Source organism: Gordonia crocea, from assembly GCF_009932435.1.
In the GTDB taxonomy this organism is placed as follows: Bacteria; Actinomycetota; Actinomycetes; order Mycobacteriales; family Mycobacteriaceae; genus Gordonia; species Gordonia crocea.
This window is the reverse complement of the sequence record NZ_BJOU01000001.1, coordinates 735,839-791,958: the sequence shown is the minus strand read 5'-3', so window position 1 is coordinate 791,958 and position 56,120 is coordinate 735,839. Positions and strand designations below refer to the sequence as shown.

Annotated in this window: 58 protein-coding genes and 1 pseudogene (2 of these 59 running past the window's edge); 26 read left to right on the top strand and 33 right to left on the bottom strand. The window is 67.7% G+C overall.

Translation table 11 applies throughout. The annotated features are described in order from the left end of the window. The 16 genes from nbrcactino_RS03770 to nbrcactino_RS03700 all read right to left on the bottom strand — a co-directional run. A protein-coding gene (locus tag nbrcactino_RS03770) for an MlaD family protein (RefSeq protein WP_161926147.1) crosses the window boundary here: on the bottom strand, positions 1-508 show its 5' portion. Its footprint begins 503 nt before the window's first position; 508 of the gene's 1,011 nt are visible here — the first part of the coding sequence; it begins with the start codon at positions 506-508; the stop codon falls past the left edge of the window. After that, positions 505-1,599: an MCE family protein gene (locus nbrcactino_RS03765; RefSeq protein ID WP_161926146.1), complete on the bottom strand. Its 1,095-nt coding sequence runs from the start codon at positions 1,597-1,599 to the stop codon at positions 505-507. The genes nbrcactino_RS03770 and nbrcactino_RS03765 overlap by 4 nt, the downstream gene beginning before the upstream one ends. After that, positions 1,593-2,588, bottom strand: coding sequence for an MlaD family protein (locus nbrcactino_RS03760; RefSeq protein WP_161926145.1), 996 nt, complete (start codon positions 2,586-2,588; stop codon positions 1,593-1,595). The genes nbrcactino_RS03765 and nbrcactino_RS03760 overlap by 7 nt, the downstream gene beginning before the upstream one ends. Beyond that, the gene (locus tag nbrcactino_RS03755) at positions 2,585-3,592 is read right to left on the bottom strand and encodes an MCE family protein (RefSeq protein WP_161926144.1); all 1,008 of its coding nucleotides are present in this window, start codon (positions 3,590-3,592) and stop codon (positions 2,585-2,587) included. The genes nbrcactino_RS03760 and nbrcactino_RS03755 overlap by 4 nt, the downstream gene beginning before the upstream one ends. Continuing rightward, a complete protein-coding gene (locus nbrcactino_RS03750; protein WP_228460664.1) occupies positions 3,589-4,578 on the bottom strand; it encodes an MlaD family protein in 990 nt (329 codons plus the stop codon). Before nbrcactino_RS03750 ends, nbrcactino_RS03755 begins: the two co-directional genes overlap by 4 nt. A 57-nt stretch (positions 4,579-4,635) precedes the next feature. After that, a complete protein-coding gene (locus nbrcactino_RS03745; RefSeq protein WP_228460812.1) occupies positions 4,636-5,430 on the bottom strand; it encodes an MlaE family ABC transporter permease in 795 nt (264 codons plus the stop codon). A gap of 82 nt (positions 5,431-5,512) precedes the next feature. After that, entirely contained in the window at positions 5,513-6,157 is a 645-nt protein-coding gene (locus nbrcactino_RS03740; protein WP_371864549.1) for an ABC transporter permease, read from the bottom strand. 15 nt (positions 6,158-6,172) lie between these two features. Further along, a complete protein-coding gene (locus nbrcactino_RS18470) occupies positions 6,173-6,373 on the bottom strand; it encodes a hypothetical protein (RefSeq protein ID WP_228460663.1) in 201 nt (66 codons plus the stop codon). 25 nt (positions 6,374-6,398) lie between these two features. Beyond that, the gene (locus nbrcactino_RS03735; RefSeq protein ID WP_161926141.1) at positions 6,399-7,244 is read right to left on the bottom strand and encodes an alpha/beta fold hydrolase; all 846 of its coding nucleotides are present in this window, start codon (positions 7,242-7,244) and stop codon (positions 6,399-6,401) included. Between the two features lie 179 nt (positions 7,245-7,423). Beyond that, positions 7,424-8,506, bottom strand: a complete 1,083-nt coding sequence (locus nbrcactino_RS03730) for a ferredoxin--NADP reductase (protein WP_161926140.1) — start codon at positions 8,504-8,506, stop codon at positions 7,424-7,426. Next, positions 8,503-9,351 (bottom strand): SDR family NAD(P)-dependent oxidoreductase, encoded by an 849-nt coding sequence (locus nbrcactino_RS03725; RefSeq protein WP_161926139.1) that lies wholly within the window; start codon positions 9,349-9,351, stop codon positions 8,503-8,505. Before nbrcactino_RS03725 ends, nbrcactino_RS03730 begins: the two co-directional genes overlap by 4 nt. 23 nt (positions 9,352-9,374) lie before the next feature. Continuing rightward, positions 9,375-10,970, bottom strand: a complete 1,596-nt coding sequence (locus nbrcactino_RS03720; RefSeq protein WP_161926138.1) for a flavin-containing monooxygenase — start codon at positions 10,968-10,970, stop codon at positions 9,375-9,377. 114 nt (positions 10,971-11,084) lie between these two features. After that, positions 11,085-11,978 (bottom strand): alpha/beta fold hydrolase, encoded by an 894-nt coding sequence (locus nbrcactino_RS03715; protein WP_161926137.1) that lies wholly within the window; start codon positions 11,976-11,978, stop codon positions 11,085-11,087. Further along, entirely contained in the window at positions 11,975-12,982 is a 1,008-nt protein-coding gene (locus nbrcactino_RS03710) for an AurF N-oxygenase family protein (RefSeq protein WP_161926136.1), read from the bottom strand. The genes nbrcactino_RS03715 and nbrcactino_RS03710 overlap by 4 nt, the downstream gene beginning before the upstream one ends. 79 nt (positions 12,983-13,061) lie before the next feature. Further along, complete coding sequence (locus nbrcactino_RS03705; RefSeq protein ID WP_161926135.1) at positions 13,062-14,057, bottom strand: diiron oxygenase; 996 nt, start codon at positions 14,055-14,057, stop codon at positions 13,062-13,064. After that, on the bottom strand, positions 14,050-15,396 hold the full coding sequence (locus tag nbrcactino_RS03700; protein ID WP_161926134.1) for a saccharopine dehydrogenase family protein: 1,347 nt from the start codon (positions 15,394-15,396) through the stop codon (positions 14,050-14,052). Before nbrcactino_RS03700 ends, nbrcactino_RS03705 begins: the two co-directional genes overlap by 8 nt. A gap of 144 nt (positions 15,397-15,540) precedes the next feature. On the opposite strand from nbrcactino_RS03700, the gene nbrcactino_RS03695 reads away from it, so the two are divergent. Then, positions 15,541-15,897, top strand: coding sequence for a DUF4873 domain-containing protein (locus nbrcactino_RS03695; RefSeq protein ID WP_161926133.1), 357 nt, complete (start codon positions 15,541-15,543; stop codon positions 15,895-15,897). Positions 15,898-15,966: 69 nt separating this feature from the next. Here nbrcactino_RS03695 and lpdA read toward each other — a convergent pair whose 3' ends face one another. After that, positions 15,967-17,376, bottom strand: coding sequence for a dihydrolipoyl dehydrogenase (gene lpdA, locus nbrcactino_RS03690; RefSeq protein ID WP_161926132.1), 1,410 nt, complete (start codon positions 17,374-17,376; stop codon positions 15,967-15,969). Positions 17,377-17,486: 110 nt separating this feature from the next. Here lpdA and nbrcactino_RS03685 point away from each other — a divergent pair, with 110 nt between their 5' ends. The 4 genes from nbrcactino_RS03685 (at position 17,487) to nbrcactino_RS03670 (ending at position 22,607) form a co-directional block, all read left to right on the top strand. After that, the gene (locus nbrcactino_RS03685; protein ID WP_161926131.1) at positions 17,487-18,059 is read left to right on the top strand and encodes a TetR/AcrR family transcriptional regulator; all 573 of its coding nucleotides are present in this window, start codon (positions 17,487-17,489) and stop codon (positions 18,057-18,059) included. 54 nt (positions 18,060-18,113) lie between these two features. After that, on the top strand, positions 18,114-19,316 hold the full coding sequence (locus tag nbrcactino_RS03680; protein WP_161926130.1) for an NADH:flavin oxidoreductase: 1,203 nt from the start codon (positions 18,114-18,116) through the stop codon (positions 19,314-19,316). Between the two features lie 99 nt (positions 19,317-19,415). Beyond that, entirely contained in the window at positions 19,416-20,510 is a 1,095-nt protein-coding gene (locus tag nbrcactino_RS03675; RefSeq protein ID WP_161926129.1) for a linear amide C-N hydrolase, read from the top strand. Positions 20,511-20,555: 45 nt separating this feature from the next. Continuing rightward, complete coding sequence (locus nbrcactino_RS03670; RefSeq protein WP_161926128.1) at positions 20,556-22,607, top strand: prolyl oligopeptidase family serine peptidase; 2,052 nt, start codon at positions 20,556-20,558, stop codon at positions 22,605-22,607. An 8-nt stretch (positions 22,608-22,615) separates the two neighbouring features. Here the strand turns inward: nbrcactino_RS03670 and nbrcactino_RS03665 are convergent, their stop codons facing one another. Beyond that, positions 22,616-23,476, bottom strand: coding sequence for an SGNH/GDSL hydrolase family protein (locus nbrcactino_RS03665; protein WP_161926127.1), 861 nt, complete (start codon positions 23,474-23,476; stop codon positions 22,616-22,618). A 303-nt stretch (positions 23,477-23,779) separates the two neighbouring features. On the opposite strand from nbrcactino_RS03665, the gene nbrcactino_RS03660 reads away from it, so the two are divergent. Next, the gene (locus tag nbrcactino_RS03660; RefSeq protein ID WP_161926126.1) at positions 23,780-24,712 is read left to right on the top strand and encodes an alpha/beta hydrolase family protein; all 933 of its coding nucleotides are present in this window, start codon (positions 23,780-23,782) and stop codon (positions 24,710-24,712) included. Between the two features lie 47 nt (positions 24,713-24,759). Further along, on the top strand, positions 24,760-26,088 hold the full coding sequence (locus nbrcactino_RS03655; RefSeq protein WP_161926125.1) for a PucR family transcriptional regulator: 1,329 nt from the start codon (positions 24,760-24,762) through the stop codon (positions 26,086-26,088). Between the two features lie 58 nt (positions 26,089-26,146). Here nbrcactino_RS03655 and nbrcactino_RS03650 read toward each other — a convergent pair whose 3' ends face one another. The 7 genes and pseudogenes from nbrcactino_RS03650 to nbrcactino_RS03620 all read right to left on the bottom strand — a co-directional run bounded on the left by nbrcactino_RS03650 (position 26,147) and on the right by nbrcactino_RS03620 (position 30,825). After that, on the bottom strand, positions 26,147-26,767 hold the full coding sequence (locus tag nbrcactino_RS03650) for a TetR/AcrR family transcriptional regulator (RefSeq protein WP_161926124.1): 621 nt from the start codon (positions 26,765-26,767) through the stop codon (positions 26,147-26,149). 17 nt (positions 26,768-26,784) lie between these two features. Next, a pseudogene (locus nbrcactino_RS03645) lies at positions 26,785-27,393 on the bottom strand (IS1634 family transposase); the annotation flags it as partial. 222 nt (positions 27,394-27,615) lie between these two features. After that, a complete protein-coding gene (locus nbrcactino_RS03640) occupies positions 27,616-28,431 on the bottom strand; it encodes a hypothetical protein (RefSeq protein WP_161926123.1) in 816 nt (271 codons plus the stop codon). A 35-nt stretch (positions 28,432-28,466) separates the two neighbouring features. Further along, positions 28,467-28,982, bottom strand: coding sequence for a DUF6764 family protein (locus nbrcactino_RS03635; protein WP_161926122.1), 516 nt, complete (start codon positions 28,980-28,982; stop codon positions 28,467-28,469). Continuing rightward, a complete protein-coding gene (locus nbrcactino_RS03630) occupies positions 28,979-29,419 on the bottom strand; it encodes an SRPBCC family protein (RefSeq protein WP_161926121.1) in 441 nt (146 codons plus the stop codon). Before nbrcactino_RS03630 ends, nbrcactino_RS03635 begins: the two co-directional genes overlap by 4 nt. A 33-nt stretch (positions 29,420-29,452) precedes the next feature. Next, complete coding sequence (locus nbrcactino_RS03625) at positions 29,453-30,127, bottom strand: DUF4166 domain-containing protein (protein ID WP_161926120.1); 675 nt, start codon at positions 30,125-30,127, stop codon at positions 29,453-29,455. 101 nt (positions 30,128-30,228) lie between these two features. Then, complete coding sequence (locus nbrcactino_RS03620; protein ID WP_161926119.1) at positions 30,229-30,825, bottom strand: TetR/AcrR family transcriptional regulator; 597 nt, start codon at positions 30,823-30,825, stop codon at positions 30,229-30,231. A gap of 40 nt (positions 30,826-30,865) precedes the next feature. Between nbrcactino_RS03620 and nbrcactino_RS03615 the strand changes: the two genes are divergently transcribed. Then, positions 30,866-31,342 carry a PaaI family thioesterase gene (locus tag nbrcactino_RS03615; protein WP_161926118.1) on the top strand — a complete coding sequence of 159 codons (477 nt, stop codon included), beginning with the start codon at positions 30,866-30,868 and terminating at the stop codon, positions 31,340-31,342. An 83-nt stretch (positions 31,343-31,425) separates the two neighbouring features. Here nbrcactino_RS03615 and groL read toward each other — a convergent pair whose 3' ends face one another. Continuing rightward, on the bottom strand, positions 31,426-33,051 hold the full coding sequence (gene groL / locus nbrcactino_RS03610; RefSeq protein WP_161926117.1) for a chaperonin GroEL: 1,626 nt from the start codon (positions 33,049-33,051) through the stop codon (positions 31,426-31,428). Positions 33,052-33,232: 181 nt separating this feature from the next. Beyond that, positions 33,233-34,693: an alkaline phosphatase gene (gene phoA, locus nbrcactino_RS03605; RefSeq protein ID WP_161926116.1), complete on the bottom strand. Its 1,461-nt coding sequence runs from the start codon at positions 34,691-34,693 to the stop codon at positions 33,233-33,235. Between the two features lie 117 nt (positions 34,694-34,810). Here phoA and nbrcactino_RS03600 point away from each other — a divergent pair, with 117 nt between their 5' ends. Beyond that, positions 34,811-35,623: an SGNH/GDSL hydrolase family protein gene (locus nbrcactino_RS03600; RefSeq protein WP_228460662.1), complete on the top strand. Its 813-nt coding sequence runs from the start codon at positions 34,811-34,813 to the stop codon at positions 35,621-35,623. 441 nt (positions 35,624-36,064) lie between these two features. Next, complete coding sequence (locus tag nbrcactino_RS03595) at positions 36,065-37,390, top strand: HNH endonuclease signature motif containing protein (RefSeq protein WP_161926115.1); 1,326 nt, start codon at positions 36,065-36,067, stop codon at positions 37,388-37,390. Positions 37,391-37,485: 95 nt separating this feature from the next. Here nbrcactino_RS03595 and nbrcactino_RS03590 read toward each other — a convergent pair whose 3' ends face one another. Beyond that, entirely contained in the window at positions 37,486-38,895 is a 1,410-nt protein-coding gene (locus nbrcactino_RS03590) for an amidase (protein ID WP_161926114.1), read from the bottom strand. Positions 38,896-38,977: 82 nt separating this feature from the next. Between nbrcactino_RS03590 and nbrcactino_RS03585 the strand changes: the two genes are divergently transcribed. The 8 genes from nbrcactino_RS03585 to nbrcactino_RS03550 all read left to right on the top strand — a co-directional run bounded on the left by nbrcactino_RS03585 (position 38,978) and on the right by nbrcactino_RS03550 (position 44,642). Beyond that, complete coding sequence (locus nbrcactino_RS03585; protein WP_161926113.1) at positions 38,978-40,177, top strand: acyl-CoA dehydrogenase family protein; 1,200 nt, start codon at positions 38,978-38,980, stop codon at positions 40,175-40,177. Between the two features lie 28 nt (positions 40,178-40,205). Beyond that, positions 40,206-41,333 carry an acyl-CoA dehydrogenase family protein gene (locus tag nbrcactino_RS03580; protein WP_161926112.1) on the top strand — a complete coding sequence of 376 codons (1,128 nt, stop codon included), beginning with the start codon at positions 40,206-40,208 and terminating at the stop codon, positions 41,331-41,333. A gap of 4 nt (positions 41,334-41,337) precedes the next feature. Beyond that, the gene (locus nbrcactino_RS03575) at positions 41,338-41,763 is read left to right on the top strand and encodes a DUF350 domain-containing protein (protein ID WP_161926111.1); all 426 of its coding nucleotides are present in this window, start codon (positions 41,338-41,340) and stop codon (positions 41,761-41,763) included. A 73-nt stretch (positions 41,764-41,836) separates the two neighbouring features. After that, on the top strand, positions 41,837-42,307 hold the full coding sequence (locus nbrcactino_RS03570) for an SRPBCC family protein (protein WP_161926110.1): 471 nt from the start codon (positions 41,837-41,839) through the stop codon (positions 42,305-42,307). Positions 42,308-42,309: 2 nt separating this feature from the next. After that, positions 42,310-43,023, top strand: coding sequence for a phosphatidylserine decarboxylase (locus nbrcactino_RS03565; RefSeq protein WP_161926109.1), 714 nt, complete (start codon positions 42,310-42,312; stop codon positions 43,021-43,023). Further along, entirely contained in the window at positions 43,020-43,952 is a 933-nt protein-coding gene (locus nbrcactino_RS03560; protein ID WP_161926108.1) for a CDP-alcohol phosphatidyltransferase family protein, read from the top strand. Before nbrcactino_RS03565 ends, nbrcactino_RS03560 begins: the two co-directional genes overlap by 4 nt. A 25-nt stretch (positions 43,953-43,977) precedes the next feature. Beyond that, on the top strand, positions 43,978-44,382 hold the full coding sequence (locus tag nbrcactino_RS03555) for a DUF302 domain-containing protein (RefSeq protein WP_161926107.1): 405 nt from the start codon (positions 43,978-43,980) through the stop codon (positions 44,380-44,382). Beyond that, positions 44,382-44,642: a metal-sensitive transcriptional regulator gene (locus nbrcactino_RS03550; protein ID WP_161926106.1), complete on the top strand. Its 261-nt coding sequence runs from the start codon at positions 44,382-44,384 to the stop codon at positions 44,640-44,642. Before nbrcactino_RS03555 ends, nbrcactino_RS03550 begins: the two co-directional genes overlap by 1 nt. A 13-nt stretch (positions 44,643-44,655) precedes the next feature. Here the strand turns inward: nbrcactino_RS03550 and nbrcactino_RS03545 are convergent, their stop codons facing one another. Continuing rightward, complete coding sequence (locus nbrcactino_RS03545; protein ID WP_161926105.1) at positions 44,656-45,099, bottom strand: hypothetical protein; 444 nt, start codon at positions 45,097-45,099, stop codon at positions 44,656-44,658. A gap of 87 nt (positions 45,100-45,186) precedes the next feature. Here nbrcactino_RS03545 and nbrcactino_RS03540 point away from each other — a divergent pair, with 87 nt between their 5' ends. From nbrcactino_RS03540 to mnhG, 6 genes are read left to right on the top strand one after another with little or no spacing between them, the layout of a single operon-like run. Next, positions 45,187-48,018, top strand: coding sequence for a Na+/H+ antiporter subunit A (locus tag nbrcactino_RS03540; RefSeq protein WP_161926104.1), 2,832 nt, complete (start codon positions 45,187-45,189; stop codon positions 48,016-48,018). Then, positions 48,015-48,695, top strand: a complete 681-nt coding sequence (locus nbrcactino_RS03535; RefSeq protein WP_161926103.1) for a Na(+)/H(+) antiporter subunit C — start codon at positions 48,015-48,017, stop codon at positions 48,693-48,695. Before nbrcactino_RS03540 ends, nbrcactino_RS03535 begins: the two co-directional genes overlap by 4 nt. After that, the gene (locus tag nbrcactino_RS03530; RefSeq protein WP_161926102.1) at positions 48,692-50,344 is read left to right on the top strand and encodes a Na+/H+ antiporter subunit D; all 1,653 of its coding nucleotides are present in this window, start codon (positions 48,692-48,694) and stop codon (positions 50,342-50,344) included. Before nbrcactino_RS03535 ends, nbrcactino_RS03530 begins: the two co-directional genes overlap by 4 nt. Further along, positions 50,344-51,054, top strand: a complete 711-nt coding sequence (locus nbrcactino_RS03525; RefSeq protein WP_161926101.1) for a Na+/H+ antiporter subunit E — start codon at positions 50,344-50,346, stop codon at positions 51,052-51,054. Before nbrcactino_RS03530 ends, nbrcactino_RS03525 begins: the two co-directional genes overlap by 1 nt. 5 nt (positions 51,055-51,059) lie before the next feature. After that, positions 51,060-51,323, top strand: a complete 264-nt coding sequence (locus nbrcactino_RS03520; protein WP_161927572.1) for a monovalent cation/H+ antiporter complex subunit F — start codon at positions 51,060-51,062, stop codon at positions 51,321-51,323. After that, complete coding sequence (mnhG, locus tag nbrcactino_RS03515; RefSeq protein ID WP_161926100.1) at positions 51,320-51,712, top strand: monovalent cation/H(+) antiporter subunit G; 393 nt, start codon at positions 51,320-51,322, stop codon at positions 51,710-51,712. The genes nbrcactino_RS03520 and mnhG overlap by 4 nt, the downstream gene beginning before the upstream one ends. Here the strand turns inward: mnhG and nbrcactino_RS03510 are convergent. The 4 genes from nbrcactino_RS03510 to napA are packed head-to-tail and all read right to left on the bottom strand — an operon-like array spanning position 51,709 to position 55,171. After that, a complete protein-coding gene (locus tag nbrcactino_RS03510) occupies positions 51,709-53,619 on the bottom strand; it encodes a hypothetical protein (protein ID WP_161926099.1) in 1,911 nt (636 codons plus the stop codon). The two genes, mnhG and nbrcactino_RS03510, sit on opposite strands and share 4 nt — an antisense overlap. A gap of 6 nt (positions 53,620-53,625) precedes the next feature. After that, positions 53,626-54,297 carry a superoxide dismutase family protein gene (locus tag nbrcactino_RS03505; RefSeq protein ID WP_228460661.1) on the bottom strand — a complete coding sequence of 224 codons (672 nt, stop codon included), beginning with the start codon at positions 54,295-54,297 and terminating at the stop codon, positions 53,626-53,628. A 17-nt stretch (positions 54,298-54,314) separates the two neighbouring features. Further along, complete coding sequence (locus nbrcactino_RS03500; protein ID WP_161926098.1) at positions 54,315-54,803, bottom strand: LytR C-terminal domain-containing protein; 489 nt, start codon at positions 54,801-54,803, stop codon at positions 54,315-54,317. Between the two features lie 29 nt (positions 54,804-54,832). Next, positions 54,833-55,171 (bottom strand): nucleoid-associated protein NapA, encoded by a 339-nt coding sequence (napA, locus tag nbrcactino_RS03495; protein WP_161926097.1) that lies wholly within the window; start codon positions 55,169-55,171, stop codon positions 54,833-54,835. A 151-nt stretch (positions 55,172-55,322) separates the two neighbouring features. On the opposite strand from napA, the gene nbrcactino_RS03490 reads away from it, so the two are divergent. Together nbrcactino_RS03490 and nbrcactino_RS03485 are read left to right on the top strand one after the other, a co-directional pair. Next, a complete protein-coding gene (locus tag nbrcactino_RS03490) occupies positions 55,323-55,934 on the top strand; it encodes a peptide deformylase (protein WP_161926096.1) in 612 nt (203 codons plus the stop codon). 9 nt (positions 55,935-55,943) lie between these two features. Then, positions 55,944-56,120, top strand: partial view of a GNAT family N-acetyltransferase, cg3035/Rv0428c family gene (locus tag nbrcactino_RS03485; protein ID WP_161926095.1) — the 5' end (the start) only. It continues 486 nt past the right edge of the window; 177 of the gene's 663 nt are visible here — the first part of the coding sequence; it begins with the start codon at positions 55,944-55,946; its stop codon lies beyond the right edge, outside the window.

Here is a 56,120-nt window from a genome sequence, read left to right as displayed (position 1 = left end):
ACGACGCGTTGACCTCGTTGACCATCCTGGCCAGTCCCTCGGTCGGGGCACCGATCACGAACATCGACATCGACCGCAACATGTCCTCGACGTTGTCGGCGGGGACCGTCTGGCCGATCGGAATGCGGCCACCGTCGCGCAGCAGGGACCGCGATTCCTCCTGCGGAACACTCAGATCCACGAACAGGTCGCCCAGCAGCGACGACTGCCTGATACTCGCCTGCGTTCGCGTCGACAACTGCACGTCGCGCCGGATCGAAACGTTGATGACTGCGGTACGGCCTTCGAGCCTGATCGTGTCGACCATGCCGACTTCGACGCCGTCGACGAAGACCTTGGCCTTCTCCGGCAGGTTCAGCGCACTCGCGAACTCGATCGAGACCCGGTAGGTGTCACCGGACACCGCCGTTCCCGGCAGCGGCATGTCGATGGCCCGCACGCCGCAGCCTGTGGTCACCAGTGCCACGAGCGTCAGCAGTATCAAGTACCGCCTCGCCTGCTTCCTCATCGTCGGCCTCCGTTGATCGAGTTGAGCAGATCGGCCAGATCGACCGTGGTCTGCTGCCCGTTGACCGACGTCTCGAACCGCGGCGACTTGTAGGTGAACAGCAGCGCCCGCAGGATCGGGTCCACCAGGCCGGGAAGCTTGCCGATGGCGGCCGGGAGGTAGAGCAGCAGGTCGACGAAGTTGTCGGCCCGCTTGAGCAACTCGTGGGCATAGGGCACCAGCGCGTCGGCGATTCCGTAGAGCTGGCGATCGTATTTCCCGATGTTGCGCACCAACACCGGCAGGAAGTCGTTGGCGTAGGCGATCGCCTCCCCGAGCCCGTTGGTCGACCCTTGGATCAGCTTGGCAATGTTGCTCAGGTTGTCCAGCAGCTTGTTGAAGTCGGGCCAATTCGTCACGAACATCGTGGTCAGCGATTGGAGGGAATCGACCATCCGCCGGGCCGACGTGTCGAGCACGGCCGGGTCGCCCAGCGCTTTCGACGTCGCGGCGAGGAACAGGTTGAGCTGACCGGCGTTCCCGTCGGCGATCGTGGTGGCGTTGTTCACGAACTCTTCGAGGGCCTTCGCCCCTTCACGCGCCTTGGTCGGATCGTCGGTTCCGAGGGCGGCCGACACCGTGCGGTTCAGTCCGTCGAGGGCGTCGCTGATCCCCTTGGGGGTGCGGGTACCCTCGCGCGAGATGCACTCGCCGTCGGACAGTTCCGGCCCGCGGACGTAGGGTTTGGTGAATTCGACTCGCCGGTCGGTCACGATCGAACTCGCCGCGATGACGGCACCGGTGTCGGAGGGCAGTTTCAGGTCGGGCACGACGTCCATTCGCACCTCGACCGAGTCGTGCCGCTGCTCAATACCGGTCACCCGTCCAACGGTGACGCCGAGCATCGAGACGTTGTTGCCGACGTAGAGGCCGGTGGCGTCGGCGAACTGTGCGCACACGCTGCGCGACCACAGGGCCAGACTCGCCATGCCGAACGGAGCCGCGGCGGAGATGACGACCGCGCTGACCACCACCGCGACGACCGCAGCGGCGACGGCTATCGGCCAGCCCCAGAGCCGCGCGAACCGGCCGCGCGTCCACTCGCTCAGCATCGTTGCCCCGGGCCCGGTACGCACAGCCCGCTGTTGCGCACAACGATTCGCGACTGGTCGAACAGGATGCCCTTGAATCCGAGCATCCGGCTCAGCGTCTGGATCGCCTCGGTGAGGCCGGCGATCGCCCTATCGATCTTGGAGAGGTCGGCCGTCAGCGTGCGGAACACCTCTTCGACGTTGGAGATCGAGGGCTCGATCTGGTCGCCGAAGGCCATGATTGGGCGCTGGACGAACTTCGCCAGTCGCCGCAGACTCTGGAACGTGGTCACGATGTTCTCGCGCTGCTTGCCGAGTTTCACCGCGACCACCCCAAGCTGCCTGACGAACTCGGCCAGCAGCGCCTTGTCGTTGGCGATCGCAGCGACGTACTCGTCGGCGACCCGCCTGCCGGTGTCGAGTTGATCAGACTGCCGGGCCAGCCCCGTCATCAGATCTGTCGCGTCGGTCAGCAGATTGCGGACGGCCAGGGGTTGGCCGTCGATCGCCCGGTTCACTTCGAGAATGGTCTGGCGCAGGGTGGAGCCGTCGAAGGCCCCGAAGGCCGGCGCCGCCGACTCCATCACCTGGGTCAGCTCGACCGAGTCGCTGGCTCGATGCTCGGGGATCGGAACGTCTCCCAACGGCCGGTCGCCAGCGGGCTTGACCGCGAGATAATGTCCCCCGACCGGGGTCAGCAGCTTGACCTCGACCGAGGTCGCGTCGCCCAGGATCTCCCCGGAATCGACGGTGAACCTGGCTTTCACGCGGGCGCCGTCGAGCGATACCGAGCGCACCTTTCCGACGTTCACACCCGCGATCCGCACCTCGTCGCCCGGCTGCAACTGGCCGGAATTCTTCATGTAGGCGGTGTAAGTGCGCTCACCGAACGGGATGATGAAGATCAGGCCGGCGACGACCAGGCCGACGGCGGCCGCCGCCATGCCCACCAGTCCCCAGCGAACGTCCGAGTTGCCGATGATCCCCAGATCGGACAGCAGTTTCCTCATCGGCACACCACCAGACGTTGATTGCCCAGAACGAGCCGGCCGATTCCGGGGATGTCGGCCCGCCCCCGGTGGCAGTGGAACTCCGTCGGTGCGGTTGTCGTGCGGAACGAGTTGTTGAACCCGGAGATCAGCGAGGGCAGCAGTTCGAGGGCCTGCGCGATCAGTGCGGTCGGCGGAAAGATCCGGTGCAGGAATTGGTGGAGCGGATCGTAGCTGTCGTCGTAGGCCTCCTGTAGCTGATCGAGGAGGTCGGCGCCGCGGGTCAGGGTCTCGTTGGCGGTCAGCGAGCTGGCGATGATGCCGTCGGCGCGGTTGGCGAGGTTGCCGACGATGGTGTTGAGCTGTTGCACGAACTTGCCGACCTGGGCCGACTTGCCGCCGATCTCCTGGGACACGATCGCCAGGTTGGCGATCAGTATGCTCACCACCTTCTGCCGGTCGGTGGCGAGATCGGCGAGCGCGCGTACGTCGCGCAGTGCCGGACCGATGCCGGAGCCGTCGCCCTGGATGACGCGCAGCAGATTCTGGCCGAGCGTGTTGAAGGCGGCGGGATCCAGCGTGGTGAACAGCGGCTGCAGGCCGTTGAACAGCCGGGAGACGTCGAAGCTCGGGACGGTGAGTTGCACCGGGATCGTCGAATCCGGCGGCAGCGGGGCGCCGTCCTTCTCGGCGCGGAGGAGCTCCAGGTAACGCTGCCCGACCAGGTTCTGGTAGCGCACCGCCACCCTCGTGTTGTCGTAGATCGTCCGGTCGGTCGTCACGTCGAACTTGACCTTGGCGACGGTGCCGTCGAGCTTGATGTCGACGACCTTGCCGATCTGCACTCCCGACATGCGGACATCACTGCCCGGATAGAGGCCGGAGACATCGGTGATCACCGCCGTGAAGTCGTGCTTGTCCCCCTCGACCGGCGTCAGGATGCTGTTCACGATCAGCACCGCGCACACGACCACGAGTGCGGCGAACGCGCCCAGCTTCGACGCGAGTCCCAGTTTCGTCTTCATCGTCCACCTCGTCGGGCTTGCGGCAGCGCACTGACCACCTGCGGGAAATTGGTGGCGACGATGCGCAGTTGCAGCTGGGGCTTCCCGGCGACTTCCGGGAACGCCGATCGGATGTTCGCGATGATCTCCGGGATCCCGTTGTAGGTCGGCGCCAGGCTGCCGATCGCGACGCTGATCGGAATGACCAGGTCGAGCGCCGTCGTGATGATCGTCGAGAAGTTCTTCTCGTGCTTGGCCACCAGGTCGCCCGCCGGGTAGAGGAGCCGCTTGTTGAGTCCCCCGATCGCGCGGTTCGTCCGCTCCCGGTTCTCCTTCGGACCGAAGTACTCGGTCTGTTCGACGAGGTCGACGACGCCGGCCACGATCAACGGGGTGAGCCGCTGTATCGCGCTGCCCATCTCGGCGCCCACCTCCAGGTACTTGCTCAGACTCCCCCGTTGCTCGTCGCGCAGCATGGCCGCGATCTGCAAGAAGGCGACCATGGAGCGGCCCAGGCCACGAGAGTTGTCGACCATCAGGTTGACCAGGTCCAGGACTTCCGGCGAGCTGAGTTCCCTCGCCACCTTGCCGGCGCGCGAGAACAAACCGCTCACGGTGATCTGCGCCGAGTCCGCTCCGATGACCAGCAGGTCGCCGTCCCGCAGGGGAGTGCCGCCGGGCACCGGAATCAATTCGATGCCGGTCGCGCCGAACATGTTCGACGAGGTGAATCTGGCCGTGACGCGGTCGGTGAGGTGGGCGGCCTGCGCCGGTTCGACGTCCAGCGCGATGCGCTGGCGGCCGTAGCCGACCGTCTCGATCGCCCGGACCCGCCCGATAGCGAAACCGTTGAGCTTGACGTCGGCACCGGTGACCAGGCCCTCGCCGATCGTGGCCGCGTCCACATTGATCCGCCAGCGCGAGTCGAATTCGCCGCGGGCATAGGCGGCGAGGATGGCGATACTCGCGACGATCGTCAGCAGCGCGACTAGCCCTCGCAGTCGCACGGCCAGGGCACTGGGCGACCGGTGTGGGCTCTGGGGCAGCAGACTAGGCATTCAGTATCACCCCGAGATCCGCACGCCGACGTCGAGGCCCCAGAAGGTGAGGGTGAGGATCATGTCCGCGAGCACGACGACGATCAGACTCGCCCGGATGGCCTGGCCGGACGCGCGCCCGACCCCCTCCGGGCCGCCGGAGGCGAAGAATCCCTGATAGCTGTGCACCAGCGTGATCAGTGCTACGAAAACGGCGACTTTAATGACCGAGTAGAGGACATCCTCGGGGCGGATGAATGCCTCGAAATAGTGGTTGTATGTACCCGAGGACTGTCCGTGGATCACGTTGACCACAACCGAGCAGGAGAGGTAGCTGAGAATCAGCGTCAGCAAATAGAGCGGGATGGTGCTGATCAGCGCCGCGATGACGCGCGTAGTCACGACGAACGGGATCGGTTCGACTCCCATCGCTTCCAGCGCGTCGATCTCCTCATTGATCCGCATCGCACCGACCTCAGCGGTGATCCGGCACCCGGCCTGGATGGCGAACCCCACGGCGGCGATCATCGGCGCCATCTCGCGGGTATTGGCGTAGGCGGAGACAAACCCCGTCAGGGGGCCCATGCCGACCATGTTGAGGGCACTGAATCCCTCGATGGCGATAGACGCACCGACGGCCAGTCCCATGAGCACGAGCACCGACACGGTGCCCCCACCGATGACGAGTTTTCCGCTACCGAACGTTATATCGGTCAGCACAGTCATCATCTGGCGCCGGTAGTAGCGCAGAGTGCGCGGAACCGACATCACGATCGCCCAGTAGAAGCCGATCTGCCTCCCGAGCTCGTCGAGCGGGAACATCGCTGCCCCCCACGCGCGCCCTATCGCCCGCCCGGGCCGCGACTGGCCGAACGTCGTCTGCGAAATCGTCACCATGACCGCATCACCCGATCCGCGCCGGCAGGAACATCGAGACGAGCTGGGTGATGATCACGTTCAGGATGAAAGCCGCGATGACCCCGATGACCACGGCCGCGTTCACTGCCTGTGCCACTCCGCGCGGGCCACTAGTCGCCTCCAACCCGCGCTGGCACGCAACGATCACGATCACGACTCCGAATATCACCGACTTACTCAGCGCGACGATGAGGTCTCCCATCGTGGCGAAGGCGGCAAACGAACTCATGTAACTACCCGGGACGCCGTCCTGGTAAACAATGGTGAGCACATAGCCGACGCCGATCCCCATGAAGATGATCAGTACGCACAGCATCGGGGCGAGTGCGAGCATGGCGAGCATCCGCGGCGCGACTATCCGCCGGGCCGGATCGATGCCCATGGTGCGCATCGCCTCGAATTCCTCGCGGATCGTTCGGGCGCCCAAGTCCGCGGCGATCGCCGATCCGGCCGCACCGCCGAGAAGCAGAGCCGACACCATCGGCGAGCCCTGGCGGATCACGCCGAGTCCGCCGGCGGCGCCGGCCATCGAAGTGGCGCCCACCTGCTGGCTCAGACTGCTGACCTGCACGGTGACGATGACGCCGAACGGCACGGACACCAGGATCGCCGGCAACGCGGTCACGCGGATAATGAACCACGCCTTCTACGCGGCCTCGTGCCACTTGAACCGGCCCGAGAGCATGTCGGTCACCGCGTACACCGTGGCGAGCACGAAGAGTTTCAGCGCCCGCCCGGTCGTGGCGACCGACATCATGGCCGAGTCCACCGCCCACTTGATCAGGCGCTGCGGCAGGTCGGTCACCCGGCGCGGGCGCGACGGCGAGTCTGTCGAGGTCACCGTCACGCCGACACCCTCGGTCGAAGAGCCATCAGCCCGGTTCCTCCACGAGTTGGGCGTCGATCACGTTGGCCGGCGCGGCTTCGGCGACGACGCCGAGGATCTGCAGAGCGACCTCGGCAGTCTGCTCGAGCGGCAGCATGTGGCCGCCGGTCCGGTATTCGATCAGGCGCGCCGCCGGAACGGCCTGGGCCATCGCACGACCGTGCGCCAGGGGGAAGAACTTGTCCTTGGCGCCGGACAAGATCGTCACGCGCGCGTTTCCGTACGCGGGGACATGCGCCAAGCGCTCGTGTTCGAGGATGGAGCCGACGAGCGACGCGACCGCGGGCATGTGCGCCTGTCGGGACTGGTCGAGGGTGCGGCGGAGGTGATCGACACTGGGGCCGGACCCGAAGGCGAATCGGGCGAACTGCCGGAGCACGACGCGCGGGTGACGGGGAATCGACGCGCGCCGGACGACCGCCTGCACGAGCTTGATCGCCGCCGAAGCACCCGGGAGCCGGCGCACCGCGGCCGCCACGCCCCCGGGCGTGCTCGCGACAAACACCGCGCCCGATACCCGCTCGGCGACCAGCGCCGGATGGCGTTGGGCCAACGCGAGCATCGTCATCCCGCCGAGCGAGTGTCCGACGAGAACCAGCGGTCCGGACGGAACCAGCCGACGGACCACGTGGGCCAGATCGTCGGCCAGCCGCTCGAGGTCCGGTTCGTCACGGCCCGAGCCGCCGTGGCCGCGCGCGTCGTAGGCGATGACCCGCACGGTGGCGGCCGCGACGAGCCGAGCCGTGACGTCCTCGAAGACCTGCGAGGTCAACGACAGGCCGTGCAGCGCGACGATCGTCGCGACGGCGTCCGCGGGCCCTTCCTCAGTCACGAACAACTCGCACCCGTCGTCCATCGGCAGGCTGTATCGACGCCGAATACCCATTGCTGCTCTCAATCCCCCGGAGACCCCAGGCTGCACGAACTTTTAGTATCTAGTACTACTGGTTGCAGTTCTATCACACGCATTCCCGCTAGGAAGCGAATTATCAGAACTGAAACGTCAGTCGGCTACTGATCGAACTCGATCTCGACCTCGTCTGAGATGGGCACCGCCTGGCAGGCCAACGTGAGGCCCGCGGCCAGGTCGGCGTCGACCAGCGTGTCATTGCGAAGCATCCGGACGTCGCCGGAACGGATCGTGCACGCGCACGCGCTGCATGCGCCCTCCCGGCACGAGTACGGTGCGTCGATCCCCTTCGACAACAGCACGTCGAGCAAGGGGACTTCGCGCGGCCAGGAGAGATTGTGTTCCTCCCCGGCCACCTCGACCCGAACCCGTGCGTCTTCGGCCCCCTCGGTGATCGGCGGGATGACGATGTCGGCGAACGGATCTCCCGACAACGACTGGAAGATCTCGGTGTGCACATGCGACTCGGGCACCCCGGCGTCGGCTAGCGCCTCGCGGGCCACCGTCATGAATCCGTCCGGACCGCACAGATAGACGTCGCACTTACCGTAAGGCTCGAGCCGGTTCGCCAAGTAGTCCCGAGTGACCTGCCCGTCGCGGTCGTCGAGGTGGTGGCGGACCGCGAATCGGTCGGGGAACTCCACCATGATCTCTTCGAGCTCGGACGCGAAGATGATGTCCTCCTCGCATCGGTTGGCATAGAAGAAGAAGATTGCACCGCTGCCCCCGATCAGCGTGGACTTCGCAATCGACAGCAACGGCGTGGCACCGCTCCCTGCACCGACAAGCAGCAGATCCTGATGCAGCGAGCGGGGGACGAACTTTCCCGAAGGGGACAGGACCGTGAGTCGGTCCCCTGCCCGCAGGCGGTCGCAAATCCAGTTCGACGCGTGGCCGCCGGCGACTCGCTTGACCGTGATGATCAAATGGTCGTCCAGGTGAGGCGAACTGGACAACGAGTAGCAGCGCGCCACCGCGGGGTCGCCGTCGGTCGCGCCGGGCACCTGCACCGTCAGGAACTGCCCCGGCAGGTACCGAAACTTGGTCACCAGCCGGTCGGGGACCTCCAGCACCACTGAAACCGCATCGGCGGTCTCGGCGATGACCTCAAGCACCTCCAGCGTCTGGACGTGTGTGTTTGCCGCGACGGTACCGGGATCGGTGTCGGTGTCGGTGTCGGTCACAGCGAGAACCCGAGCCTCTCCCCGACCGCGAACCCGACGCGCGCGAACGGAGCACCGACATCCTGGTACCGCGGCCCGACCAGGCGCGGGATGGCGTCGAAGACGCGCGCGTCGGGACCGATCAGCACGCGCGGCTTGTTCGCCCGTACACCCCGGAGGATCGCCCGCGCCGCCGAGGACGGCCTGGTCACCGCTATGAGCTGGAATCCCTTGTGTGCCAACTCGGCCCGACCCATCGCGTCCACACCTCGAGCATTGGCCACGATGTTGGTCTTGATGCCTCCCGGGTGCACGCACGTCACGCCGACCGGGTACTTCCCTATCTTCATCTCCTGTCGCAACGACTCGGTGAATCCGCGAACGGCGAACTTCGCCGCGTTGTACGCGCTCTGCGTCGGGATCCCCATCAACCCGAACACAGACGAGACGTTGACGATGTGGGCGTCACCCGAGTCGATCAGGTGCGGCAGGAAAGCCTTGGTGCCGTAGGCGACACCCCAGAAGTCGATGTTCATCAGCCATTCGAAATCGGCCCACGTCATGTCTTTGACCTCGGCCCCGAGCGCGACCCCGGCGTTGTTGAACAACAGGTTGGCGCGGCCGAATTCGTTGATCACATCCTCGGCGTGGGTGTACACGGCGTCCTTGTCGGCCACGTCGAGCGTGTAGGGAATGGCCTTCACCCCGGCCTTCTCGCACAGCGCAGCGGTCTCGGCCACAGCCGCGGTGTCGATGTCCGAGAGCGCGAGCGCCGCACCGTCGTCGGCCAAACGCAGCGCCAGGCTGCGCCCAATACCCGATCCTGCGCCGGTAATGACGGCGACTCTGTTCCGGAAATTCTTCATGTCGTGTCCTTTCGTGATTCGTGTCAGGCACCGACGGCGGCCACGCCGCGCTGTCGGGCGTTGGGATCGCCCGCACCGTTGCGAGCGAGGAACTCGAACTCCTGGGGCCGCACCCGTCGAGTGCTGAGCCAGTAACGCCAGGTGTATCCGGGCCACAGCGTCCGATTGTTGCCGTGCTCGTCGAGGTACCAGCTCTGGCATCCGCCGGTGTTCCACACCGAGTTGGCCAGGCGACGCTGCACGTCCTCGTTGTAGGCCGCCTGGACCTCTGCGCGCGGCATGATCGCATCGGCCCCGCGCTGGTTCACGAGGCGGATGGCGTCGCGGACGTAGTGGATCTGCGACTCGATCATGAACACGATCGAGGTGTGCCCGAGGCCGGTGTTGGGCCCGAGGAGGAAGAACGCATTCGGCATGTCGGCCACGGTGATGCCCCGATGCGCCATCGGCCCCTCTTCGCGGAAGCGGCCCACAAGATCGGCGCCATCCTTGCCCTTGATGGACAGGGACTCAAAAGAGTCGGTGACGTGAAACCCGGTGCCGTAGATGATGACGTCCGCTGGTCGCTCCCGCCCGTCGGCGGTGACCAGGCCGCCGGCCGTCGCACCGGCGATCGAGTCGGTGATCACCTCCGACTTAGCCAGGTTGAGCGCCCGGTAGTAGGTATTGGAGCCGAGCAGCCGCTTACAGCCGGGCCGGTAATCGGGGGTCAGCTTGGCGCGCAGCTCCTTATCGTCGATCTGCCGCCGGATGTGCGCCTTTCCGAGTAGCGCGACCGCTTTGAGTAGGGCCGGGCGGTTGTTGAGGGCGTAGGCGCCCGCCTCGGCGCCCCAGTAGAGGCTCGACCGGAAGACCCGGCGCACCCCCGGGACACGTGCCAGGACACGCCTAACCGCCGGCGGGATGTCGACGTTCTCCCGCGGCAGGACCCAGGCGGGAGTGCGCTGGTAGAGCTGCAGCTGGCCGACCTCGTCGACGATCTCGGGAACGAACTGGATCGCGCTCGCCCCGGTGCCGATGACGGCGACCTTCTTGCCGGTCAGATCCACAGAGTGATCCCACTGGGCTGAGTGGAACACCTGCCCGCCGAAGCTCTCGATCCCGTCGATCTCCGGGATGCTCGGGATGTGCAGCGCCCCGATCGCGGACACGACGAACTGGGCGACGTACTCTTGGCCGTCTGCGGTCCACAGGTGCCAGCGCATCTCCTCGTCGTCCCAGTAACCCCGCTGCGCCACCTGGTGGAAGCGCAGGTGCGGCCCCAGCCCGTATTTCTCGCTGACCTCCTTGAGGTAGTTGAAGATCTCCGGCTGGTAGGACCAGAGCCGTTCCCAATTCGACCGCGGCTCAAAGGAATACGAATAGAGGTGAGTGGGCACGTCGCACGCCGCACCCGGATAGGTGTTGTCCCGCCAGGTGCCACCGACATCACCGGCCTTCTCGAGGATGACGAAATCGTCGCGGCCGTCCTTCTTCAGCGCGATCCCCATTCCGAGTCCAGAGAACCCCGAACCGATGATGACGACGCCGGTCTCGATCGGCCGACCGTCCGCCACTTCCTCGCCCTCGCCGGTTCTCGCCTTGTGCTCCTTGGCCGAGCTTGCTGTCTTCGCTGCCATGTTCTGCTTCCTTGATTGGGTCCGATGGGTATGTCGGGGCACCCGTGTCTGCGCTGTGCGCCCCGGGGGATGGGTATCCGGCATCGCCGGTGCGGATGCGGGCCCGCTGCCGCGTTATGCGGAGACGGCCTCTCGTCGGGCCGGATCGGCCTGGGCGGCGCGCGCGACGCTGACCACTTCGCGAATAACGTCGGTCGCCCGTTCGATCGGGATCATGTGCCCCGCGCCGGGGGACTCGATATACAGCGCGCCGGGGATCGCCTCGGCGATGCGGCGGCCGTGGCGGGCCGGGGTGAGATGGTCGCTGGACCCGGCGAACACCACCGTGTTCTTGGTGGCGAAGGCGGGAAGGATGCCTGCGCGGTCATGCTGGAGCAGGGCCTGCCCGAGATCGGCGTAGGTATCCCGGTCAACGCTGCGCATCGCCGCGACCGTCGCGTCGAGATCGTGCCGGCGAGCCGTGCCTCCGAACAGTCCGTATCTCAGCCCGAACCGGGTGAGCGGATTCGCCCGCAACCGCGACGGCGAACCGAGCCGCAGCACTGCCGGCGCCGCGGCGATGAAACCGGGGATCCGCTTGACCGGGTCCCACAGATCCCCCGCCGACGTCGCGACCAAGAGAGTGCCGACCACCCGCTCGTCGAAGACCTGTGGCCACTGCTGAGCGAAGGCCATCAGCGTCATCCCGCCGAGCGAATGTCCGACAAGGATCACGTCGCCGACCGGCGCACACTCCTCAATGACACAGGCGAGGTCGGCGGCCAGCCGCTCGATGGACGCGGTACCGCGTACGCCCGCCGACGAGCGGCCGTGCCCCCGCATGTCGTAACGGATCAGCGCGGCTGACTCCCCCAACGCAGGCAGCGCGCCGCCGACCACATCGGACCACAGCGTCGAGTCGAGAGTCCAGCCGTGGCAGAAGACCACTGACGTCTCAGCACCGGGAGCACCCTCCACGACCACGGACAGGCCAATACCGTCGTCGGTCGTGACGAGGCGGCGGCTCATGCGGCGACCGCCTTGGGCGGCTTGCGCTTCAACTCGGCGACCACATCGGGCGGCAGCGCACGCGCCATGCGGAGGATCCGGGTGGAGACCGCGCCGCGGATGAAGCCTGCCTCGTAGCAGAAGCGCAGGAGCGGCTCCCCGGAGTACACCGCATTCTCCCGATAGCGGGGACTGGTCTGGTTCGCAATGAGGCCGCGCAGCATTCCGATTCCGACCGACCGGTAAACCTTGGGGTTGACCAATGCCGGCATCACGCCGAACACCATCACCGCGAAGGCACCGCGGTGCAACGCGTTGTACGCCTTGCCGTGCGCCGCCATCGAGCGGACCATCTCCTCGCGCGCATAGGTGATATGACGCGCCTCTTCGAGGACATGGATTTTCATCAATTGGCGCAGATGCGGCTGCAGGGTCTCGTCGGCCATCCCCTCGCGCTGCAGCCGATCCAGGATCTCCTCGATGAGAAGGGTGCCCGCGTAGGACGCCGGGCCAACCGGGGCGAACGCCACCAGGCGGACGAGCTTGCTCAGCCCGCGCGGGTACTTGTACGGCTTCACCCCGGACTTGTTGACCATCCGGCTGAACATCGTGGAATGCCGGGTCTCCTCGCCGACCTCAGCGAGTGCGTAGCGGCAGTGGTCGTCGACCATGGTGCGGCTCTGCAGCACCGATCGCATCAGCATCATCGACAGTCCGACCTCGGCGTAGAGGCCGAAACTGAGGACAGCCACCGTCTCATGCTTGCCGAGTTCCCGGCGCTCCTCGGGGGTAAGCCCCTCCCACAGCTTCGTGCCGTAGAGCGTTTGCCGGTGTTCCATGATCCACGCCTTGTCCGGCGCAAGGGGACGGTCCCAGTCGATGTCCAGTTCCGGGTTGTACGCGCGGTCAGCGGTGGACCGCAACAGCCGCTGCGCAGTCTTCTGTCGATCGCCGACGGCACGGCCGGTGCTGGCCGACGCGCCGACCTCGTTCACAGCCTTGGACGTCACGTATTCCGTAGTCATGATTCAGCTCCTAACTAAAAGTACCTGGTACTATGAGTACCATTGTGATTTAATTCACGGCGGTTGTCAAGGTCGATCCTCAACGGCTCGGGGCGGTGTTGGGCACCGAGTCCGGCCAGACTTTCCCCCTGCGCAACAGGAGCCTTTCGGTCGGCGTGCGGAACAGGCCGGCCTCCTTCGCTTCGCTGATGAAGGAGTCGGTCAGCGCCCGGGCACGCATGGGGTATTGGTCGCCCGAACGCGCGATACGCAGACCCCGGCGTGCCGGGATTCCGATCGGCGGATAGACCATGCCGTTCAGCACCATCGGATAGAGACGTGCGGCTGCCATGGCAAGCACGTGGCCACCAACGATCCGCGATACTCGCCGCGAAGCCTGAGCGGTACGGCGGAATTCGTGGCGGGAGAACTCGAGGTGGCGACGGTCGGCCATCTCGTGGATCCGCATCGTCTGGCGCACATGCGGCTGCAGGGAGCTGTCGGAGGCCATCGCCACCGCGTAGCTGTGGATTGCCTCCTGCAGCATGAGGATCAGGCCGTCGGTGATCAGGCCAGCCGGGATGAACACCACGAGTTCGGAGATCAGCCACCCCTCGGCGTACTTCCGATTGATGGGCAGGCCCGTCTTGTTGATCACGCGGGAGAACATAGAGGTGTTGCGGGTCTCCTCCTGGATCGCCTTCAGCGTGTACCGCGTGATATCGCCCATGAGGTCATCGGCCTCGGCGATCGAGCGGAACATCAGCATGGTCATGGCGGCTTCGGCCCGCATCCCGAAGGTCAATACATTGACCAGTTCACGACGACCCAACTCGCGACGCTGCGCCGTGCTCATCCGCTTCCACTCGGGAGAGCCGTACAGCGACGACAATCGTTCGGGAAACCAGTCGAGATCCGATTCGACCGGCGCATCCCAATTGACGTCAAGATCGCCGCTGTACGCCTCCTCCGCCGCAGCCAAGAGCAGACGCTGCGCGGTCTGCTCGCGCTGTGAGATGCGCGCGCGATACTTCGCCGACCGCCCCTCCTCGGTCAGCGGTGCACGGGTGGTCTCATCCCTATCGAACTCAGCCATGAGAGATCTCCTTCTCCTTCAGGTGGACAGCGGTTTCAGGTGACGCCGGGCGAATCGGGTTGTCCGCCAGCCGGTCAATGCGCAGGTCGACCCCACGGTCGACGAGGCGCTGTGTCAGTGGTTTCGCCATGGCGACGGCGGGGGTCAGCACACCACCGTCAACGCAGAGCCGACCCCGGTCGAAGGCGAGAGCGAAGCCGGCCTGCGCCAGGATCACGGCGGTGGCCGCGTAGCCCGGGTCCCCGCGCATGGCGAAGGTCGCCCGGTACCGTGCGCCGCGGGTAGTGCGCGTATAGGTCTCGAACGCAAAATGGCCGCGACTACGGGCCCGCTCGCTCGGCCCAGAGCCCCGACGAGGGGCGAGCGCTCGCAGCAACGCGGCGGGCATGAGCCGCAGCACGGTGACGGTGCGATACATGGCCCCGGACAGACCGAGGGCCATCGCCGCCGCCGGGATCGCGCCCAGCGCTCCGCCGGGCATCGCCATGACCTCGCGGTAGGCGAATCCGCGCCCGTAGGACCAGTCGGTCAGCGTGTTACTGCGCCGAACTACCCGGGAGTTGTGCGGAGCCATGAAGAATCCCCCGGCCCAACCCCGCAGATCCGGGTCGACGTCGGTCAGCCGGACCAACTGCCCGTCGGACTGCGGGCCCAGGTCGGGCTCCTCGCCCCGGCAGTGACTGTGGGTGTAGGGGTCACGGGCGGCGCGGCGCGCCTCGGGGTTCCACGCCATTGTGACGGCGTGGGCAAGCCCCGAAGCCGCGGTGCCGCCGCTGACCCCCCCGCGGATCCGGCGGACCACGAGCGTCGTCTCGGTGAGTTCTCCCTCGCCGTCGGCACGGGCCGCCTCGCCCAATAGTGCGACCAGGAGATCCGAGGGCACCGAGTCAAAACCGCAGCTGTGGACGATCCGGGCACCACTAGCCTCGGCTGCGCCGGAGAACCTGGTAATACTGTCGCGCACAAAGAGCGGCTCCCCGGTGAGGTCGGCGTAGTCGGTGCCCGCCTCGGCGCATGCGCGAACCACCGCGGCGCCGTGTTGGGTGTACGGACCGACGGTCGTGACCACGACGGTCGTCGATGCGGCCATCGCCGCCACCGTCTCCGGGCGCTCGACATCGACGATCATCGTGTCGAAGGCAGCCCCCTCGCGCCGACACGCGTCGGCCACCTGGGCGAGCCTGCCCCGGTCTCGGCCGGCCAGGGCGATCCGCGCCCCGGGCGGCGCAGTTCGCGCCATCTCCCGCGCGGTGAGGCCACCCACATATCCGGTTGCCCCGAACAGCACGATGTCGTACTGCCAGTCGCGGTCGTCCTCGGTATGCGTCGCGTTCTTCATCTGAGTCCCGTTCCGTGATGCACATCACGTAAATTACTTGTACTCTGAGTACCATATACCTGGACTTCCAGATATAGAACAAGAATGGGAAAGCCCGCGTCCCGAACGACCGGACGGACCCGCACCACGAGAAAGGAAGCCGCTATGGCAACTCCGGCATTTGACGACGATCCGCATGAGGACTCCGACTACCGCGGTCCGGCGACAGTCGTGATTCGCGGCACCGAGATCGACGTCGAGGTCGAGATGCGTGGCTACCGCGAACCGATCGACGGAATCTTCCGCTGGATGGGCCGCATCGATCCCAACGAAACGCTGTCCCAGATAGTCGGCGACCTGGCCCGCATGCCAGCCGTCATCCGGACGCCACAGGGCACCCGCGATGGCTTCGTCGGCGACGTCGACTTCTGGGACCGCTACCGGATAATCGGAAAGAGCACACCGCCGTTCCACGTCGCGACCGATCTCGACGACGCGGAGGGGGCAGCCGACCCGGAGTAGCCTGCACCTGCTAGAAACGCAATCGGCCCAACGGTTTTCACCGTTGGGCCGATCCGCGTGGACGGGGGGCTACAGGTTGATCATGTGCCCGATGGCGCCGTGGAAGACCTCCTGCAACGCCTCCGACATCGTCGGGTGCGTGTGCACGTTGCGCGCCAGTTCGTTGGCGGTCAGGTCCCACTTCTGGGCGAGCGTCAGCTCCGGCAGGAACTCCGACACGTTGTCGCCGACGAGGTGCGCGCCGAGCAATTCGTCGTGGGTGGTGTCGGTGATCAGCTTGACGAACCCGGCGGTCTCGCCCAGGCCCTGCGCCTTGCCGTTGGCACTGAACGGGAAGGTCGTCACCTTGACCGCATAACCCTCGTCGCGAGCCTGCGCCTCGGTCAGCCCGAAGGAGGCGACCTGCGGCTGGCAGAAGGTGGCACGGGGCATCATGCGGTAGTCGCCCAGCGTCATGGTCTCGGCACCGGCGATGGTCTCGGCGGCGACGATCCCCTGCGCCTCGGCCACGTGGGCGAGCTGCAGCTTGGCGGTGACGTCGCCGATCGCGTAGATCCCCGGCACGTTGGTGCGCATGTGGTCGTCGATGGCGATGGCACCGCGGTCGGTCAGCTCCACCCCGGTGTTCTCCAGGCCGAAGCCGGTGACCCGGGGGGCGAACCCGACGGACATCAGCACGCGGTCGACGGTGATCTCACCGGGCTGGTCCTTGGCGTCGGCGTAGGCGACGGTGACCGAGGAGCCGTTGTCGGTGACGGTCTGCACCTTCGTCGAGGTCAGCACCTTCACGCCGAGCTTCTTGTACGCCTTGGCGATCTCCTTGGACACGTCGGCGTCTTCGTTGGGCAGCACCCGGTCGAGGAACTCGATGATCGTGACGTCCACGCCGTAGTTGGCCAGGACGTAACCGAACTCCATGCCGATCGCGCCGGCGCCGACGATGGCGATCGACGACGGCAGGTCGCGCGACAGGATCTGCGTCTCATAGGTGACGACGTTGTCCGAAAGCTGCACGCCGGGAAGGAGTTTCACCTCCGAACCGGTGTCGATGATGACGTTGTCGAAGGTGATCTCACGGTCGCCGGTCCCGGAGGCGTCTCCGCCGCGGACGACGATCGTCTTGGCGTCGCGGAAGACGCCGTACCCGTCGATCTCGGTGATCTTGTTCTTCTTCATCAAGTAGTGGACACCCTTGACGATGCCGTCGGAGACCTTGCGGCTGCGGTCGAAGGCCGAACCGAAGTCGAAGCTCACCTCGCCGCTCATCCCGAAGGTCGAGGCCTGGTGGTTGAAGATGTGGGCCAGCTCGGCATTGCGCAGCAGGGCCTTCGACGGGATACACCCGACGTTCAGACAGACACCCCCCCACCACTTCTCCTCGATGACGGCGGTGGTGCGGCCGAGTTGGGCGGACCGGATCGCGGCCACATACCCACCGGGCCCTGCACCCAGGACAACGGTTTCAAAGTGTTCTGACACGCCCTTCAGCCTAGCGCCCGCCCCATAGCCCCGCAGGGGGCTCCCTCCTACCCGTCGGTAATATTCAATCATCGATTGAATCAGTGATTAAAACGTGGTGAACTGTTTCCGTGCCCCCCGAAGCCGCCACCCGCGACCGCCTCCTCGCCGCCGCCGAGGAGCTCTTCGCCGCATCCTCCTACGACGCGGTGTCGGTCCGGGCCATCTGCACCGCCGCGGGGGCCAACGTCGCCGCGGTCCACTACCACTTCGGAACCAAGGAAGACCTGGTCGCAGCCCTGCTCAACGAGCGACTCGTGCCCCGTTGGACCGATGCGGTCACGGCCCTGGGCCCGTCGTCGACGGTGCCCGACGTGGTCGACGCCGTCCTCGCCCCGTTCGCCGAGATCGCCGCCGAACAGACCGGCCGGACCCACCTGCACCTGTTGGCGCGCCTCGTCGCCGATTCCCCGACGACGCGGTGGCCGGCCATCCCTGGCGACTGGACATCGCTGCGGCGGTGGGGCGGTCTGCTGTCCGACCTCGACGAGAAGACCGCCCGGAGCCGCTGGGCACTGGCCTTCGACCTGATCCTCACCGTCTACGGACGCGCCGACCGCATCCCCCGCTCCCCCGACGACCTCGCCGCGTTGCGGTCGTTCGTGATCGCCGGGTTGTCCGCGCCGGTTCCCGCGACCGCCTAGCCCCCGTTCCCGACGTCACAGCCCGACGTCACCGCCCAACGAAAGCAGCCACCGATGACCAGCACCCATCCCGACCCGTTCGCCCCTGCCCGCCTCGGCCCCCTGCGCACCCGCAACCGGCTCATCAAGTGCGCCACCTTCGAGGGGATGACCCCCGACGCCGTGGTCACCGACGACCTCGTCGAGTTCCACCGGGAACATGCCGCCGGCGGCGTGGCGATCAGCACCGTCGCCTATTGCGCGGTCGCCCCCGAGGGCCGCACCGATCGCCACCAGATCTGGTTGCGCCCCGACGCCGTGCCCGGGCTGCGGCGCCTCACCGACGCCATCCACGCCGAGGGTGCCCTGGCCGCCGCCCAGGTGGGCCATGCCGGGCCGGTGGCCAACTCGGTCTCCAACCGCGCCACCGCACTCGCCGCCAGCCGGATGCCGGCCCCGATGGGGATGTCCTTCACGCATTCGCCCGACCCCGACGAAATCGCCGCCCTGGTCCAGACTTTCGCCGACGGCGCCCGGCTGGCCGTCGACTCCGGGTTCGACGCGCTGGAACTGCACTGCGGCCACAACTACCTGCTGTCGAGCTTCCTGTCCCCCTTGCTCAACCGTCGCCGCGACGCCTACGGCGGCTCGCTGACCAACCGCGCCCGGTTCGCCCGCGAGGTGGCCGAGGCGGTCCGTGACGCCGTCGGCGACCAGGTCGCCGTCTGGGTGAAGCTCAACATGTACGACGGCACGCCGCGGCGCGGCCCGCTGCGCGGATTCGACGTCGACGAGGCCTGCGAGGTGGCCCGACTCTTCGAAGCCGACGGACACCTCGACGCCATCGAACCGACGGCCGGCAGTTCACTGCTGAACCCGATGTACCTGTTCCACGGCGATGCCCCGCGCAAGGAGTTCGCCCAGGCTTTCACCGGCGCCATGCGCTGGGGGCTCAAGGCGGCCGGTCCGGTGTTCCTGAAGGCCTACCCCTACCACGACGCCTACCTGCTCCCCCTGGCCCGGCAATTGCGCAGCGCGGTGCGGATGCCGCTCATCCTGCTCGGCGGCGTGACCGACCGCGACTCCATCGACACTGCGATGGCCGAGGGGTTCGACTTCGTCGCGATGGGCCGGGCGCTGCTGCGCGAACCCGACCTGCCCAACCGCTTGGCCGCCGATCCGACGGTCCGTTCGCAGTGCACCCACTGCAACCTCTGCATGCCGACGATCTACACCCACACGCGGTGCCCGGTCCGGACCGGCGAGGTAGTCGGATAGGCGGCTCTACCAAGCCGACCCGGCCCGACCGGACAACCCGTAGAGTCGGTCTCGCGGGACGTCCCCCGAACTGAATCCGTCCGGAAGGTCGTGAACGGTATGTGCACTCGCGTGATGTGGCCCGATGCCAACGGGACCGTGATCGTCGGCCGGAACATGGACTTCCACCAGGAACTCAACACCAACCTGTGGAAGCTGCCCCGCGGAATCCGCCGCGACGACCGCGTCGACGGAAAGCTGACCTGGACGGCCGCCTACGGCAGCGTCGTCGCCGGGGTGTACGACATCTTGTCCACCGACGGTGTGAACGAGAAGGGCCTGGGCGGGCACGTCCTGTGGTTGGCCGAGTCGGACTACGGCACCCCCGATCCCGACCGCCCCCAGTTGGCCATGTCGGTGTGGCTGCAGTACTACCTGGACAACTTCGCCACCGTCGACGAGGCGGTCGCCTGGACGCGCGAGCACAACCCCCAGGTGATCCCGATGGCTGATCCCACCGGCGGCAGCCAACCCGCGATCCACCTGGCCCTCGACGACGCCACCGGCGACTCGGTGATCCTGGAGTACCTCGACGGCAAGCTGGACGTCTACCACAGCCGGGACTACCTCGTGATGACCAATTCGCCGAGCTACGACCAGCAGTTGGAGCTGGTCACCAAGTTCTCCGGACTCGGCGGCGACGATCCGCTGCCCGGGACCTGCGACGCCCGCGACCGGTTCGCGCGGGCGCTCTACTACGTCAACCAACAGGTCCAACCGGCCGACCAGATCCATGCGATCGCGGCGATGTTCAGCATCATCCGCAATGCCGCCCAACCCTTCCGCACCCCCGAACCCGGGAAGCCCGACGCCTCACAGACCCTCTGGCAGACGGTCACCGACCTCACCAACCTCCGCTACGTCTTCGAGTCGACGACCCATCCGAATATCGTCTGGGTCGATCTCGCCGAGATGGACTTCGGCGAGGGCTCCGGCGAGGCCAAGCTGGACCTCATCAACGAACTCGCCGTCGAGAACGGCCTCTCGGGCAACGTGACCGCGAAGTTCACCCCGGACAAGAAGTTCCACATCGTGTCCATCGAGCAGTCCAAGCTCCTCGGCCAAGCAGTCGAGGAGGCCAAGAAGCTGGCCACCAGCGCCCACGAGATCCAGGCGATCGTCGAATCGAAGTACGCCGGACTCCTCGGCGCGTGACCGACGCCAGCGCCGACTCGTCGGCCGTCGGGGCATGATGGAGCGATGACCGACACCGACCCCAACGGATGGCTCGAAGACATCGACGGCGATTCCGCGCTGGCCTGGGTGCGCGAGCAGAACGAACTCTCCCGCCAAGCCCTCGCCACCACACCGCGTTTCGAGAAGATCCGCTCGCAGACGCTGGAGATCCTCGACAACGACGACAAGATCCCCGGCGTGGTCCGGCGCGGCGATCACCTGTACAACTTCTGGCGCGACGCGGACAACCCGCGCGGCCTGTGGCGGCGCACCACCCTGGAGTCCTACCGCACCGACAAACCCGAGTGGGACGTGATCATCGATGTCGACACACTCGCCGACGACGAGGACGAGAACTGGGTGTGGGCCGGTGCCCGCGTCCTGCGCCCGCGCGACGGCTCGGGCGTGTGGCGCCACGTGTTGGTCTCCCTGTCGCGCGGTGGCGCGGACGCAACGGTGATCCGCGAGTACGACTTGCAGGACCGCCGCTGGGTCGATCCTGCCGACGGCGGCTTCACGCTGCCGGAGGCGAAGTCCTCGATGAGTTGGCTCGACCCCGACACCGTCTACGTGAGCACCGACTTCGGCCCCGCCCCCGACGGCCATCCGTCACTGACCGAATCCGGCTATCCCCGCATCACCAAGCGATGGGCCCGCGGCACCGACTTCGCCGATGCGACCACCGTGTTCACCGGTGAATACACCGACGTCTCGGCCGGCGCCTCCTACGACAGCACTCCCGGATTCGAGCGCCATTTTGCGGTCCGCTCCACCGATTTCTACAACTCGCTGACCTACCAGATCGGCTCCGACGGCGAACTGATCCTCATCGATGTGCCGACCGACGCCCAGGCCTCGCCCTATCGGCAGTGGCTCCTCGTGATCCCACGGTCGCCGTGGGAGCTCGCCGGAACCGTCCACGAACCGGGGAGCCTGCTGGTCTTCGACTACGACGACTTTCTCGCCGGCGGGCGCGACGCGACCGTGCTGTTCGCCCCGGACGCGTCGACGAGCCTCGCCGACATTTCGATGACCCGGTCGCACCTGGTGCTGATCACGCTGCACGACGTCGCGACGCGGGTGTCGCTGTTGACCCTGGGTGATTGGCAACCCGCCGAACTCGCCGGCCTGCCCGACCTGGCGACCATCTCGATCCTCGACACCGACCCCGAGGACGGCGACGAGATCTTCCTCTCGTCGAGCACGTTCACCACGCCGCCCACCCTGCTGCACGGCAACACGATCGACGGGGTCGGGCCCATCAAACACTCGCCGGAGTTCTACGACTCGACCGGCGTCGTCGCCGAACAGTTCTTCACCACCTCCGACGACGGGACGCGCATCCCCTATTTCGTGGTGCGCCGCGCCGACGTGACGACCGGCCCCACCCTGCTCTACGGCTACGGCGGATTCCAGAACGCACTCGTCCCCGGGTACGCCGGGGCGGCCGGGCGCAACTGGATCAGCGACGGCGGGATCTACGTCATCGCGAACATCCGCGGCGGCGGCGAATACGGCCCCACCTGGCACACCCAGACGCAGAAGGCCGGCCGCCACAAGGTGTACGAAGACTTCTCCTCGGTCGCCAAGGCGCTCGTCGCCGACGGTCTGACCACCGTCGCGCAGCTCGGCGCCATGGGCGGATCCAACGGCGGACTGCTCATGGGAGTCATGGCGACCAAGAACCCCGAGCTTTTCGGCGCGCTGGTGTGCCAGGTCCCGCTGATCGACATGCGGCGTTACCACACGATGCTCGCCGGGGCGTCCTGGGTGGCCGAGTACGGCAACCCCGACGACCCTGCCGAATGGGAGTTCATCAAGCCGTTCTCGCCGTACCACAACGTCCACGCGGACACTCCCTGCCCGCCGATCCTGATCACCACCTCGACCCGCGACGACCGGGTCCACCCGGGCCACGCGCGCAAATTCGCCGCACTGCTGGAGCAGACCGGCCACACCGACGTCCTCTACTACGAGAACATCGAGGGCGGGCACGGTGGCGCGGCCGACAACAAGCAGGCTGCCTTCCTCGCCGCGCTGGCCTACGAATTCCTCTGGCAGCAGTTGGGACCGTAGGAATAGCCTCAGCCCAGTCGGCTCGCCACGTACCGGCCGATCGCGACCATCCCGAGCGGTGTCGGATGCAGCGGCACACCGAGTTCCGACGGGACCGTGCCGTAGAAGTATTGCCGGGCCGGTGGCGCGCACATGTCGTGCCCCTCGCTCATCGGGCCGATGTCGACGAACTGCATTCCCCTCCGCTGCGCTTGCGCGGCCATTACCCGGTTGGCTTTGGCCACTACGCTGCGGAAGAAGTCGGCGTCGGCGGGCCGGATCGGCTGGGCTGCGCAACCGCCGCTGCGGATGTAGGTGCCGTAGCCGACGACGACGACCTTCGCGTTCGGGGCATGACGACGGATCGAGTCAAGCATCCGTCCCCATTTGACTCCCGCGGCATTGATCCGGACATGGAGGTCGTCGGGGCCACCTCGGCGATACCGCTGGTTGCACGGCGTCGAACCGGGGATGCTCGCGCACGAGAGCGCGATCGGGAACATCCCCACGTCGTTCAGCCCGATCGTCAGGGTCACCAGCCTGGTCCGCGCCGAGAGCGTCGACGCCTGAACCGGGACCAGCCCGGCCACCGTGCGCTGCGGCGTCGCGTAAACGTTCGCCGATCGCGCCGACGAGCACGTCGCGTCACGCAACCGAGCGCCGACGCGCTGGGCGATCACCGCCGGGTAGTTCCGTTCTGCCCGAAAGCACCCCGGCGAGGATCGGTCCTGCGGTTCGATCAGCGGCCCGGCGGCCGCCGAATCACCGAGGGCAACGTACTCGGCGCCGCGCAGCGGGGCGGCGTCTGCCGGAGCTGCCAGGAGCGCTCCCGCGACGAGCACCCCGACACCCACCGCGGCCAACCGCGTCCCGCGCACCACAACACTCATCCCGGGCACTCCCCTTTCATCCGCGTATTTCCTCCGCGTACTCCCTGATCCGGATGACACTATCGCCGAGTCCCGGCCGGCGAATGGTGATCGCAACCAACAACCCGCCCCGATGTTTGTGTGCCCACATAACAGTCCCGGCGCTCTCCGACCCCAAGATGAACTCCTATGACGGGGATCACTATTCGAAGACTGACGGCTGCCGCCTGCGCGGCGATCGTCGTTGTCACCGCGGCATCAGCCGGTACAGCCGACGCCGCCCCAATTCAGCCTGCGCCGACGGATGGGGCACCCGCGCCGGACGTGGGCGCGGAGTTCGGCAAACCGGGACCGCTGAGGGTGGCGACGAACTACGCGTCGGGGCCCTGCGACCGGTCGCTCATGGGGCTGATCATGGGGCTGCAGGCGCATGCCGAAGGTAACCGCGAAACAGCGACCTGCTCGGATGCCTTTCCCTACGGGCTGGGATCTCCGGTCGGGGTGCAGATCTTCGCGCCCACGGGCCCGAGATCGAAAGGACCGTTTCCGGCGGTGATCTTTATGCCGGGTATCGCCGGCAACTCCGCCCAATACACGGCGCTGGCCCGAAACTGGTCCAGCCACGGCTTCATCGTCGCGATACCGTTCACGTTCTGGAACTCGATGGTCGAGGTGCCGACCCTCGGCACCGCCGTCCTCGCCCACCTCAATGCCCAGCGCGGCACCCCGCTCTACCGGAAGGTGGATTTCTCGCGCGTCACCTACGCCGGACACTCGGCCGGCGGCCAGGGCGCGCTGCAGGCTGCGTCGGCGTACCAGGACGCCGGGCGGGCGGTCATTCCGAACTTCCGGGTCGTCGGAGTTTTCGCCATCCAGAACGGACCGCTCGCCGTCGGGGCCACCGTTCACGTCCCGACACTCATCCTGGGCGGCCGCAAGGACATTGTCGTGCCGCCCTGGGCTTGGCAGAAGGTCTACCAGTACAACGGGCTGCAAACCGCTCCGGCGTATTTCGCCGTCTCGAAGTCGGCGCACCACCTCGACGTCGCCCGCTCGGCCAAGACCAACCCGTTCATTGGTGTGACCACCGCCTGGTTGCGCCACATCGCCTACCGCGATCGCCGGGCCGGGGAGTTTTTCGTCGGCGAACGCTGGCTGTTGCCGCGTGACAAGGCGTTCGACGAAGTCCGGCGCAACGCCGCCGCGGCCCGGCTGGGGGTGTCGGCTTCGGCAAGGGTGCCCGATGGAACCCGGTGATGTGGGACCGTTGAGAGGTACTCCGACCACCCGATCGATCCGGACTCATGACAGCACTGCACGAACCAGCCCAAGCGGGCAGCCCCCATGCCTTCCCCTGTCCGCCCCTGCGCTTGGTTGATCACCTGGCCCAGCGGACCGCGGCGCTGGTCGCGGAGGTCGTCACCCGGATCTGCGCCGAGGTCGACTTCTACCGGTCGCTGCCCGCCGAGACGGTCAAGACCGACGTCACCCGGATCGTCCGGCGCAACTTCGAGATCATGCTGCGGGTACTGCGCACCGGCGAACCACCGTCCGACGACGACCTCGCCGACCTGATCGCCTCGGCCGGCAACCGGGCCGACGAGCAGGTACCGCTGTCCGACGTCCTCGACGCCTATCACGTCGGCGCGCGGCACTGGTGGGCGACGATCGCCGGCCTCGCCCAGGACGGCACCCGGTTCGCCGAAGGCGACCTCGTCCGGATCGGCGATCTCCATTACGCATGGCTGCGCGCCGCCACCCGGGCAGTCATCGCGGGCTACGACGCGGATGACCTCGGAAGGCCGAGCGAGCCCCGCCCGGGGCGCAGCGAGCTGCTGGCCGCGTTGATCGACGGCGGCCGATACCGCGAAGTCGCCGCCCGGTTCCACCTCACCGTCGAACCGGAGTACTGGGCGGTGGCGGTGGCCGTGGAACCCAACCCGGACGAAACCGATGCGATGGTGTCGAGCACCGTCGCAGCGGCGCGCAAGGTCCGGCGCCTGCAGCGCCAATTCGACGGGCTCGGCCGCGGCGAGGCCTTGTATTCACTCACCGCCGGCGGTGGGATCGCCCTGCTTCCGGTGCGCCCCGCGCCCCATGCGGAGTCGACGACCGCACCGCCCGACGCCGCCGAGCTCGACGACCGACTCCGCCAACTCGGCGAACGCATGGCCGCACGCACCACGTGCGCCGTCGACCTCGTCCGCGCCGACGAGGTCGCCGAGGTGGTTCCCCAACTGCGCGACCTGTTGTCGATCGCCCAACGCCAGTCGTCGCATCGGCCGGTGGTGCGCTTCGCCGACCTCGCCGTGGAGTTCCAACTGAGCCGCCCGACCCGGGCGAGCCGACTCAGCGCCGCTCGTCTGGATCCGATCGCCGACGATGCGGTGCTCTGGCAAACCTTGCGCTGTTACCTCGACAACGCTTGCAGCACCGCGACGACCGCCCAGGAACTCCACGTCCACCCGAACACTGTGACCTATCGGTTGCGCAAGGTGTCCGACCTGACGGGGTTGAACCTCGGCAACCCCGCCGACGTGCTGACCGCACTGGGTGCCGTCCTGGCGGCGACGCCGCGACCCGACTCGGCGGGCTGCCAACGCGCGGACCTATACGGGCACTCAACTGAATAGCGGTCCGGCAATCCCAGTCCTTGCAGTTCGAGAAAGTTCGCCCTAGCTATCCAAGGGGTCATCGCGCGAGGATGCCAATGACCGCCCGAGCCGTCGGGCCGTCCGCCTCGATCAGACCGTCGATACCAGACCGATCGTTCAGCAGGCCCGAGAGGACCGACCGGACCAGGGATCGCGCGGCCTCCTCCGGTTCCAACCGGCCATCTACCCGGTACCAAGTCCACATCCATTGCGAGGCGCCGAACATGAAGAACGTCTCCAAAGTCGTGTCGGTTGGCCGGAAGACACCCGTGGCAACACCGTCGTCGACAACCCCAGCGACTAACCGGAAGTAGCGGCGCCGTAGTTCGACGCCGGCCGCTCGGGCCGGTGAGTCCCGAAGCCGCACGATTTCGCGCTGGGCCGCGATCGTCGCGTCACGGCTGTAGCGGTAGGCGAGGACGAAGGAGAACAGAATCCCTGCCAGCCGCTCTTCGGGCGTGGCCAGCACCCGAACGATTTCCTTGAGCTCACCGATCCTGGCGGCCATGTATCTCTCATGCATCGTCGCCAACAACTTCTCCTTCGAGCCGAAGTGGTGGATGATCGTCCCTTGCGAGATGCCAAGTTCAGCGGCTATGCCCGAAAGCTTGGTGCCGTCGTAACCCTCAGTAGCGACATGGCGGGTGAAGCTGTCCATAATTCGTCGCTGCGCGCGGTGATCTGCGGCTCTAGGCGGCGCTCCTTGCTGAATCCGGGTTCGCGGAACCCGTCGGCCTTGTCGGTCTCGAAGTACAACGTGGTGACGTCGTAGAGCACCAGGGTGGCCGGCCCCAGACCGGCGTGCGCGGCGCACGCCGCCGCCAACTGCTGGCGCCACCGGGTGGCGGCGTAGACCGGCAGCCGCCGTTTGAGGGTGGCATACGACGGTGCGGGCACCCCGACCTCCTCGAGGACCCACAACGAATCGAGTTTGCTAGTCGGCTCGATGATCCGGGCCAACACCAAATCCCGGAACACAGTGTCCCCGTTGATATTCGCGCCGAAGACCTCGGTGAACACCCGATCCAGGCTGTCCCACAGCACCGTCATCCTCGTGCCTGTGATCGGCAACGGACCGCCACCGGCCTGGGCCGCCAGACCCAACTCCAACTGGCCCTGCCCCTCAGCCAGCCGCTCGGCCGCCGCCGCCTTCAACGCCGCCACCCCGGCCTCATCATGGGCCGACCCGATGTGCTCGATCTTGCGGGAACCGCCGCGCCGGGAGTACACGATCTGCACTGCAGTCGCCCCCGACTTCGTCTTCACCGTCCGCACGAACGCCACAAAGACAGCCTAGAACCCCGCCGTTAGTGTCCCCCTCCACACCCATCAACACTGGTCACAGCCCTACCAGCACCCGAAATCGCCAACGTGAGCCAAGTCAGGATAAACTAATTAACGACACGCGACACTAGGTTATTAATCTCGCGAGCCCGGCGCGCCGCCCCACACCCCTCAATGCCTCGACGAGGCTAGCCTCAGCCAATCTTCTTCGGTTCGCAACGCTCAGCCGCGGTCGAACGACCGGATGGCTAGCCCGACGACGAGGACCACCGCGCCCACACCACCGACCACCAGGGCCCACTGGTGCAGGTTGTCGACCAAGCCGTCGATCGTCACTTCGGCGACGTGGCGCACGCCCGCCTCAGTGCCGGACACCTCGTCTTTGGCACGGGCGGCGAAGTAGTAGCCGCCTGCCCAGGACACGACGGCCGAGAGCACGCCGCCGAATCCCAGCCAGGAGAGCATGGCGGCCCGGTTGCCACTGATCAACAACGCGAGTAGTCCGGCGAGAAGGGCCACGGCGATGCTGCCGTAAGCGAGGACCTTGACCTGCCGGCCCGGCTCCCGGTAGCGGCCCGCCTCCAGCGCCCGATCCCGGTGGCTCACCGGAACCAGGACCGGGCCGGGGATCAAACCGGCGAAGGCCGGGTTCGCCTGGCTTGCGACGCGGCGCACCATCCCGGTCAGATCGAGTTGCATCACCTCCGGGTCGACACCGGCGGGCGGCGGCTCGAACAACCATCGGTGCTGCTGCGTCGCCACGTCGACGAAGTCCTCGGTGAACGCGGCCGAGTGGGTGTACCGGACGGCGATCGGCCGGGCCAGGGTCCCGGCCGCCGACCCGGCGCGGTTGGCGATCTGCGTCGTGATCGTGTCCGCCATGAAGTCGCGGACATCGGAGTTCTCCCCCATCTTCACCGCGGTGGCCCGAAAGCCGCTCGGCTCGACGACGCGCTCGGTGAGCCACAGCGATGGCAGGGCGACGACGATGGCACCGATGGCGATGACGCCGGCGAGGAAGGCGAGGAGGCTGCGCACCAACCAAGACTACCTGCGGTGGCCGACTCCGCCGGTCAGTAGTTCGAGTACCCCAGTGCGCCGCTGTGCACGCAGACGCGGCCCGAGGTCGACTCCCAGGCGAACGCGAAGCCACCCGAGCAGGCGAGCCCGCGCGGGGTGGAGATCGCCGAGCCACCCCAGCCGCCGACGGCGAGTGCGGTACCCCGGTGATCGGCCTGGGCGACCGAGAAGGCCCCCGGACCGGTGGCGAACGACTTTGCGTCGCCGCCCCGCTTGGCCCCGGCCAGGGCGGTGGACTTCTGCCCCATGCTCCGCGCGTCGGCGCGGCCGCCACTGCTGGCCACCGACACCGCGGTGCCGTAGCCGCTGGTGTCCTCGGCGCGGGCGGTACTGCCCTTGCCGGCCCGCGCACCGCACCCGCTGGTCCCGCGGACGTGTTGCTGGTTGTGTCCGTTGGCCGCCTGGCACAGGGTCCCGGCCGAGGCGGTGGCCTCACCGCCCACGGCGACCGTCAACCACGCGCCCGCGGCGAGGACCCCGGCGGCCGCGATGGCCCGAACGGCGTTCATCCGGCAGCCCGCTTCAGTGCCTCTTTGGTGAGCCCCTTCTTGGCGGTCTCGACCGCGGTCTTCTGCCCCTGCTTCACGATCAGACCCGGCAGCTTGACCTTGAGGTCGACGTCGAGCGTGAACTCGACCTGCGAGCCCTTGTCGGTCTCGGTGATCGTGTAGGTGCCGTGCTGCTTGGACAACTGGGTGCCCTCGACCAAGTCCCAGGTGCAGGTGTTGTCGGTCCATTGGTAGGTCAGGGTCTGCTCGTCGGTAATCGGGCCGACCGAGACTTTCACCTTGACCAGCTTGGGCAGCCCGTCGTCGTACTCCTCGACGATCTCTGCCGACTTGTGCGGCCCGGACCACTCGGGCAAGGACTCGATGTCCTGCAGAACTTCCATGACCACCGATGGTGGTGCGGCAATGTCGAATTTCGTACTCGCGGAGACTCCCATGGCAGCCAACCTACCTGTCGAAGGGGCCCCGCGTCAGGACTCCCGGTCGATGAGCTTGTAAGGCCAGGCCTCGTCGGGAATATCGGCCATCGTGATCGGTTTGTCGACGGCGGTGAACCATCCGCGATAGTGCAGAACCTCGCCGATCACGGGGTTGCGGACCGTGGCGTCGCAGCGGAAACGCTGATGCTCCTCGTCCCATCCTTCGAGGTACTTCATCTGCGCCACAAAGGGACCGCGCATGGCGAACTTGGGGCCGCGGAGCCAGCGCACCGGCCCACTCTCCAAGAGCAGCGATCCGTCCTTGGTCACCGACGGCTCGATCGGATACAGCAGCTCGGGACCGTCGCCGAAGTAGTCGACAAATCCGTCGACGCCGTCGACGATCACCGAGTTGAGGTGCCGTTCCCCGGTCGAGTAGTCGAAGGTGCGCAAGACGGCGAGGCACTCGCGGCCCAGTTCGTCGCGATAGCAGTAATTCCCGGCCTTGAACGGAAGCATCCGCGACGTCTTGGACGGCATCGCATTGCGCTTGCCGTAGTACCAGACCATCGGCGGCGGCAGCGCCGCGGTGATGTAGATCGATTCGATCAGCCCGGTCATCATCTGTGCGACGCCGGCCGTGGAGTCAATCCCGTAGCGCCACTGCAAGTTCGGATGCAGACGATCAAATTCCGAGCCGAGTGCCGCGCGATAGACCGGTGTCATCGGCTGCACTCCCTTCGGCTGGTCGACCAACGGGAAACATACTACTAATCACACAGCTAAAGGGAACGAATCACGTCTCCCGTCTCAACCGGCCGACGCCGTTACCCCTCGGCGGCGGCGTCGCAGACCCGCCCCAGCTCATCGACGACCCGGTCCAGCGGCTCGGTGCTGCGCAGCGCCTGACAGAGGCCGACGGCCCCTTCGACGGCCGAGAGGACGAGGGCCGACAGCGACCCGGCACGCGCCGGGTCGACGCCGTCGTCGACGAGCTTGTCGGCGATGCCGAGTTGCCAATCCTCAAGGATCGCACCGGCTTCGGCGGCCACCTCCGGATCGGTGGTGTGCGCGAGCCCGCCGGCCAACACCGGGCACCCGAATTCGAAGTCGGTCGCGACCAGCAACCGGCGCCAGAAGTCACCGATTTCGCGGATTCGATCGGAGGGACGCGCGCCCCCGTCTGCGTCGACGATCCGCCGCTTCATCACGCTGCCCGCGTGGCGGACGCCGGCCGTCATGAGCTCGGTCCGCCCCTGGGGAAAGTGGTGGTAGATCGATCCGCGCGGGGCGCGGCTGGCTGTGAGGACCTTGCCGATCGACGCGGCCGCAACCCCGTCGCGGCCGATGAGATCAGCAGCCGCGGCGATCATCCGATCCCGCACGCCGCCACCCGAACCAGGATCCGCCATGGCCACCTTCATCCGTTGAACTGGAATTCTATGTATGCCATCATACATATCCATGAACGCAGACCAGGGTAATACCGACACCACCGTCAACCCGCTCGAACTCTCCGGCCTCGAGCTGCTGCGCCTGTGGCAGCAGACCGTCACCGACCCCGACCCGGTCCCCAGCATCGGACGCCTGCTGGGGATGCGCCCGGTGAGCCTTGACGAGGGGAAGGTCAGCTTCGCCGTGACCCCCCAACCCGACTTCGCCAATCCACTCGGCTCGGTGCACGGCGGCGTGTGTGCGACGCTGCTGGACTCGGTGATGGGTTGCGCGGTGCACACCACCCTGCCGGCCGGCGTCGGCTACACGACGCTGGAGCTCAAGGTGAACTACATCCGCACCGTCGCCGTCGACGCCGGGGAGCTGACCGGGATCGGTGAGACCATCCACGTCGGGCGGCGCACCGCCACCGCCGAGGGCAAGGTCATCGACGCGAACGGCAAGCTCGTCGCGCACGGCACGACGACCTGCATCATCCTCGCCTGAGTTCCACCGACCACACAAAGAATCGGGGCCGATCACCCGGCTGGGTGATCGGCCCCGATTGGTGCTCGATAGGAGCGGCGGGTTTAGAAGCCCATGCCGCCCATCTCGTCGCCACCCGGCATCGCCGGGGCCGGGTTCTTCTCCGGCTTGTCGGCGACAACGGCCTCGGTGGTGAGGAACAGGGCCGCAATCGACGCAGCGTTCTGCAGCGCCGAGCGGGTGACCTTCACCGGGTCGTTGATGCCGGCCTTGAGCAGGTCCTCGTACTCGCCGGTGGCGGCGTTGAGGCCGGTGCCCTTCTTGGCGTGGCGGATCTTGTCGGCAACCACACCGGGCTCGAGGCCGGCGTTGATCGCGATCTGCTTGGCCGGGGCCGACAGTGCGACGCGAACGATGTTGGCACCGGTCGCCTCGTCGCCCTCGATGTCCAGCTTGTCGATAGCACCCTCGGACTGCAGCAGGGCGACGCCACCACCGGCGACGATGCCCTCCTCGACGGCCGCCTTCGCGTTGCGAACGGCGTCCTCGATGCGGTGCTTGCGCTCCTTGAGCTCGACCTCGGTGGCCGCGCCCGCCTTGATGACCGCAACACCGCCGGCCAGCTTGGCCAGGCGCTCCTGCAGCTTCTCACGGTCGTAATCGGAGTCGCTGTTCTCGATCTCCTGGCGGATCTGGGCGGTACGGCCGTCGATCTGAGCCTTGTCGCCGGCGCCGTCGACGATGACGGTCTCGTCCTTGGTGACGACGATCTTGCGCGCGGTACCGAGCGACTCCAGGCCGGCGCCCTCCAGCGAGAGGCCGACCTCTTCGCTGATGACCTCGCCACCGGTGAGGATGGCGATGTCGGCGAGCATGGCCTTGCGACGGTCACCGAAGCCCGGGGCCTTGACGGCCACAGACTTGAAGGTGCCGCGCAGCTTGTTCACGACCAGGGTCGACAGGGCCTCGCCCTCGACGTCCTCGGCGATGATCAGCAGCGGCTTGCCGGCCTGAATGACCTTCTCCAGCAGGGGCAGCAGGTCCTTGACGGTCGAGATCTTGCTCGAGACGAGCAGGATGTACGGGTCCTCGAGAACGGCTTCCTGGCGGTCCGGGTCGGTCACGAAGTAGCCCGAGATGTAGCCCTTGTCGAAGCGCATGCCCTCGGTCAGCTCCAGCTGAAGGCCGAAGGTGTTCGACTCCTCAACGGTGATGACGCCCTCGTTGCCGACCTTGTCCATCGCCTCGGCGATGAGCTCGCCGATCGCGGGGTCACCGGCGGAGATGCCCGCGGTGGCAGCGATCTGCTCCTTGGTCTCAACCTCCTTGGCGCTCTTCAGCAGCGACGCGGAGACGGCCTCGACGGCCTTCTCGATGCCGCGCTTGAGGCCCAGCGGGTTGGCGCCGGCCGCAACGTTGCGCAGGCCTTCGCTCACGAGCGCCTGAGCCAGCACGGTGGCGGTGGTGGTGCCGTCGCCGGCGACGTCGTCAGTCTTCTTGGCGACTTCCTTGACCAGCTCGGCGCCGATCTTCTCGTACGGCTCCTCCAGGTCGATCTCCTTGGCGATGGAAACACCATCGTTGGTGATCGTGGGGGCGCCCCACTTCTTCTCCAGAACGACGTTGCGACCCTTGGGGCCCAACGTCACTTTGACTGCGTCGGCAAGGGTGTTGAGACCCCGCTCGAGGCCGCGACGGGCCTCTTCGTCGAACGCGATTTGCTTGGCCATTGGTAAGTGATCCTCCGGTGGGGGGTGACACTAGGTTTCTATGGCCGGACTCGGTGCCCGCGACGGACGACCGGCGTGTCAACGACCGATCTCACCGTCCCGACCTAGCACTCCCGGTAGGAGAGTGCCAACACCGTTCTAGCACTCTCCCACTGCGAGTGCAAGGTCGGGAGGGTGGCCGCTACCGCTTGTTCCGGTCCAGTCGAAGTGCGTCGGTGATGACGAAGAAGGTGTCGGTCTGGTCGAGCAGTCCGACCACATTCGCCGCCCCCGGACCGTATGCGGCGATGCGGACCTGGACGCCGGAGTGCTGCTGCTCGTCGCGCAGCCGCGAGGTGCCGTAGTTGACGGTCATCGGCGATCCGTCGACGGTCAACAGCGTGCGGGTCAAACCCGGCGTGTCCTCACCGGTTTGGATGACCTGGGTGGCGTGCCCGTGGTCGCCGGTGACGATCACCAAGGTGTCCTTGTGCCGTTTCGCGTACTCGAGGGCGACGGTCGTCGCATCGGACAGTTGCACCGTCTCACCGATCTGCCCGCACGGATCGGCCGAGTGCGCCGCCTTGTCGATCGACGCGGATTCGACCTGAAGGAAGAAGCCCTTGCCGTTACGGCCACCCGCCGACAAGAGCTCGATCGCCTTGCGCGTCATCTCGCCGAGCTTTGGTGTCTGCGCCGTCATCGCCGGGTTCGGCGCGCAGCGGGCCGCGGGCATCCGCGCGCCGCCGGGCTGGGCGTTGAGTTCGGCCCACATCCGCGGCATCACCTTGTCGGCGAAGACGCCGAGCAACGGCTCGGACTGATCGGCCTTCGTCACCGCACGCAGTTCGTCGGCCGAGCGCACGATCCGATAGCCGCGCTCCTTCGCCTGCGCCTCCAGGGTCTTGTCACGGTAGTGCCCCGCCGTCGCGGTCTCGTCGAAGACCTTCCAGCCGCCACCGAGGGTGACATCGGCACGCGCGGCCAACAGCTGCTCGGTGATCGAGCCGGCACCGCCGTTCTCAAGCGCATTGCCCGGACACCGCTCGGCGGTCTTCTTCGGCCCGTCGCACTTGCGGTCGACGACGTGGGCCACCTGTACGGCCGGTGTCGCGTCCTGCAGTGCGGCGGTGGTGACGTTGCCGGTGGCGAGGCCGTTGGCCTTGGCGATCTCGATGACCGAGCGCTGCGGGCGGCCGTGCCGGTCGACGGAGATCGCGCCGTTGTAAGTCTTGGTCCCGGTGGCGAATGCGGTGGCCGATGCCGCGGAATCGGTGGTGTAGTCCGGCTTTCCGGTGTCCTTGTCCAGGGCGTAGGTCGTGTACGCGCCGGTGAGCGGGAGGTCGTCGATCCCCGGAATCGTGCCCGCCGCACCCCACTGATAGTTGCGGGCCAGGGTGTACTCCTGGTCCGACGTGCCGTCGCCGATGATGAGGATGACGTTGCGGGCACCGGAGCGCTGCAGCGAATCGGCGATCGCCTCGGTCTGGTCCTTGCGCAGCCGTCGCGCACCGCCGTTGCCGGCGATGTCGCCCACGGCGTCGCGGTCGATCGAGACCTTCGCGGCGTCGTTCCCGTCGACTCCCGGGGCCTGCCCGGAACCACAGGCGGCGACGAGGAGGACGGCGGCTATCGGTGCGGCGATCCGGCACTGGCGCTTCATACCGCCATCGCAGCACGGTTGGGTGAACGGAGTGCGAACTTCACCTGGGGTGGGCGTAGGTTCGTCACCGGTTCCCTCAACCGCACCGTCTCGGACCGTCCGCAAAGGAGTAGTGCCATGAGCACCCCGTCCTCCCCCACGTCCCCGATGCCGGCGGATTCCATCGCGGCCACCGTGATCCCCCGCGTCCGCTTCGCGGCGATCGGCGACAGCTTCACCGAAGGCGTCGGCGATCCCCGGCCCGACGGAAACATGCGCGGGTGGGCCGATCTCGTCGCCGAGGGCCTGGCCCTCGCGCACGGCGAACCGATCGCTTACGCCAACTTCGCCATCCGCGGCCGGTTGTTGGGCCCCATCGTCGACGACCAGCTCCCGGCCGCCCTGCGACTCGACCCGGCGCCGACGATCCTGACGATCAACGGCGGCGGCAACGACATGCTGCGGCGTGGCTGCGACCCCGCGTTCCTCCACTCGAAAACCGAGCAGGCGGTCCTCGACGGAGCCGCGTCCGGCGCCCGCGTCGTCCTGCTGAGCGGCGCCGACCCGTCCGCACAGCTGCCCTTCGGGTCGACGATCCACCAGCGCGGCGAGCAGCTGACCGCCATGGTCGCCGAGATCGCGGCCCGCCACGACGTGACTTTCGTCGACCTGTTCAACACCGCCGAATTGCGCAATCCGTCCTACTGGTCGTCCGACCGGCTTCACCTCGCCCCCCAAGGACACCGCCGGGTGGCCGCCGAGGTGTTGGCCGCCCTCGTCGACAATGCGCCGACTCCGGAACCGGCCACCGCCGCGGCCACGCCGGGACTCCTCGACCATGTCGAGTTCGCCGGACGTCACCTGTTCCCCTGGGTGATGCGGCGAGTGCGCGGACGCTCGTCAGGCGATGGACGCGACCCGAAGCACCCCGATTGGACCGTGGTCGGCTAGGAGCTATCGCGCTCCTCCTTCTGCGGTCGAGCGCCACTCCCTTTGCGGGTCGAGTGGCCACCTCTTTGAGTTGGCCTTGGTTCGCTACGGGCGAGTCCCTGTGTTTGATCTCGTCGATGCGACCGAGGAGAAGGCCGACCGAGAAAAGTACGCCAACGCCCGACGGAATAGTCATCGACGACATGGCGCCAGAAAGCGAGTCCACATACGGGCGGCGAGCGACGCGTGTCGCGCCGACCTGCCGCATCCACACCCCCGTTGATGGAGCCAGACAACTCGCCAGGACGGCGTGTCCAACCATCATCACCCCAGTTCAACCCACTTAAACTCTCCTTGTCAGACCCTTGATCTAGTGTAATATGTAAATACAAGCCTATCAGCACACAGATTCTAACCCGGAGTCCGCACAACACGATGCGAACCTGGATCTGGGGGGGCCACATGAACCACGACGAACTCACCGCATTCGTCACCGACCTGACCGACGACTTGGCGCCGGCCGCCGTTGAATCCGGTACCGGCATGGGCGCGTTGTTGGCGTCGGCGGAGGCGATTGTCGACGACAAGGCCTTGCTCGGGGTGATGGTCACCGCGGTGCGCATGGGCAACATCGCCTCCTACTTGTTGGCTGCCGCGGCCGCCCGGGCCGAGGCCATCGGTATCCCAGTACGGAATCGGTTGAAGAACGGCCGCGATCTGTTGCGGGAGTTGCCGTTGGCGCCGGCCACCGTCAACCGGGTCGCCAGGTTGGCCCAGCACTTGGATGATCTGCCGAACCTGGTGCGCGAGGTCCGCGACGGCGACCTGGGAATCGAGCATGCGGATGCGGTGATCCGCGGCTTGGACCACATCGCCACCCGCATGGGTGCTGATGGATTTAGCGAGGTGCGCGACAAGACTGCGACGACATTGTTGGCGCACGCCCGGATCGATCAACCCGCCCAAGTCATGGAGAAGGCCCGCGAACTCGGCCACGAGTTAGCACCACTCGATCCGCCCAGCACCCCACCGGCCGATAATCCGTCGTTGAACCAGGCCACCGTGTCACGCACCGATGAGGGACGCGTGACGCTGGAGGCTGATCTGGATCAGCTGTCCGGTGAAAAGCTCCACACCGCGTTGGACGCCCTGGCCAAGCCGATCCCGGCGCCCGATGGCTCCCCGGATCCGCGTACTCGGGCGCAACGCACCGCCGATGCCCTGGTCACCGTGATCACCGCCTATCTGGCGTCCCGAAACCGTCCGACAGTGGGCGGGATCGTCCCGCACATCACCATGACCGTGCCACTGCCCACCCTGGTACCCGACAGCCCTCTAGGCGAGGCTCACGCCGCACGCCTGGGATTCACCGGCTCGGTATCAGCCGAGACGGCCCGTGAAATCGCCTGCGGCAGCACCGAAGTCACCGCGTTGATCACTGCGGACTCGGTGCCGTTGGATGCCAAACGCACCCAACGGTTCGTCACCGGCACCCTCCGCAAAGCACTCGAAGCCCGCGACGGTGGATGCCAGTTCCCCGGCTGCGGGAAGCCGCCGTCATGGTGCGAAGGGCATCACATCAAGCATTGGGCTGATGGTGGGGAGACGAACCTCAAGAACACCGTGCTGCTCTGTTCGCTGCATCACCACACGTATGTCCACGGCAAAGGCTGGAACATCCAAATCGGCTTCGACGGCCACCCCTGGTTCCAGAGTCCCGAAGGAGGTGACTGGATCCGCTGCCACAACCGACGCACCCTCACCCTCGCCAACCACGCCGCCGCCTAACCCCGGCCACACCCACCTGAAAATTCCACCAGCGCAGCACATTCGGCCCCCGGGCCACACACGTACCTTGAGAACTTCATACCGGCCGGCGCGGATCAGTCCTGGATGCGCGCGAAAGGGCGCTCCGCTTCGAGCTGATAGGCCAGTTCGAGCAGGGTTTGCTCGTTGCCCACGTCTGCGCAGAAGTGCAACCCGATCGGCAATCCGTCTCTGGTCTGCGCCAACGGGAGGCTGACCGCCGGGGTGCCCGACGTGTTGTTGGCGGGCGTGAACGTCACGTATTGCATGAGGCGCTCGAAGATCTCGTCGAAGTCGCCAGCGGGATCGAGGTAGCCCAGCTTCGGAGTCGTGTGCGACAGCGTCGGCGAGTAGACCACGTCGAAGTCCCGGCAGAGCTCGCGGAACTGTGCGGTCGACTTCCGCAACCCCAACAGGACACCGGGCGTGGCCCAGAACCGCTTGACGAACTTCTTCGACAGTCCGCGGGTGAACGCATCCAATTGGGACCGGTCAAACCCCTTGTCGATCACGCGTTTTCCGAAGTGGTCGATGCTGAAGGCCAACAGCGCCCAGTAGTCGGTGAACTGCTGAACGTAGCTGCGCTCCACCGGCAGGGGCACCCGGTCGATCATGTGGCCCTGCGCCGCCAGCAACTCCGCCACCGACTCCAGCGCAATCGACGTCTCGGGGTCGAGCAGGCCGCCGGTGATCGGCTCGGAGATCAGCGCGATCCGCAACCGCCGCCCGCTCGGTCCTTCCACCAGACCGAGTTCGGGCATCTTCGCCGCCGGCGCGTAGCGCTGGGTGTCGGCCAGGAAGTAGGCCGTGTCCCGCACGCTGCGGGTCACCACACCGTTGGAGATCAGGTCGATGGGCAGGGACTCCCCTTCCGCCGACGCGATAACCCGGTCGCGCGATGGCTTGAAGCCCACGAGGCCGCAACACGCGGCGGGGATCCGGATGGAGCCGCCGCCATCGTTCGCGTGGGCGATCGGCAGCGCCCCGGCCGCCACCAACGCGGCCGAGCCGCCCGATGACGCACCCGCCGAGTAGTCGGTGTTCCACGGGTTGCGCGTCGGGGGCCGGTCGACGAACTCGGTCGTCGCGGTCAACCCGAACGCCGGCAGCGTCGTCGCCCCGAGGAGGTTGATGCCCGACGCCAACAACTGGTCGGTGAACTTCTCGTTGTGTTCGGCCGGCCTCGGCGGCACCGCGGCCGACCCGTGCTGCGTCGGGATCCCCGCGAAGTGGGTGTTGTTCTTGATCATCGCCGGCACCCCGCGCAGCGACCCGTCCGGGAACTCGCCCGCCGCCGCCCGCGCCAGTCCTCGCTCGCGATCGTCCTGGGCCACCGCACTCAGCTGCGGCTCCACCGCGTCGATCCGCGCCAACGCGGCCCGGGCCGCCTCTTCAGGTGAAAAGTCGCCCGCCCTGATCGCCCGGGCCACCCCCACCGCGTCGAGCTCTCCCAGACAGTCGTCGGTAAAGGCACTCACCTTGGTCATGGCTGCCGACGCTACACGTCGCCTCCGCCACGATCGGGGTGGTTCTCGCCAACCGTCAGCGAACCTGGAGTATCAAAGAACCATGCAGCTGAAACTCTCCGCCGACGAAATCGCCTTCCGCGACGAGATTCGCACGTTCTTCACCACCGAGGTCCCCGCCGAGGTCCGCGAGCGCGCCGCCACGGGCAAGCTCCGCTACCCCGACGACATCGTGACGACGATGAAGGCCCTCGACGGCGGCGGGCTGTGCGTCCCCAACTGGCCGGTCGCCTGGGGCGGCAAGGACTGGACCCCGATCCAGCACCACCTGTGGCGCGAAGAGTTCGCCCTCTCCTCGGTACCCGACCCGTTGCCGTTCAACTCGGCCATGATCGGACCGGTCATCGCCGAGTTCGGCTCGGAGGAGCAGAAGAAGCGCTTCCTGCCCGCCACTGCCAACTGCGACATCTGGTGGTGCCAAGGCTTTTCCGAGCCGGAGGCCGGTTCGGACCTCGCCTCGCTGAAGACCCGCGCGGTCCGCGACGGCGACGAGTGGGTCGTCAACGGACAGAAGACGTGGACGACGCTGGGTCAGTACGCCGACTGGATCTTCGCGCTGGTGCGCACCAACCCCGACGCCCCCAAGCGCCAAGCCGGCATCAGCATGCTGCTGATCGAGATGAACACCCCGGGTATCGAGGTCCGCCCGATCCAGCTGATCGACGGCGGATACGAGGTCAACGAGGTTTTCTTCAACAACGTCCGCGTCCCGGCCGACCAACTCGTCGGCGAGGAGAACGCCGGCTGGTCCTACGCCAAGTTCCTCCTCGGCAACGAGCGCACCGGCGTCGCCCGCGTCGGACACTCCAAGGTTCAGCTGGCCCGCGCCAAGAAGCTGGCCGCGCAGACCAAGACGGCCACTGGAACGCTGCTCGAGGACCCGTTGTTCGCAGCCCGCCTGGCCGAGCTGGAGAACGAGCTGATGGCCCTCGAACTCACCCAGCTGCGCGTCGTCGCATCGTCGGCCGACGGCAAGCCCAACCCGGCGTCGAGCCTCCTCAAACTGCGCGGCAGCGAGCTCCAGCAGGCGGCGACCGAAATCCTCGCCGACATCGCCGGCACCGATTCGCTCGCCGTCGCACCGCCGGACCCGGCCGCCGCGAACGGCACCGCCGACATCTCCGCCCCCGCCTGGGCGCAGCTGACCGTGCCCACCTACCTCAACTACCGCAAGGTCTCGATCTACAGCGGCAGCTCCGAGGTCCAGCGCCAGATCATCGACAAAGCCGTCCTCGGCCTCTAACCCCCGGCCGCTACAAGGAGACCCACACATGGACTTCGAACTCAACGACGAACAGGTCATGCTCCGCGACACCGTGCGCGACGTCCTGTCCAAGACCTACGACATCGAGACCCTGCGGGCGGTGACCGACACCGAGCGGGGTTGGGACCCCAAAGTCTGGAGATCGCTGGCCGACATCGGCATCCTCGGCCTGACGATCGCCGAAGCCGACGGCGGGATGGGCGCCGGCCCGGTCGAGCTCGGCGCGGTCCTCGGCGAATTCGGCCGCAGCCTCGCCCCCGAGCCGTACCTGAACGCCGTGGTGATCCCGGCGTCGCTCATCTCCGACACGGCGGAAGGCACCCTGCGCGAAGAGCTCCTCGGCGGCCTGGCCTCCGGCGACCTGCTGATGGCCTACGCCCACACCGAGGAGGGTGACCGGTGGCCGGCGGCCGCGGTCGCGACCACCGCGTCGGGCTCGGGCGACGCGGTGACGCTGACCGGCACCAAGACAACGGTCCTCGCCGGAGACAGCGCCGACCGATTCGTCGTGTCGGCGCGCGACGACGGCGGCAACCTCGGGCTCTACGTGGTCGACGCCGACGCCGACGGCGTCACCCGCACCCCGTTCCGCACCCACGACCGGCGACGCGGCGCACAGGTCGCCTTCGCCTCCGCACCCGCGGCCCGGCTGGGCGGGGGCGATGCGGCCGCCGCGGTCACGCGCGCCGACGTCTTGGCCCAGACCGCCCTGTGCGCCGAGGCCGTCGGCGCCATGGAGAAGGCCTTGACCCTGACCGTCGAATACCTCAAGACCCGCAAGCAGTTCGGCGTCACGCTGTCGACCTTCGAGGCCCTCACGCACCGGGCCGCCGACATGTACGTGCTGCTCGAACTGGCGCAGAGCATGAGCGCCTATGCGACCGGGATCCTCGCCGAGGGCGGCGCCGACGAGATCGTCGCGTCGCGGGCCAAGCTCCAGATCTGCCGCTCGGGCCGCCAGATCGGCCAGGAGGCAATCCAGATGCACGGCGGAATCGGCATGACCGCCGAGTATCCGGTCGGCCACTACGTCAGCCGGCTGACCGCGATCTCCCACACCCTCGGCGACGCCGAATCCCACCTGACCAACCTGGCCGAGTCGATCAACGACTGGGACACCGTCTCGATAGGGTGAGCGCATGAAGACCCTGTTTCTCGACAACCTCGCCAATCTCGCGGCTTACGGCCTGGTCGGCCTCGCCGTGCTCGTGGTCGCCTACCTGGCCGTCGACCTCGTGACGCCGGGCCGGCTGCGCGACCTGCTCTGGCGCGAGAACCACCAGAACTCCGTTCTGTTGACCGCCGGCTTCCTGATCTCGGTGGGCGTCGTTTACGCGGCGGGCGCACGGGCCGGGATGATGACGGAGCACCTCTGGCAGGGCCTACTGTTCGCCGCCGCCTACTCCCTCGTGGCGATCGCGCTGATGAGTTTCTCGTTCGTGCTGATCGACTGGTTGACGCCGGGACGGCTCGGCGAACTGCTGCTGACCGGCAACCCGGCGGTGGTCTGGATCAACATCATCGTGTTCGTCGTTCTCGGGGTATCCATGGGTGCGGTGCTCTAGGCACCCGCAGTAGGCTGACCCGCAACCGATACCCGTCGACCGATGCGCTCGACGGCGACCAAGGAAGCGACAGATGCCTGAAGCCACCCAGCTAATCGAGGCGTCGGTGAAAATCGACGCCACCCCCCAGACCGTGTGGTCGGTGGTGTCCGACCTGCGCCGCATGGGCGAGTGGAGCCCGCAGTGCGTGAAGATGTTCATCCGCGGCGATGAGGTGGGCGTGGGAACGCGGACCATCAACCTCAACCGCAAGGGCGCCCTCGCGTGGCCCACGACCGCCAAGGTCGTGCGCTTCGACAAGGACCGGGCCATTGCGTGGCGGGTGACCGAGAACCACACCGTGTGGTCCTACGAGATCACCCCCGACGGCGACGGCGTGCAACTCACCGAGCGGCGCGAGGCCCCCGGCGGGCAGGTCACCGCGGTCTCGGCGACCCTCACCAAGTGGCTCCTCGGCGGGCGCGAGGACTTCGAGGTCGAGCTGCGCGAGGGCATGGCCGAATCATTGAAGCGGATCAAGCAGGCTGCCGAAGCGGCGTCGTAACCGTGGCCCGACGACCCCAGAACCCCGACGCCCCGGCCGAGTCGGGCCTGGCCCACCTGCAATCCCTGGCCAAGCAGACCATTCCGCCGCTGCACCCGGCCGGGATCCCGTTCGTCGCCGCACCCGCCGCGGTCGCCGTCTTGGCGCGCCGCCGCAAGTGGATCTCGCGACCCGCCTGGGCACTGTCGGCGGCGTGCGCCGCCTTCTTCCGCCACCCCGGTCGCGTGCCGCCCACGGCGGCGGGCACGGTGGTCGCCGCCGCCGACGGCGAGGTCGCCCTCGTCGACACCGCGGTGCCACCACCCGAACTGGGACTCGGCACCGACCCGCTGCCGCGGGTGTCGACCTTCCTGTCGGTCTTCGACGTCCACGTGCAGCGCGTGCCGGTCTCCGGGACGGTCACCGCCCTGCAGCACACGCCGGGGGCCTTCCTCTCCGCCGATCTGCCCGAGGCGAGCACCCAGAACGAACGGACCTCGATGACGATCCGCACCACCTCCGGTGCCGACGTCGGCGTGGTGCAGATCGCCGGGTTGATCGCACGCCGGATCGTCAACGACGCCACTGTCGGCGCCCACCTGACCATCGGCGACACCTACGGCCTGATCCGTTTCGGATCCCGCGTCGACGTGTACCTGCCGGCCGGCACCGAACCGACCGTCCTCGTCGGGCAACGCACCGTCGGCGCCGAGACGCCGCTAGCGGTCCTGCCGTGATCCGCGTCGCCGGGGTCCGACGCCCGACGCGGCGCGCCCGCCGTGCCGCCGAGCGCGTCACCCCCAAACGGGCCGGGTCGGCCCGGCTGCTCGTCCCCTCGGCACTGACCATCCTCGCCGTCTGCGCCGGACTCACCGCCGTGCGGCTGGCCGCCAGCGACAAGATCGACCTCGCCCTGGTCCTCGTGGTCGGCGCAGCACTGCTCGACGGCATCGACGGCCGAGTCGCCCGGATGATGAATGCGACGTCGAAGATCGGCGCCGAACTCGACTCGCTGGCCGACGCGATCAACTTCGGCGTCGTGCCCGCCCTGATCCTATCGACCACGCTGATGCGCGGACACGACCTCGGCTGGGCCATCGCCCTGGTCTATTGCTGCGCGCTGATCCTGCGGCTGGCCCGGTTCAACACCCTCTCCGACGACGAGGACACCCCCGGCTACGCCCGTGACTTCTTCGTCGGCGTGCCGGCGCCCGCCGCCGCACTGATCGCACTGGGGCCGCTCGGCCTGCACCAGTGGCTCGGCGACGGGTGGTGGAGCTCCTTCCCGGCCGTCGGGGCGTGGACCCTGTTGGTCGCCTTCTTGGCGATCAGCCGCATCCCGACCTCGTCGCTGAAGGCGACCACCAAGATCTCGCGGGCCGCCTTGGCACCCGCCCTGGTCATCGTCGCCGCCGCCGCGGCGCTGCTGGTCACCTACCCGTACACCCTGATGATGATCATCATCGTCGCCTACCTGGCGCACATCCCGTTCGCCTGGTGGGCCAACCGGTGGGTGGCAGCCCGGCCCGAGCACTGGGATTCCCTCCCCGCCGAGCGCCGCGCGCACCGCCGGATGACCAGCACGCGCCGCCCCATCCTCCGTAAATCCCAGGCACGGCTCGGCCTGCGGCGGCCGGCCTCCGCGAAACAGCACCCTGGCAAATAACCCCCTGGGGGGTTATCCTGGGGGCATGACCTTCACCATTACCGCCGACCTACCACTCCCTTACGACGAGGCGGTCGCCCGGACCCGCACCGGCCTCGCCGATGCCGGTTTCGGAATCCTCACCGAGATCGACATCAAGGCCACCCTCAAGAAGAAGCTCGACGTCGACGTCGAGCCGAAGATCATCCTCGGCGCCTGCCAGCCGGCCTTCGCCCACGCCGCCCTGCAGGCCGATCCGCGGGTCGCCGCGATCATGCCCTGCAACGTCGTGGTCTCCGCCGACGGCGACAACGCCAGCCGCATCGAGATCCTCGACCCCGGAGCCATGGAAACCTTCACCGGCACCGCCGAACTCGGCCCGATCGCCGCGCAGGCCCGCACCCGCCTCACCGACATGCTCGACGCGCTGACCGCCGGGGCGGTGGCCTGATGCAACTGCCCGCCGACGACCTCAAGCCGATCCTGACCCGCCTGCGCCGGGCCAACGGCCACCTCGCCTCGGTCATCCGCATGCTCGAGGAGGGCGCCGAATGCGAAGACGCGCTCACCCAACTCGCCGCGGTCGACAAGGCGATCTCCCGCTCCGGCTACGCGCTGGTCGCCACCGGTCTGCAACACTGCCTGCGAACCGAGGGACCCGACAACGTCGACCAGGAGAAACTCGAGCGCCTGTTCCTCGCGCTGGCCTGACGCAGCCGCGCCGTCAGCTCAGGGTGACCTGGTAGAACACCGAGTTCGGCCCACCCGCGGCGCGCGGCGAGGAGCCGACGGTGACCCAGTACGTGTCCCGCCCCTTTTTCGACGACAGGATCACCGTGCGCGTGCCGCCCGCCTCGGTGCGGCTGGACTCGGTGAAGCCGGACTTCGTCAACTTCTCCACCGCGGCGTCGAGCACGTTCGTCCCGGTCGCCGTTCCCTGAATGGTCAGCGACCATCCGTCCGGCTTGGTCCCGGTGGCCTGGATCAACCGCCCGTCCAACAGGGGGACCTCCCCGGTCGGGAAGTCCGACGGCAACGACACATCCCCGGTCAGCCCGGCCTGGCCGGAGTCGCCACACGCCCCCAGGAATCCGGTGAGCGCCGCGATCACGGCGACGAACAGCGCGAGCGCGCCGAGCCGGGCCAACCCTGAAGGAAAACGCGTCATACCTGCAACGGTAGGGTAAGAACCGCGGGTGACTCCGAAGTGACACCCCGCCGATGACCGAAACAACCGATCTCGCCGGGAGCGCCCGTGATAGCTACCCTCGCCGCACTGGCGATCGCCGCGCTCGTCGCGCCGGTGGTCATGTGGCGACTGGGTCCCAAAGGCTTCTACGTCATCGCCGCGGCACCGGCCGGGGCACTCGCCTGGGTGCTCACCCACTGGCCCTCGAACGGGCCGCGGATCGAGACCGTCGAGTGGGTCCCCCGCCTGCACATGACCCTGGTCATGCGGATGGACACGCTGGCCGCGGTGATGTCGGTTCTCATCCTCGGCATCGGCACCCTCGTCCTCTGCTACTGCGCCAACTACTTCGACGCGATGCGCCCGCGGGTCGCCGTCTTCGGCGGCGAGATGCTGGCCTTCGCGGCCGCCATGTTCGGGCTGGTCGTCTCCGACAACATGCTGGTCCTCTATGTGTTCTGGGAGGCCACCACCGTCCTGTCGTTCCTGCTCGTCGGGTTCTACGGCGTCCGCGCGAGTTCGCGACGAGCGGCGACGCAGGCCCTGCTCGTCACCACCCTGGGTGGCCTGGCGATGCTCGGCGGGATCATCGCGCTGGGGTCGACGACCGGCAGCTACCTGCTCTCCGACCTCATCGCGCACCCGCCGGCCGCGTCGGTCTACGTCGACATCGCCATCGGCGCGATCCTCATCGGCGCGCTGTCCAAGTCGGCGATCGTCCCGCTGCACTTCTGGCTCCCCGGCGCGATGGCGGCACCGACCCCGGTCAGCGCCTACCTGCACGCGGCCGCCATGGTGAAGGCCGGCGTCTACCTGGTGGCCCGCCTGGCCCCCGGCTTTGCGACGCTGCCGGTCTGGCAGGTGATGGTGCTCGGGCTGGGCGCGCTGACCATGCTCGTCGGCGGCTGGCGCTCGCTGCGCGAGCTCGACCTGAAACTCATCCTCGCTTTCGGCACCGTCTCACAGCTCGGCTTCCTCATGGTGTTGCTCGGCTTCGGCGATGCCAACGTCGCGCTCGCCGGCATCACCATGCTCGTCGCCCACGCGATGTTCAAGGCGGCACTGTTCATGGTCGTCGGCATCATCGACCACTCGACCGGTACCCGAGATCTGCGCAAACTCGCGCGCCTGGGCCAACGGATGCCGGCGCTGGCACTCATCGCGGGCGCCGCCGCGGCGAGCATGGCCGGGCTGCCGTTCACCTTCGGCTTCGTCGCCAAAGAGGCCGCCTTCGGCACCATCTGGACCTCGGGCGCACTTCCCGATTGGCAGGCCCGCGGCATCGACCTGGTCTTGCTGACCGGCGCCGTCATCACGATGGCCTACTCCACCCGGTTCCTGTGGGGGGCCTTCGGACGCAAGCTGCGCCCCAATCCGAGCCTCGCGGTGAGCCGTGCGCTGCAGCCCTCCGCGATGTTCCTGGCGCCCCCCGCGGTCCTCGCCGTCGCGGGAATCGTCAGCGCCTTTTCGGCGGGCTGGCTGGGCACGCTCTTCGAGCCCTACGCCGACACGCTCCCCTCGTGGGGCGAGCCGCTGGAACACCTGGGACTGTGGCACGGGTTCGGCCTGCCGCTGCTGTTCTCGGTCATCGCGATGGTCGGCGGCGTCGGCGCCTTCCTCATCGTCCGCGCCCTGCGCGACCACCTGTTCGTCCGACCCGCACTGATCAACGCGGACCGGATCTACGACGCCACCCTGCGCGCCGTCGACGCCGCCTCCCTCGCGCTCACGCGCACCACCCAGCGCGGTTCGCTGCCGGTCACCCAGGGCGTGATCCTGGCGACGATGGTCGTACTGCCCACCGTCGCGCTGTTTGCCGGCGCCCGCTCCGTGATCGACCCCGCCGGCTTCGACTCCGGCCCCCAGGCCGTCGTCGCGCTCCTCATGCTCGCCGCGGCCCTGGGCGTCGTCATCCTCCGCAACCGTCTGGCCGCCGTCCTGGCGATCGGCCTCAACGGTTACGGCTGCGTCTTCCTCTTCGCCCGCTACGGCGCCCCCGACCTCGCGCTCACCCAGGCGCTCGTCGAGACGCTGACCCTGGTCATCTTCGTGCTGGTGCTGCGCAAGCTGCCCGCCGAGAGCCCCGAACGCCCGCAGGGTGCCACCCGCATCGTCCGCGCGGTGATCGCGGTCGCGGTCGGCGTCACGGTCTCGGTCCTGGCGGTCTTCGCCGCCGCCGCGCGCAGTGCCACCCCACTGCACGAGATCATCCCCGATATCGCCTACCGGGTGGGCCACGGCGCCAACGCGGTGAACGTGCTGCTCGTCGACATCCGCGCCTGGGACACCCTCGGCGAGATCTCGGTCCTCATCGTCGCGGCCACCGGTGTTGCATCGATGGTCTTCCGCAACCGCCGGTTCGGGGCGGCGCCGCGCGTCGCCGACGCCGACAACGGGGGCAAGTCCCTGCCGTCGGACCGCACGACCTGGCTGTTGGGCAGCGACCTGCGCGACCCGCGGCACCGTTCCCTGGTGCTCGAAGCCACGACGCGGCTGGTCTTCCCGACAATGGTGGTGCTCTCGGTCTTCTTCTTCTACTCCGGGCACAACTCCCCGGGCGGCGGCTTCGCCGGCGGCCTGACGATGGGTCTGGCCCTGGTCCTGCGATACCTCGCCGGTGGGCGTTATGAACTCGGCGAGGCACTGCCGATCGAAGCCGGCACCATCCTGGGCACCGGCCTGGCGATCTCCGGCGGCACCGCGGCCGCCTCACTGTTCTTCGGTGCGCCGGCCCTGTCCTCGGCGATGTTCGAGGTGACCCTGCCCCTGCTGGGCGAGGTCAAGATCGTCACCGCACTCTTCTTCGACCTCGGCATCTACCTGATCGTGGTCGGCCTGGTCTTGGACATCCTGCGCAGCCTCGGGGCGCGCCTCGACGTGGAGGCCGATGCATCATGAGCATCAACCTCCCCCTCGTCGTCGTCCTTGGCGGCATCATCGCCTGCGGCGCCTACCTGTTGATGGACCGCTCGTTGATCAAGATGCTGCTCGGCCTGATGTTGGTCGGCAACGCGGTCAACGTGTTGATCCTGGTGATCGCCGGCGACAGCGGTAGCCCGCCGATCCGCGGGCAACAGGTCGACGGCCGCCCGGTCGACGCCGACCCGTTGGCCCAGGCGATGATCCTCACCGCGATCGTCATCATGATGGGCGTCGCCGCCTTCGTCCTGGCCCTGGTCTACCGGCTCTTCGTCCTCAACCGCGACGAGGGCGACGACGATGACGACCTCGAGGACGATCCCGAGGACGTCAAGATCCTCACCGGCTCACTCGACACCGCCGGCGACCGCGACCGCAGCGACGACCCGGTGACGCTGGCCGACACGACGGCGGGCGACCTGTTCGACGACGAGGGCCACCCGCTTACGCCGGCGCAGTTCGAGGCGCTGCACCGCACCGTGATCGAGACCGACCTCCTCATGACCGACGACGAGGACGTCGTCGACGAGCTGCACAGCCCCGACGACCCGGACTCCGATTCCGACAATTACGCCGTGTGTGACCTGCCCAGTCCCGACGACGAGCACGACGACTATTCGACCAAGCCGCGCGACGAAGGGGGCTTTGACGCATGACCGTCCCCGTTTCGTGGTTCCCCGTGCTGATCGTGATGCCGACCCTGGTCCCCCTCATCGGCGCGGCCCTGACGCTGGTCGCGGCGCGCAGCCCGCGCGTGCAGCGCGTCGTCACGGTCGCTGCGATCAGCACCACGCTCGCCGCGTCGCTGCTAATGCTGTTCGGCGTCAGCAAACACGGCACCCAGGCGATCGCCGTGGGCGGCTGGGACAACACGGTGGCCGGCGAGCGCCACAAACGGCTCGGGCCGCTGGGCATCACGCTGGTCGTCGACCACCTGTCGGCAATGATGCTGGTCGTCTCGACCACCGTGCTGCTGTGCGTCATCCTCTACGCCATCGGCCAGGGTCTGCGCGACGGCACCGAGGCGCAGCCGGTCTCGATCTTCCAGCCGACCTATCTGATCCTGTGTGCCGGCGTGTGCAACGCCTTCGTGGCCGGCGACCTGTTCAACCTGTATGTGTCGTTCGAGGTGCTGCTCACCGCGAGTTACGTGCTCCTCACCGTCGGCGCCAGCGCCGACCGGGTCCGCGCCGGCGCCATGTACGTCATGGTGTCGATGGTGTCGTCGCTGATCTTCCTGCTCGGCATCGCCCTGGCGTACTCGACGACCGGCACGCTGAACCTGGCCCAGATGGCCGTCCGCCTCAACGACGGCACCATCCCCGACGGCACGCGCAACGCGCTGTACGCCGTCCTGCTCGTCGCCTTCGGCATCAAGGCCGCGATCTTCCCGCTTTCGACGTGGCTGCCGGACTCGTATCCGACCGCGCCGGCGCCGGTCACCGCCGTGTTCGCCGGCTTGCTGACCAAGGTCGGTGTGTACGCGATCATCCGCGCCCACACCCTGCTGTTCCCCGGCGGATCGATGGATTCGGTGCTGATGGTCGCCGGCCTGCTGACCATGCTGATCGGCATCGCGGGTGCGATCGCCCAATCGGACATCAAACGATTGTTGTCGTTCACCCTGGTCAGCCACATCGGCTACATGGTGTTCGGCATCGCCCTCTCGTCGAAGATCGGCATGGCCGCCGCGATCTATTACGTCGCCCACCACATCCTGGTGCAGACCACCCTGTTCCTGGTCGTGGGCCTCATCGAGCGGCAAGCCGGATCGGCCTCGCTGCGCCGGCTCGGCGGCCTGATCGCCAGTCCCGTCCTGGCCGTCCTCTACCTGATCCCCGCACTCAACCTGGGTGGCATCCCACCGTTCTCCGGGTTCATCGGCAAGGTCGCGCTCCTGCAGGCCGGCGCCGGCGACGGGTCGGCCCTCGCCTGGACGCTCGTCGTCGGCGGCCTGGTGACGAGCCTGCTGACGCTCTACGTCGTCGCCCGCATCTGGACGAAGGCCTTCTGGCGGGCGCGGGCCGACGCACCGGAGGGCGCGCTCTCCGACGAGCGCCCGTCGGCGCTCATGGACGAGAGCACCGACATCTCGTTCTCCGACCGCGACGACGTCGGCTCGATGCCGGTGGGCATGGTCATCCCGACCGTCGTCATGGTCGCGGTCGGCTTGGCGATGACGATCTGGGCCGGGCCGATCATGAACTACGCCGACCGGGCCGCGGCCGATGTCGTCAACCCGCACGTCTACATCCACGCGGTGACCGGGACCCCGGCCGCCCCTTCGGCGAAGGGAGGACGCTGATGCGCGCCGCACTGACCAACGCCTGGCGCCTCGCGCTGCTGGGGATCTTCTGGGCCTTCGGGACCGTCTTCGTCTGGTTCGCCGAGCACGTCACGCTGCCGGACTGGCTCGGCGGCGACCTCCGCGAAGTCGGCGTCCGGCTGTGGACCGTGGCCTGGCTGACGTCGGTGTGGGTCCTGCTGTGGGGGACGGTCTCGTGGGCCAACATCCTCGGCGGGCTCCTCGCGGCCGTCCTGGTCCTGACGCTGTTGCCCCTGCCCCGCGTCCCCGTCGAGGGACGGCTGCACCCGGTGTCCATCATCGTGTTGGCCTTCCGCCTGGTCCGCGAGTTCCTGATCTCCTCGGTCCAGGTGGGATGGGTGGCGATCCGCCCGAGCCGCCCGCCGCTGGGCGCGGTGGTGCGGCGCCGCGTCGCCATCAAGTCCGACATGGTGCTGACCCTGGCGATCAACTACATCAACCTGGTCCCGGGCACGATCGTCGTCGAAATCGACCATCGCCGCCGGATGCTGTACATCCACGTGTTCGACCTGTCCTCGCCGAAGAAGGTGGCGCACTTCGACAAACAGATCGCCTACATCGAGCGCGCCTTCATCCACGCTTTCGAGCGTGACAGCGAGTGGCATCCGAGCCCGTACCACGGGATCGACGACGAGTATCACAACCGAGTCCTCGCCCAGCGCGACGCCGACGGAAAGGAGCCCCGTTGAGCACCATGAACATCCTGTGGTTGATCGCCGGCGCCATGCTCCTCATCGCCGCCGTCCTGACCACGATCCGCATCCTGGGCGGCCCGACCACCCTGGACCGACTCGTCGCACTCGACATGGCCATCGCCCTGACGATGACCGGGTTGGCGCTGTGGGCGGCGATCAGCGGCGACTCCACCGTGCTGTCGGCCATTGTCGCCATCGCCCTGGTCAACTTCATCGGGTCGATCGCCGTGGCCCGCTTTCGCGTCCGGGACGACCAGCGATGACCACCGCCGAGATCATCAGCACCGTCCTGGTCCTCACCGGGTCCCTGCTGGCGCTCACCGCCTCCATCGGGGTGGTTCGTTTCCGCGACACCCTGTCCCGGATGCACGCCGCCACCAAGCCGCAGACCTTCGGCCTGCTCCTCGTCTTCGCCGGTGCGGCGGTCCGGCTCTGGCCGAACGTCGACATCGGGATGCTGATCCTCGCCGGGCTTTTCGCGCTGATCACCGCACCGGTCGTGGCCCAGCGGGTGGGACAACTCGCCTACCGGGAGCAGCGCGCCGACAGCGGGTTGACCCGCTCCCACACCGAGGTCGGCGCCCCCGACGAGGACGCCCCAGACAAGGACGACCCCGACAAGGGCGACCCCGACGACGGGTCTCCCGCCTAGCGCCGTTGGCGCTTGCGGGCCCGACGGAACTGCCGTGACTTCGTGCGGTGCGAGAGTCGGCGCCGCATGCGTCCGAAGACGAGCATGGTCGAGAGCACCATCAGACCGATGATCAACGCGATCTGAACCGGCGCGTTCTGGACGACCGTGACGACACCCAGCAGGGCGACGGCCAGCACCAGCAGGATCTCGCGCAGCTCCGCATAGAACCGCTGCAACCGCCCCGGACGGGCGCGCACCGTCGCCAGCGTCTGCCGCTGCACGCCCAACCGGGCACGCAACTCCGCGTCGATGAACGCCATCGGCAGATCCTGATGAATCCCGAGGGTCTCGGTGCCGGACGGGAACCGGGCGCCCCACGACCCGCCGGTGACACTGCGGCGGTTGTCCTCCACGTCGGAGGGCACTTCGAAAACTTTGAGGATGACCGAGCGGACCTCGCCGTCCTCGTCGGGGGCGCCCTCCATGACGACGTAGTCGCCGCTCTCCAGGCCCAGAATGTCGATCGCCAGACGTGACATGAGCACGACGTCGCGCTCGGCCGACGCCGGGTCGGCCAACGTCACACGCATCGTCAGATAGGTCGGTTTGCCCAGGATCGGGTCGAACCAGCGGACCCGCTCCACCTCGGCCGGCGTGATCGCCAGGACGTCGCCGCGCTCGACGCCGCAGGCCATGCGGAGCACATGGTCGACCTGGGCGTGCCCGACATCGGGTTCGGGCGGATCCAGTGGGTCATACGGGTGCACCGCCGCCAGCGCCGCGGGTGCGGCGGCGCCGTGCTGGGCTGCCAACCGTGCCGAACGGATTGAGACCACCGTCGGCCCACCCAGGGCCCGCAGGTCCTCGCGGTTGAGGCGGATCACCGACTTCCCACCGCGATCGAGCCCGTCCGGGCTCGAATCGACCCAGGCGAGGGTCTCCCCGGTGAACTTTTCGGGCGCGAGCGCACGGGTGTCGTCGAGGTCGCCGACCGGCGGCAGCGTCCCATAGCGGCGCGGCGGGGTGCCCATCTCGTCGGTCAGGTCGAAGAAGGCGTTCTCCGCCACCACCCGACCCGACGAGGCGATCGCCGCGGTCAGGTCGGCGGGCGACAGGTCCTCGGCGTTGCCGGCCGGGTCGATGTCGGGGTCGTCGTTGAGCGACGCGAGCAACTCGGCCTGGTCGAGCCCGGGCCCGTCGGAACCGGGGATCCGCATCCGGATCGGGATGCCCTCCCGATCCGCGAGTAGCCCGTCAGCAGCGACGTAGGCATAGGCCCCGGCCAGCTCCTCACCGGTTTCGAGGACGATCCGCACGCCGTGGGCACTGTCGAGCCACACCCGGCGGTAGTGCGGCGACTCCGAGGCATCGAGTTCGGCCAACTGCCGGTCGTCGAGGAACTGCACCGCCAACACGGGCTTGGCATCGGGGTCGGGGAAAGGCGTGGCGGCGATGTAGTCGAACTGGGAGACCTTCGACATATAGCCGACGGCCACCCCGTGGACCCGTGCCCGGATCGATGGGATGAACAGGATCTCGGGCCGGTCGCGGAATTTGAACCGGAGTTGGGCCGGCGACGCATTCGAACCGACGGCGATGACCGGGACACGGGCATCCATCGGGGTACACCGTGTCTTCTCCGCCAACCGGCTGAGCTGGATCGCCGAGGCATCCTGGCGGTCGGCCGCCAACACGTTGCGGACGCGACACACCCCGACGCGCACCGGCGGCGTGTCCTCCCAGGCGAGGGCGGCGCCGTCCCGGTCGGTGATCTTCCACATCCGGCTCGCTTCGACGACGACCGAATCCGGCGGCCACTCCCCCGGATAGGTCTGCGGCAGCATACGCGGTGCAGAGCGGGCCTCGAACGGGCGTGCTTCGTCGTACGGCCCCGGCTTCAACTCACCCGGCTCGGCAACCCCCATCAGTGCTCAGTCGGCCTTGATGACACCGCAGGCGGCGCGGCCGCCGGCGTCGCCGGTCGAGAGGGTCTTTTCGTCGGGACCGCTGCGCCCACCGGACTGGTAGCGGTCGGGGATGTTGCCGAAGTTGTCCGCACCGGCGTGGATGATGATCGACTTGCCGGTGATCTGCTCGAGGGTGACCGCCTCGGTGGTGGTCGAGGTGGATCCGGCCCCGTTGGCGCCGATGTAGATCGACACCAGGTCGCCGCTGGACGGGTGGCCGGTGTGCCCCGCCACCTGCAGGTGGCCGCCGGCGCTGCTGAACGGCTCCGCGCCCGACGGGTTGCACACGCCGTTGGTGTGCAGGTGCATGCCGTGGAAGCCCTGGGTGAGACCGCGCGACACCGAGACGACGACCTTGACGCCCTTGCCCGCCTGGGTGAACACCGCGGTCCCGATCTGCTGGTTCTCGGTATTGACGAGCTTGGCGCTCACCTCGTCGGCGTGGCCGCCCTTGTGCTCGTCGCCGTGGGCCTCCGCGGCTCCTCCGGGTCCGCCCTGGTCACCGGTGACGACGGTCGGGTTGGTGCCCTTCACCGTCGACGGTTCCTCGGAGTTGCTGCAGCCGGACAGTGCCAGTCCGAGGGCGGCTGCCGCCGCGACGACTGCGGCCGACTTGCTCGTGGTAATCCTGCGCACGCTCACGATGGTCCCCTTTATTCAGTGATTGCGATGACCAGCACGCCGTTGGTACATGCCGGCAGTCTCGAGGCGCCTTCCGGGCGCGCCTCCACGCTGTAACCGCCGCCGAGATCGGTCGCGACCTGCTTGGCCGCCGCCTCGTCGCCGTCGCGGTAGAAGATGGTGTTCTCGTCCAGGGAGCTCGACGAGAGGTTGCTCGGCTCGGCGGTCTTGTACCCCTTGGCCTTGAGCTGCTTGGTCACCGACGCAGCGAGTCCGCCCACGTTGCCCGCGTTGACCACGCACACCTTCGTCGACGAGGCCTCCACCCCGGCCGGGGCCGACGTGGTCGGCGGGGCGGCCGTGGTCTGCGTCGCGGCGGTTTGCGCCGGGGGTGCATCGTCGTCGCCGGAACCGGTCGCCAGCCGGTGGATACCGAGGCCGAAGAACACCACGGCCACGGCCAGCAGCAGCATCGCGCCGGCGCGCAGCGGCAAACGGTTGGAATCGCGTTCGGAAGTCATCGGGCCCAACTCTATCTCAGGGCCGTGCGCTACTCGGAGAGATCAAAGCCCAGGCGCCGGGCCGCACGGGCCTTCTGGCGCGAGGCGCGCAGTCGGCGCAGGCGCTTGACCAGCATCGGGTCGGCGGCCAGCGCCTCCGGCCGGTCGACGAGCGCGTTCAGGATCTGGTAGTAGCGCGTCGCGGAAAGCCCGAAGAGCTCCTTGATCGCGTCTTCCTTCGCCCCCGCGTACTTCCACCATTGCCGCTCGAACGACAGGATGTCGTGTTCCCGGCGCGACAGGCCATCGGCTACGACCTCATTCGGGTCGAGATTGGGGTCTGCCCCCGCCTTGTGGCCCTGCTCGCTATGCGCAGCCGCCCCGTCCATCACGCTCCCTCAAAAACTTCCTGCTCGTCCGCCGATCGGTCCGTGCCGTCGGTGTGACTCGGTAGTTATCTAACCACGCCTGCGCGTCTGATCCGCATCGTGACGCGCCGTGTTTGCCGGTCGCCCAACCCCACTGCGTAATCTAATCGGCATGGCGATTCTTCCCATCTGCATCATTGGCGAACCGGTGCTGCACGAGCCGACGACGCCGGTCGCCCTCGACGCCGACGGCCGTCCCGGCGCCGACGACATCGCACTGCTCGACGACATGTACGACACGATGGACGCGGCCAACGGGGTCGGCCTGGCGGCCAACCAGGTCGGCGTCGGCAAGCGCATGTTCGTCTACGACTGCCCCGACGGCGAGTCCCGCGCCGCCAAGCGCCGCCGCGGCGAGGTCATCAACCCCGTCCTGGAGACCTCCGCGGTTCCCGAGACGATGCCCGACCCCGACGACAATGACGAGGGCTGCCTGTCGGTTCCCGGCGAGCAGTTTCCGACCGGCCGGGCCGACTGGGCGCGCGTCACCGGCGTGGACCGCAACGGCGACAAGGTGGAGATCGAGGGCAACGGTTTCTTCGCCCGCATGCTGCAGCACGAGACCGGACACCTCGACGGCTTCCTCTACGTCGACGTCCTCGTCGGCCGCAACGCGCGGGCGGCGAAGAAGGCCGTCAAGCGCAACGGCTGGGGCACCCCGGGCCTCACCTGGATGCCCGGCGAGGTCGCCGACCCCTTCGGCCACGACGACATCGTCGACTGACCGGCCGCCATGTCCACCGGAGACCGGGTGTTCGTCGGCGACCGGGTCGTGGTGCGCTACCGGTTGGCGCCCGGCGCCCCCGGCGACTGGCGCGGTGCCACCGACGCCACCCTCTCCGATGTCACCGGCGTCGTGGTCGACGCCGGTGATCCCCTGGTCCTGACCCGGGTGGCCCCCGCCGCCCTC

Coding starts and splice junctions, on each gene's coding strand:
- nbrcactino_RS03765 (WP_161926146.1), bottom strand. CDS start 1,599: ATGCTGAGCGAGTGGACGCGCGGCCGGTTCGCGCGGCTCTGGGGCTGG.
- nbrcactino_RS03760 (WP_161926145.1), bottom strand. CDS start 2,588: ATGAGGAAACTGCTGTCCGATCTGGGGATCATCGGCAACTCGGACGTT.
- nbrcactino_RS03755 (WP_161926144.1), bottom strand. CDS start 3,592: ATGAAGACGAAACTGGGACTCGCGTCGAAGCTGGGCGCGTTCGCCGCA.
- nbrcactino_RS03745 (WP_228460812.1), bottom strand. CDS start 5,430: ATGTTCCCGCTCGACGAGCTCGGGAGGCAGATCGGCTTCTACTGGGCG.
- nbrcactino_RS03725 (WP_161926139.1), bottom strand. CDS start 9,351: ATGAAGAATTTCCGGAACAGAGTCGCCGTCATTACCGGCGCAGGATCG.
- nbrcactino_RS03720 (WP_161926138.1), bottom strand. CDS start 10,970: ATGGCAGCGAAGACAGCAAGCTCGGCCAAGGAGCACAAGGCGAGAACC.
- nbrcactino_RS03715 (WP_161926137.1), bottom strand. CDS start 11,978: ATGAGCCGCCGCCTCGTCACGACCGACGACGGTATTGGCCTGTCCGTG.
- nbrcactino_RS03710 (WP_161926136.1), bottom strand. CDS start 12,982: ATGACTACGGAATACGTGACGTCCAAGGCTGTGAACGAGGTCGGCGCG.
- nbrcactino_RS03705 (WP_161926135.1), bottom strand. CDS start 14,057: ATGGCTGAGTTCGATAGGGATGAGACCACCCGTGCACCGCTGACCGAG.
- nbrcactino_RS03700 (WP_161926134.1), bottom strand. CDS start 15,396: ATGAAGAACGCGACGCATACCGAGGACGACCGCGACTGGCAGTACGAC.
- nbrcactino_RS03695 (WP_161926133.1), top strand. CDS start 15,541: ATGGCAACTCCGGCATTTGACGACGATCCGCATGAGGACTCCGACTAC.
- nbrcactino_RS03680 (WP_161926130.1), top strand. CDS start 18,114: ATGACCAGCACCCATCCCGACCCGTTCGCCCCTGCCCGCCTCGGCCCC.
- nbrcactino_RS03675 (WP_161926129.1), top strand. CDS start 19,416: ATGTGCACTCGCGTGATGTGGCCCGATGCCAACGGGACCGTGATCGTC.
- nbrcactino_RS03670 (WP_161926128.1), top strand. CDS start 20,556: ATGACCGACACCGACCCCAACGGATGGCTCGAAGACATCGACGGCGAT.
- nbrcactino_RS03665 (WP_161926127.1), bottom strand. CDS start 23,476: ATGAGTGTTGTGGTGCGCGGGACGCGGTTGGCCGCGGTGGGTGTCGGG.
- nbrcactino_RS03655 (WP_161926125.1), top strand. CDS start 24,760: ATGACAGCACTGCACGAACCAGCCCAAGCGGGCAGCCCCCATGCCTTC.
- nbrcactino_RS03650 (WP_161926124.1), bottom strand. CDS start 26,767: ATGGACAGCTTCACCCGCCATGTCGCTACTGAGGGTTACGACGGCACC.
- nbrcactino_RS03635 (WP_161926122.1), bottom strand. CDS start 28,982: ATGAACGCCGTTCGGGCCATCGCGGCCGCCGGGGTCCTCGCCGCGGGC.
- nbrcactino_RS03630 (WP_161926121.1), bottom strand. CDS start 29,419: ATGGGAGTCTCCGCGAGTACGAAATTCGACATTGCCGCACCACCATCG.
- nbrcactino_RS03625 (WP_161926120.1), bottom strand. CDS start 30,127: ATGACACCGGTCTATCGCGCGGCACTCGGCTCGGAATTTGATCGTCTG.
- nbrcactino_RS03620 (WP_161926119.1), bottom strand. CDS start 30,825: ATGAAGGTGGCCATGGCGGATCCTGGTTCGGGTGGCGGCGTGCGGGAT.
- nbrcactino_RS03615 (WP_161926118.1), top strand. CDS start 30,866: ATGAACGCAGACCAGGGTAATACCGACACCACCGTCAACCCGCTCGAA.
- groL (WP_161926117.1), bottom strand. CDS start 33,051: ATGGCCAAGCAAATCGCGTTCGACGAAGAGGCCCGTCGCGGCCTCGAG.
- phoA (WP_161926116.1), bottom strand. CDS start 34,693: ATGAAGCGCCAGTGCCGGATCGCCGCACCGATAGCCGCCGTCCTCCTC.
- nbrcactino_RS03600 (WP_228460662.1), top strand. CDS start 34,811: ATGAGCACCCCGTCCTCCCCCACGTCCCCGATGCCGGCGGATTCCATC.
- nbrcactino_RS03595 (WP_161926115.1), top strand. CDS start 36,065: ATGAACCACGACGAACTCACCGCATTCGTCACCGACCTGACCGACGAC.
- nbrcactino_RS03590 (WP_161926114.1), bottom strand. CDS start 38,895: ATGACCAAGGTGAGTGCCTTTACCGACGACTGTCTGGGAGAGCTCGAC.
- nbrcactino_RS03585 (WP_161926113.1), top strand. CDS start 38,978: ATGCAGCTGAAACTCTCCGCCGACGAAATCGCCTTCCGCGACGAGATT.
- nbrcactino_RS03580 (WP_161926112.1), top strand. CDS start 40,206: ATGGACTTCGAACTCAACGACGAACAGGTCATGCTCCGCGACACCGTG.
- nbrcactino_RS03575 (WP_161926111.1), top strand. CDS start 41,338: ATGAAGACCCTGTTTCTCGACAACCTCGCCAATCTCGCGGCTTACGGC.
- nbrcactino_RS03570 (WP_161926110.1), top strand. CDS start 41,837: ATGCCTGAAGCCACCCAGCTAATCGAGGCGTCGGTGAAAATCGACGCC.
- nbrcactino_RS03555 (WP_161926107.1), top strand. CDS start 43,978: ATGACCTTCACCATTACCGCCGACCTACCACTCCCTTACGACGAGGCG.
- nbrcactino_RS03550 (WP_161926106.1), top strand. CDS start 44,382: ATGCAACTGCCCGCCGACGACCTCAAGCCGATCCTGACCCGCCTGCGC.
- nbrcactino_RS03545 (WP_161926105.1), bottom strand. CDS start 45,099: ATGACGCGTTTTCCTTCAGGGTTGGCCCGGCTCGGCGCGCTCGCGCTG.
- nbrcactino_RS03535 (WP_161926103.1), top strand. CDS start 48,015: ATGAGCATCAACCTCCCCCTCGTCGTCGTCCTTGGCGGCATCATCGCC.
- nbrcactino_RS03530 (WP_161926102.1), top strand. CDS start 48,692: ATGACCGTCCCCGTTTCGTGGTTCCCCGTGCTGATCGTGATGCCGACC.
- nbrcactino_RS03525 (WP_161926101.1), top strand. CDS start 50,344: ATGCGCGCCGCACTGACCAACGCCTGGCGCCTCGCGCTGCTGGGGATC.
- nbrcactino_RS03520 (WP_161927572.1), top strand. CDS start 51,060: ATGAACATCCTGTGGTTGATCGCCGGCGCCATGCTCCTCATCGCCGCC.
- mnhG (WP_161926100.1), top strand. CDS start 51,320: ATGACCACCGCCGAGATCATCAGCACCGTCCTGGTCCTCACCGGGTCC.
- nbrcactino_RS03510 (WP_161926099.1), bottom strand. CDS start 53,619: ATGGGGGTTGCCGAGCCGGGTGAGTTGAAGCCGGGGCCGTACGACGAA.
- nbrcactino_RS03500 (WP_161926098.1), bottom strand. CDS start 54,803: ATGACTTCCGAACGCGATTCCAACCGTTTGCCGCTGCGCGCCGGCGCG.
- napA (WP_161926097.1), bottom strand. CDS start 55,171: ATGGACGGGGCGGCTGCGCATAGCGAGCAGGGCCACAAGGCGGGGGCA.
- nbrcactino_RS03490 (WP_161926096.1), top strand. CDS start 55,323: ATGGCGATTCTTCCCATCTGCATCATTGGCGAACCGGTGCTGCACGAG.